Here is a 56,204-nt window from a genome sequence, read left to right on the forward strand (position 1 = left end):
CTGGAGAAGGAGCCGGGCTGGTGGTGGCGGCTCTACGACAGCCTCGCCGGGGTCGATCCCGACCGGCTGTCCGGGCTGCCCGTGCCGCTCGCCGACGGGCGGACGACCATCGGGCCCCGGCAGGTCCTGCTGCCCACCCCCGACGGCACGCGGATCGACCCGGACGTCCTCGGCCGGCTCGGGCTGAAGGTCGCCCACGAGGACGCCGCGCACCCGCTGCTGGAGAAGCTGGGCGCGCTGCCCGCCGGCCCGCGCGCGGTGCTGACGACCCCGCAGGTGCGGGCCGCCGTCGCCGCCTCGCTGGACGACGAGGGCGTGCTGGGCTGGGACGAGGACGCCCCGGACGCCGAGGAACTCGCCGACACCGTCCTGGCGTTGGTCCGCGACGCGGGCCTGGAGCCCGGTGACGAACCCTGGCTCGGCGCGCTCGCCCTGCCCGACGAGGACGGGGAGCCGGCACCGGCCGCCGAGCTGGTCCTCCCGGGCAGCCCCTTCGCCCGGGTGGTCCGCGAGGGCGAACTGGCCGCCGTCGACCACGACCTGGCCGAGAGGTGGGGTGAGCAGCCGCTGACCGCCTGCGGGGTGCTCGCGAACTTCGCGCTGGTGCGGGCCACCGACGTCGTCCTCGACCCCGACGAACTGGAGCCGCGCGAGGGCGACTTCGCCGAGCCCGACGACGCCGGGCTGCTCGACGCCGTCGACGTGTGGTGCGAGGACATCCTCGACCGCTTCCCCGACAGCCCCGTACCGCCGGTCGCCACCGAGCTGATCGCCGTGCGCGACCTGGACCTCGTGGACGACGACCGCTGGCCCGAGGCGCTCGCCCTGCTCGCCCAGCCGCCGCTGCGGGACGCGCTGACCCAGCCGGTCCGCGTCCTGCTGCCCGACGGCACGCACGAGGTCGTACGGCCGTACACCGCGTGGTGGCTGCGCGGGCACCCGGTGCTCGACGGCCGCCGCCCGGCCGGTCTGCTGGCGGCCGGCGGGGACCCGCTGCTGCACGGCCTGTACGACGAGGCCGACGCCGCCGGGTTCGAGGACGAACAGGTGCTGCGGGCCCTCGGGGTGCGCACCTCGGTCGCGGCCCTGCTGGACGAGCCGGGCGGCGCCGCCGAGCTGCTCGAGCGCCTGGCCGACCCGTCGCGTCCCGTCTCCCCGGCCCAACTGCACGGACTGTACGGTGCGTTGGCGGACCTGGACCCCGAGCAGGTGACGCTGCCGGACGAGCTGCGGGCCGTGACCGACGGGCGCGTGGAGGTCGTGGACGCGGCCCGGGCCGTCGTGGTCGACTCGCCCGACCTGCTGCCCTTCACCTCCGGGGTACCGCTGCTGCCGGTCCGCCCGGCCCGGGCCGCCGAACTGGCCGAGCTGTTCCAGGTACGGCGGCTGAGCGAGTCCGTCACCGGCGAGGTGCACTCCGAGGGCACCGAGCACGACGTACCGGAGCCGGTGCGGGTGCTGCTCGGCCCGCGCACCCCACGCACGTACGTCGAGCACGACGAACTGGTCGTGGACGGCGTGGAGATCGACTGGCGGCTCACCGACGACGGCGTGCTGCACGCCGCCACCCTGGAGGGCGTCGCGGCGGGCCTGGCCTGGGCGGCGGGCCAGTGGCCCCGCCGCTTCGAGGTGGCCGCCCTGCTGGAAGACCCCTCCCGCACGGAGGAACTGGCTCGCGACCGCTGGTTCGACTGACACCCACCGGCCGCCCCGCCCAGCCGGCGGGCGGGGCGGGGCGGGGCTCAGCCGGTCAGATCCCAGCGCGTCCCGTCAGGGAGATGCCATACGCAGGCGCTCCCGCCGGCCTCCCGCACGTAGCCGAACCGGTCCTGTGCCGGACGGCCGACACCGTTCCACCACGCCCAGGCTTCCTCGGCTGTCCTGCCACTCCGCCCGGATCCGCTCGTGCTCGACCGCGGGGCAGGTCGCCATCAGCCAGGGCGAACGTTGCCTGCCCGGGCACTAGTCCGGAAAGCGGCGGTCGACCCACTTCCAGAGGAACTCCAGGGCGGCCGCCGCCACCACCGCGATCCCCACGGCCGTCCACGGCATGGCCACCCCCACCAGCTTCAGCGCGAAGAAGCCCTGCAGCGCCGGCACGGCGAGGACCAGCAGGAACGCCACCCCCATCGCGGCCACCAGGGTCACCCGCCACCACGTGTACGGCCGCGCGACGATCGCCAGGATCCACATGGAGACCAGGAACAGCGTCAGCGTGGCCGCGCTGGTCTCGGCGTCCAGCTGCCCGTGCCCGCCGTAGTGGTCCCGGGCGATCAGGTACGTCACGAAGGTCGCCACCCCGGCCACCACGCCGCCCGGGATCGAGTACCGCATCACCCGCCGCACGAAATGCGGTTTCGCGCGCTCCTTGTTCGGGGCGAGGGCCAGGAAGAAGGCCGGGACGCCGATGGTGAGGGTGGACAGGAGGGTCAGGTGCCTCGGCAGGAAGGGGTACTCGACCTGCGAGCACACCACGAGGATCGCCAGCAGCACCGAGTAGACGGTCTTCACCAGGAACAGCGTCGCCACGCGCGTGATGTTGCCGATCACCCGGCGCCCCTCGGCGACCACCGACGGCAGGCTCGCGAAACTGTTGTCCAGCAGCACGATCTGCGCCACCGCGCGCGTGGCTTCCGAACCGGAGCCCATGGCGACGCCGATGTCGGCGTCCTTCAGCGCGAGCACGTCGTTCACGCCGTCGCCGGTCATCGCGACCGTGTGCCCGCGGGTCTGCAGCGCGCCCACCATGTCCCGCTTCTGCTGCGGGGTGACCCGCCCGAAGACGGTCCCGGCGTCCAGCGCCTGCGCCATCCCGGCCGCCTCGGCGGGCAGCCGCCGCGCGTCCACGGCTGTACCCGCGAGGCCCAGCTTGGCCGCGACCGCGCCGACCGAGACCGCGTTGTCGCCGGAGATCACCTTGGCGCGGACGTCCTGGTCCGCGAAGTAGCGCAGGGTGTCGGCCGCGTCCGGCCGCAGCCGCTGCTCCAGGACGACGAGCGCGGCCGGGCGGGCGCCACGGGCCGGCTCGGCGTCGTCCAGGTCGCGGGCGGCGCGGGCCAGCAGCAGCACCCGCAGCCCCTGCTCGTTGAGCCGCTCGGTGTCGGCGAGCGCGGGGTCGCCGTCGGCGAGCAGCACGTCCGGGGCGCCCAGCAGCCAGGTGCTGGTCTCGCCGTCGCCCTCGCTGAACGCGGCCCCGCTGTACTTGCGGGCCGAGGAGAACGGCAGCGACTCCACGCACCGCCAGTCCTCACTGTCGGGGTAGGCGTCGATGATCGCCTGGAGGGAGGCGTTGGGGCGCGGGTCGGACTCGCCGAGCGCGCCGAGGACGGTGCGGACGTAGGCCTCGTCGTACCCGTCGAGAATGCTGAGCCGGGTGACGTCCATGCCGCCCTCGGTGAGCGTGCCGGTCTTGTCCAGACAGACGGTGTCGACGCGGGCCAGGCCCTCGATGGCCGGGAGTTCCTGCACGAGGCACTGCTTGCGGCCGAGCCGGATGACACCGATCGCGAAGGCGACGGAGGTGAGCAGCACCAGCCCCTCCGGGACCATCGGGACGATCCCGCCGACGGTCCGCGCGACGGCGTCCTTCAGGCCGTTGCTCTTGACGACGAGCTGGGTGATGACGAGTCCGACGGCCGCCGGGACCATCATCCAGGTGACGTACTTGAGGATCGTGGAGATGCCGGTGCGCAGCTCGGAGTGGACGAGCGTGAAGCGGGAGGCCTCCTCGGCGAGCTGGGCGGCGTAGGCCTCGCGGCCGACCTTGGCGGCCTGGAAGGCGCCGCCGCCCGCGACCACGAAGCTGCCGGACATGACCGGGTCGCCGGGGCGTTTGACGACGGGGTCGGCCTCGCCCGTCAGCAGCGACTCGTCGATCTCCAGCCCGTCGGCCTCGGCGCACACACCGTCGACGACGATTCTGTCGCCGGGCCCGATCTCGACGAGGTCGTCGAGCACGATCTCGTTCGTGGCCACTTCGACGGCCGTGCCGTCCCTGCGGACCGTCGGTCGGGCCTCGCCGATCACCGCGAGCGAGTCGAGGGTCTGCTTGGCGCGCCACTCCTGGACGATGCCGATGCCGGTGTTGGCGAGGATCACGAAGCCGAAGAGGCTGTCCTGGATCGGCGCGACGAACAGCATGATCAGCCACAGGAGGCCGATGATCGCGTTGAACCGGGTGAAGACGTTGGCCCGGACGATCTCGCCCAGCGACCGGCTGCTGCGCACGGGGACGTCGTTGACCTGCCCGCGCGACCGCCGTTCCGCCACTTCCGCACCGGTCAGACCTGCCGACCTGGTCATCGGCAGGGCCACCGGATGCACGGGGTCCAGCTCGGCGCCCGCGTCTATATGGGTCATGTAATCGACGGTACGTGGCGGCCTGCCGCCCTGCGCGCTGTCCGGCCTGCCCGGGGCACCGGCCCGCTTGCCGCGCCCCGGTTCTGCTGCGCCGCCCGCCGACCCGGTCGCCGTGCCGCCTCCTGTGGAGCGCCGCGTACTGGCTGCTCGGCCGCACCGTCTGCCCCCTGTGCTGTGCCGCCTGACCTCTGTGCTGGTTCGGCTGCCCCTGTGCTGGTCCGGCTGCGCCGTCCGCTGGTCCGGCTGGTTTGCCGCACCCTTCGACCGCCGTGCCGCCCCCCGCGACGGCCCCGCGCGCTGGTCCGGCCCGCCCCGCGCACTACGCGTCAGCCCCGCGCGCTGATCCGCCCGCCTTGCGCGCCGATCGGCCCCCCTTCCCCACTCCGCGGCGGACTTCCGGCGAATTCCGCCCGGTCCGCCCGGCCCGCCCGCTCCCACGCCGTCCCGGCGCCCTCCGCACTAGCCTGCCGACGTCGCGTTCATCTCGTTCTGCTTCGCCGCGGCCGCCCGCTTGATCGCCGCGTCCCGCCTGCGCACGTACCAGATCCCGAGCAGCCCGAGCCCGCCGCCGGCCAGGCAGGTCCACAGCCACCACAGGTGGCCGTGGGAGTCGAACCAGCCGTAGAAGGGCAGCTGCACGAGGAAGAGGGCGAACCAGACGATCGTCCCGCCGGTGATGGTGGCGACCACGGGCCCCTCCAGGGGCTCCGGCGCCTCGTGCTTGGGGGTCCACTTGGCCATGACGACAGCTTACGAGGCGATCAGGTCTACGCGCGGAGATAGCGATCTAGCGCTCATACGTTCATACTGAAACCGTTTGTCTGTGTCCACTTCTGCTCGTATGAAACTCCAACGGGGCTCGGGGGAACCCCGCAGGAGATGAGGTCACGCATGTCCACCTCGGCACCCGCCAAGGCCCCCACCCCCGAGAAGCCGGGCGGCGCGCCGCACGGCGCGCTCGACCGCTACTTCAGGATCTCCGAGCGCGGCAGCTCCGTCGCCCGCGAGATCCGGGGCGGTCTCGCCACCTTCTTCGCGATGGCGTACATCATCGTGCTGAACCCGATCATCCTCGGCAGCGCGAAGGACATGTACGGGCACCACCTGAACAACGGCCAGCTGGTGACCGCGACCGCGCTGACGGCCGCCTTCACCACCCTCCTCATGGGCGTCATCGGCAACGTGCCGATCGCGATGGCCGCCGGACTCGGTGTGAACTCGGTCGTCGCGCTCCAGCTCGCGCCCCGCATGTCGTGGCCGGACGCCATGGGCATGGTCGTGCTGGCCGGCTTCGTGGTCATGCTGCTGGTCGCGACCGGCCTGCGCGAGCGCGTGATGAACGCCGTGCCGTTCGGGCTGCGCAAGGCGATCTCGATCGGTATCGGCCTGTTCATCATGCTGATCGGCCTGGTCGACTCGGGCTTCATCACGCGCATGCCGGACGCCGCCCAGACCACCGTCCCGCTCCAGCTCGGCGTCGGCGGCCATCTGCACGGCTGGCCGGTGCTGGTGTTCATCCTCGGTGTGCTGCTGACCTTCGTGCTGATCGTCCGCAAGGCGCCGGGCGCGATCCTCGTCTCGATCGTCGGCATGACCGTCCTCGCGGTGGTCCTCAACGCGGTCACCACCATCCCTTCCTGGGGCCTGACCGTCCCGAAGTGGCCGGGCAACCCGGTCTCCACCCCGGACTTCGGCCTGATCGGCCAGGTCAGCCTGTTCGGCGGCTTCTCCAAGGTCGGCGTGCTGACCGGCGTCCTGTTCGTCTTCACGGTCCTGCTGTCGTGCTTCTTCGACGCGATGGGCACGATCATGGGCGTCAGTGACGAGGCCAAGCTGACCGACGCCGAGGGCTACATGCCCGGCATCAACAAGGTCCTGTTCATCGACGGCCTCTCGGTCGCGGCGGGCGGTGCCAGCTCCTCCTCGGCCACGACCGCGTTCGTGGAGTCCACGGCCGGTGTCGGCGAGGGCGCCCGGACGGGCCTCGCGAACGTCGTCACGGGCGGCCTCTTCGCCGTCGCCCTGTTCCTCACCCCGATCGCCACGATGGTCCCGTCCCAGGCGGCCACCCCCGCGCTGGTCGCGGTCGGCTTCCTGATCCTGTCCAACTCGATCAAGGAGATCGACTGGGCGGACCACACGATCGCCATTCCGGCCTTCGTGACGATGCTGATGATGCCGTTCACCTACTCGATCACCAACGGCATCGGCATGGGCTTCATCACCTTCACGGTGCTGCGCCTGGCCGCGGGCCGGTTCCGGGAGATCCCGGCCGCGATGTACGTCGTCTCGGCGGTCTTCGCCTTCTACTACCTGATGCCGGCCCTGGGTCTCACGTGAGCCGGTGACCGCCGCGGTCTCGGCCGACCCTGGCGTCAGGTGACGCCGTAGAACCTCTCCGTCTCCTCGACGGCGGCCTGGAACCGCTCGTCGAAGTCATCCCGAATGAGCGTCCGGACGACATAGTCCTGGACGCTCATTCCTCTTTTCGCCGCACGGTGCCGGAGCCTTTCGAGCAGCTCCCCGTCTATCCGCAGGCTGAGCACACTGGTCCCCATGTGTACGAGGGTCGCCACATCCGGCCGCCCGACGCGTCACTTTCCGGAATCGACTCACTCATACGGGTGATCGAAGGGTTCCGTGGCCAGGGTCACGGGCACGGTGGCCGCATCCCGGTGGTCTTTAGGGAGAGTAATGAGTTACTCTAAAGAACATGCCGGACCTGGACCTCACCCATGGCGACGACGCAGCCGCCGTGAACTCCCTCCGCTCCGCCGTGATGCGGCTGAGCCGACGGCTCAAGCACCAGCGGGTGGACGAGTCGCTGAGCCCCACCGAGATGTCGGTGCTCGGCACCCTCTCCCGCTGCGGCTCGGCCACGCCGGGCGAGCTGGCCCGCAAGGAGCACGTCCAGCCGCCGTCGATGACCCGCATCGTCGCGCTGCTCGAAGCCAAGGGGCTGGTCCGGCTGGAGCCGCACCCCGAGGACCGGCGCCAGAAGGTCGTCACCCAGACCGAGCAGGCCGAGGCGATGCTCGAGGAGAGCCGCCGCAAGCGCAACGTGTTCCTGGCCGGCCTGGTCGAGGGCCTCGACGAGGACGAGTGGGCGACCCTGCGCGCCGCCGCCCCCGTGCTGGAGAAGCTCGCACATCTGTAAGCCACTGTATGGAGGAGGCGAACTCTTTTGAGTACGGGATCCGGAACACCTTCCGCCCCCGCACCGGCCGCCACTACCCCCGTTTCCCGTAAGACCTCGGCGTCCTCGATGTTCAGCTCGCTGAGGATCAGGAACTACCGCCTCTTCTTCGTCGGCCAGGTCGTCTCCAACACGGGCACCTGGATGCAGCGCATCGCCCAGGACTGGCTCGTCCTCAGCCTCACCGGCTCCTCCGCGGCCGTGGGCATCACGACGGCCCTGCAGTTCCTGCCGATGCTGCTCTTCGGTCTCTACGGCGGTGTCCTGGTCGACCGCCTCCCCAAGCGCCCCACGCTGCTGGTCACCCAGTCCGCCATGGCCCTGTCCGGCCTGGCGCTCGCGGCGCTCACCCTCTCCGGCCACGTCCAGGTCTGGCACGTCTACCTGGCCGCCTTCGCCGTCGGCCTCGCGACCGTCGTCGACAACCCGGCCCGCCAGTCCTTCGTCTCCGAGATGGTCGGCCCCGAGCAGCTGCAGAACGCGGTCAGCCTGAACTCGGCGAACTTCCAGTCCGCCCGGCTGATCGGCCCCGCCGTCGCCGGTGTCATGATCACCGGCGTGGGCACGGGCTGGGCGTTCCTCGCCAACGGCCTGTCCTTCGCGGCGCCCATCGTCGGCCTGCTGCTGATGCGCGCCCGCGAACTGCACGTCGTCACGCGCGCCCCGCGCGGCAAGGGCCAGCTGCGGGAGGGCCTGCAGTACGTGGCCGGCCGCCCGGAGCTGATCTGGCCGATCGTGCTGGTCGGCTTCATCGGCACCTTCGGCTTCAACTTCCCGGTCTGGCTCTCCGCCTACGCGGAGCACGTCTTCCACGCGGGCGCCGGCGGCTACAGCCTCTTCAACACCCTGATGGCCGTCGGCTCGCTGTGCGGCGCCCTGCTCGCCGCCCGGCGCGGCACGGCCCGCCTGCGCGTGCTGATCGCCGCCGCGTTCGCCTTCGGCGCGCTGGAGATCGTGGCCGCGCTGGCACCGTCGTACTGGCTGTTCGCGCTGCTCATGGTCCCGATCGGGATCTTCGGCCTCACCGTGAACGTCACGGCGAACACCTCGGTCCAGATGGCCACCGACCCGGCCATGCGTGGCCGGGTGATGGCCCTGTTCATGATGGTCTTCATGGGCGGCACCCCGCTCGGCGCCCCGGTCGTCGGCTGGATCACCGACACCTACGGCCCGCGCGTCGGCTTCGCCCTCGGCGGCGTCATCTCGGCCGCGGCCGCCGCGACCATCGGCCTGGTCCTGACCCGCATCGGGGGGCTGCGCCTGACCGTGGCCTGGCACGGCGGCCACCCGCGGGTCCGCTTCGTCCCGCGCGAGCGGGAGGAACTGGCGACGGCGGCGTAGGCCTGCCAGGCCGGGGACGGGTGCGGGGCGCCGCCGCTGGACGCGCGTCCGCCCGGTGCCCCCGCAGGCGACGTTCGCCCCTCGAGGAGGGGCGTCCGGTGCGCGCTGTCGGCGTGCCCGCCGGAAGCCGTCGCACCGGGCGAACGTCGCCTGCCGGGGCGCTAGAGCACCCTGCGGGCCAGCACCTGCCCCGGCCAGTCGCCGTTCGGGCCGGAGGTGTACGTCTGCGTGGGGACGAACCCGTTGGCCTCGTAGAAGGCGACGAGCCCCCGGTCGTCCCCCGCGTAGCAGTCCACGCGCAGCAGACCGACACCCGCCCGCCGGGTCTCCTCGGCCGCGTGCGCGAGCAGGGCCGCACCCGCGCCCCGCCCCTTGAAGCGGCGGTCGGAGGCGAGCCAGTGGATGTACCGCTCGGGCTCGCCGGGCGGCGGCAGATGCGCCAGATAGGCGCCGGGCGCGTCGGTGACGGTGAGCATGGCGGCCGGTACGCCGTCGATCTCGGCGATGTACGCCGTGCCCTGCGCCATGTCCCCGGTCACCGATTCCACCACCCTCGGGTTCCGCGACAGCGGTGCGCTTCCCCACTGGCCGGTGCGTCCCTGTGAGACCAGCCACTCCACGCAGCTGTCGAGCATGGCGAGCATGACGGGGATGTCGTCGGGTCCGCCCTCGCGTACGGTGATCGTCATGCGGCCATGATGCCGACCGGCTCTGCCATGGTGAAGGCATGAGACTCTTCGCCGCGGTGCTCCCGCCGGAGCACGTCGTCCACGAACTCGCCGCCAAGATCGCCGAGTTGAAGGGACTGCCGGGCGCGCAGCAGCTGCGCTGGACGAACCGGCCGGGCTGGCACTTCACCCTGGCCTTCTACGGCGAGGTCGCCGACGACGTCGTACCGGACCTCTCCGACCGCCTGGCCCGTGCGGCCCACCGCACGGCACCCTTCCCGCTCGCCCTCCGCGGCGGCGGCCAGTTCGGCCACGGCAAGGCCCTGTGGACCGGCGCCCACGGCGACGTACCGGCGCTGCGGCTGCTGGCCGACCGGGCGGAGTCGGCCGCCCGGAAGGCGGGCGTGCCGATGACGGAGCACCGGCAGTACAAGGCCCACCTGACGGTGGCCCGGAGCCGGGACGGCCTCGACACCCGGCCGTACGTGGACCTGCTGCGCGGTTTCACCAGCGCGACCTGGACGGTGAGCGAGCTGGTGCTGGTGCGCAGCAACCTCCCGAGGTCGGGAGTGCCGGGGGAACAACCGCGGTACGAGGCGGTCGGCCGCTGGGCACTCGGCGGCGCCGGTTAGGCTCGATGGCGTGGACCCGAAAACCCGGAACCGGATCATGGCCGGTGTGCTTGTGCTGATGTTCGTGGTGGTGGCTGTGTCGGCTGCCCTCAGGTAGCCGCCGGTCAGCCACCGCCACGGCGGCGGAGCCGCATGCCGAACGCAGCCCCGCCGCCCCTCACGGTGTCACCAGGCGAAGGCCTCCGGCGACGGGCCCGGACCCGGGAAGACCTCGTCCAGCCCCCGCACCAGCTCCTCGCCCAGCTCCAGCTCGACGGCCCGGAGCGCGGAGCCCAGCTGCTCCGCCGTACGCGGGCCGACGATGGGACCGGTCACCCCGGGACGGGTGAGCAGCCAGGCCAGGGCCACCTCGCCGGGCTCCAGACCGTGCTTGTCGACCAGGTCCTCGTACGCCTGGATCCGGGCGCGGGCGGCCGGGTCGGCCAGCGTCTCGGCGGCGCGCCCGGAGGTACGGCGACCGCCCTGGGCCTCCTTCTTGATGACGCCGCCCAGCAGACCGCCGTGCAGCGGCGACCAGGGGATGACCCCGAGGCCGTAGTCCTGCGCGGCCGGGATGACCTCCATCTCGGCGCGCCGCTCGAAGAGGTTGTACAGGCACTGCTCGCTGACCAGCCCGATGGTGCCACCGCGCCGGGCGGCGATCTCGTTGGCCTGGGCGATCTTGTAGCCCGGGAAGTTGGAGGAGCCGACGTAGAGGATCTTGCCCTGCTGGACCAGGGTGTCGATCGCCTGCCAGATCTCCTCGAAGGGGGTGTCCCGGTCGATGTGGTGGAACTGGTACAGGTCGATGTAGTCGGTCCGCAGCCGCTTCAGGCTGGCGTCCACGGCCCGCCGGATGTTCAGCGCGGAGAGCTTGTCGTGGTTGGGCCAGGCCGGCTGCCCGTCGGGGGCCATGTTGGCGTAGACCTTGGTGGCGAGGACGACCTTGTCGCGCCGCGCGCCGCCCTTGGCGAACCAGTTGCCGATGATGCTCTCGGTGCGGCCCTTGTTCTCGCCCCAGCCGTACACGTTGGCGGTGTCGAAGAAGTTGATGCCCGCGTCCAGTGCCGCGTCCATGATCGCGTGGCTGTCGCCCTCGTCGGTCTGCGGACCGAAGTTCATCGTCCCGAGGACGAGCCTGCTGACCTTGAGTCCCGTGCGTCCTAGCTGCGTGTACTTCATGGTTCCCTAGCCAACGGCTTGAAGTGCGCTCTAGGCAAGCGGGATTGGGAGCGGGATCGGGTCAGTCGCGGGGGAAGTCGTCGGTTTCGAGGACGAGGTCGACGACCGTGCCGGTGAGGTCGATGTCCGTGCCGAAGTCGAATGTATCCCGCTTTTCGTAGTCGCCGTCCTGGGGATCGGTGTAGACGCAGCACCGCCCCACGTAGGGGTCGGCGACGACGTAGACGGGGACATCGGCCTCCGCGTAGGCGAGCTTCTTCGGGCCGTAGTCGTTGTGGGCGGTTCCCTTGGAGATGACCTCGGCGACGAACTCGACGTCCTGGTAGCGCCAGTGGCCCGTCTCGTCCTTCTTCGCCGAGTCGTTGAGGAGAGCGACGTCCGGGCAGAAGCCGTTCTCATGGCCAGGGAAGTCGATGCGGACGTCGGAGAACACCTTGATGTCCATCCCGAACCTGTCCTCCAGCGCCCGTACAATCCGGCGGATGATCAGCCAGTGCGTGTCCCGCTGCGGCGTCATGAAAACGTTGCCCCCGACGATCTCGACCCTGAAACCTTCGGGGACGGGCATACGCTCAAGCCGCTCGAACCACTCGTCCAGATGCTCGGTGTTGGCGTCGGCCTCGGCCATCTCGATCCTGTCTTCGAGGACGGTCATCGTGGCGCTCCTCCCCGGCTGTCCCTCGCACGAGTGCAGCCGCGCGGTTCAACGATACGCACGGTCACCAGGAGAGCCGGAATTCGGTCAACTTGTTCCAGCCGTGTACATCCGTCCGACCCCCCACGCCTCCCACATCGCCCCGGCGAACGCCTCCGCGATCCGGTGCTCACCGCTCGCGTTGGGATGCGTGCCGTCGTAGGTGTCGACGTGGATGTCGTACGCCCGCGGGGTCGAGGCCAGCAGCAGCGGTGAGCGGGGTTCGTCCAGGTCGGCGACCGTCTTCGCGAGCAGGGCGTTGAACTCGGCCACCTGGTCGGCGAAGAGGGAGTCCGCCTCGGCCCGTATGTTCGGGATCACCGGCAGGAGGACCATGCGGATGCGCGGGTCGGCCTCCCGTGCCGCGGCGACGAACGCCCGTGCGTTGCCCGCCGTCTGCTCCGCGTTCGTGTAGAAGCCCAGGTCGATCAGGCCGAGGGAGACCAGCAGCACGTCCGGACGGTGGGCGCGGACCGCCTCCCCGATCAGCGGGGTCATGTGCAGCCAGCCCTCGCCCCAGCCCGCGAGGTGGTGGCGGGGGAACGCGGGCTCGGCGTACGCGTACGACACCGGCGCGTCGGCCGTCTTGTCGTACAGCGTCTCCCTCGGTCCGACGAACGTGAACGGGCCGCCGTACGTCTCGCACAGGTGGCGCCACAGCCGGTAGCGCCACGTGTGCTCGCCCGCGCTCCCGATCGTCATGGAGTCACCTACGGGCATGAATCTGAGCATCCGCTCATGATGGTCGATCCCGCTCACCCGTGGGGTGTGAGGCCGACCACGTCCACCCCGGCCCCAAGCACCGCCGCCCAACTCCCGGCGCCGGTGGCAGGCTTGGGACACGCGCCGATCGCCCGTCCTCCGCGCCGGTCCCACCGGCCTGACCGGTCGCGCCGCAGTGCTGCTCGCCGGTGCCTGCGCGCTGCCCGCCTCCGCGGACGGCGCCGGGGCCGGCGACCGGGGATTCACCCTCAAGGGCCCGCGGATCGCGGAGTCCAGCGGCCTGGCCGCCTCCCGGCAGCACCCCGGCGTCTACGGACGCACAACGACAGCGGCGACGGCCCGTACCTCTACGCCGCCGACGGCCGGACCGGACGGACGGTCGCCCTCGTCGGCCCGCCCCTGCGCCGGCTGCGGCGCAGGGGCTGAGTGGGCGGAGAGCTGCCGCAGGTCTTGACGCGAGCATGTTGTCTCGCTTCTCTGGGCGGTGCGCGGTGAATGGGAGCGCTCCCATGACTGCTCCCGTAACCTTCCGGTGCCGCGCCTCCCGAGAGGAAGCAGCGACATGTTCCACAGCCTGCGAAGAGCGCTGTGCGTGGTGGCCACGGCGCTTCTGATACCGATGGCCGGACTCCGCACGGCGGAGGCGGCCGGCGGAGACGCGGCCGCGAAGGTCCCCCGTACGGCGACCGCGACGGTGGCCGGAGCCGGGTACTGGCACACCAGCGGCCGGCAGATCCTGGACGCGGCCGGGCAGCCGGTGCGGATCGCCGGGATCAACTGGTTCGGCTTCGAGACCGGCAACCGGGTCGTCCACGGCCTGTGGTCCCGGGACTACCGGAGCATGATCGACCAGATGAGGTCGCTGGGCTACAACACCATCCGGCTGCCGTACAGCGACGACATCCTCAAACCGGGCGCCATGCCCGACAGCATCGACTTCTCCGGCGGCAAGAACGCGGACCTCCAGGGCCTGACGTCCCTCCAGGTGCTGGACAGGATCGTCGCGTACGCCGGTCAGGACGGCCTGAAGGTCATCCTGGACCGGCACCGCCCCGACTCCGGCGGCCAGTCGGCCCTCTGGTACACCTCCGCCGTCCCCGAGTCGACATGGATCGCCGACCTCAAGGCGCTGGCCGCCCGCTATCTGGGCCAGGACACGGTCATCGGCATCGACCTGCACAACGAGCCGCACGACCCGGCCTGCTGGGGCTGCGGGGACCCGTCGACCGACTGGCGCCTGGCCGCCGAGCGCGCCGGGAACGCGGTCCTCTCCGTCAACCCGTCCCTGCTGGTCTTCGTCGAGGGCGTGCAGTCGTACAACGGCGTGTCCGGCTGGTGGGGCGGCAACCTGATGGGGGCCGGCCAGTACCCCGTACGGCTCGACGTGGCGGACCGTCTCGTCTACTCCGCCCACGACTACGCGACGAGCGTCGCCCAGCAGAGCTGGTTCAGCGACCCGAGCTTCCCCGCCAACATGCCGGGGATCTGGGACAAGTACTGGGGCTACCTCTTCAAGCAGGACATCGCCCCGGTGTGGCTGGGCGAGTTCGGTACGACGCTCCAGCCGGCGGTGGACCAGAAGTGGCTGTCCGCGCTGGTGGGCTACCTCCGCCCGACCTCGACGTACGGCGCGGACAGCTTCCAGTGGACGTTCTGGTCGTGGAACCCCGACTCCGGTGACACGGGCGGGATCCTGAAGGACGACTGGTCGACCGTGGACACGGTGAAGGACGGGTATCTGGCGAGCATCAAGGCGCCGTTGTTCCCGCCATCCGGGAGTGCCGGTGGCGGCGGTGGCGGTGGCACGGCGGCCTCCTGCTCGGCGTCGTACACGGTCACCAGCGACTGGGGGAGCGGCTTCAACGCCGACGTCACGGTGACGAACACGGGGGCGTCGGCCCTGTCGTCCTGGAAGGTGACGTGGACGTGGACCGGCTCCCAGCGGGTCACGAACATGTGGAACGCCTCGTACACCCAGTCCGGCGGTGCGGTGGTGGCGACGAACGCCGCCCAGAACGGCAGCGTGGCGGCGGGGAGTTCGACCAGCTTCGGCTTCGGGGGAGCGCCGGGCGGGGGCGCGGTGCCGGAGGTGAGCTGTACGGCGACGTGAGGGTGACGCGCTAGTGCCGCGGCAGGCACCGTTTGCCCGTGAAGGAGGCGGCGGGTGAGGGGCCTGCCGCGGACGGGCCCGAAGCGCATGCGGTGGTCGCGGCCCCGTCCGCCTTGTCCGGGCTCCTGGCCCCGGCTCAGCCGGTCACTTCGTGCACCCCGGCGCCGGGAACGCCGTCGTGCTCGCCGGGTGGCCGCCGCCCTCCATGTTGGTGAGGAGCTCGGGTGCGGGGCCGTAGGGGTTCACTATGCGGGCCACGAAGCCGGCGCTCTTCGGCAGGGCGGGGTGCGCGCGGTTGACCACACCACCGAAGCGCGTGCCGTCATCGGCGTCCTTGAAGAACGCCTCGGGTCCCTTGGGGCCGTTGCTCAGTACGGCGACGGCTCCGGCGCCGATGAACTGCTCCCGGACGAGGGTGCAGCCCCGTGCGTCAGGGGTGCCGACCCTGGGCAGCGCGAAGGTGTGCGTGCCGCCCTTGGCGGAGGTCACCCGGAGCGCGGGAGCGGATCCGCCGACGCCCACCAGACGCAGGGAGAGGCCGCGCTCCTGGGTCGTGGCGTGGCCGCGGTCGAGCTTGGCCAGGACGCGGTACATGTAGGCGTCGCCCTGCCGCCAGTGCGCCGGTACGGAACGGATCCACGCCTCGGGGCCGCCGGCGCGGGGGTCGTTGCGCAGGACGGCGACCATGTCCTGGCCGATGGCGACGGCCTTGCCCGCGTAGCGGGCGGACGGTCCGGCGGCGGCACTGGTGACACCCGTGGCAGTGGCGGCCGAGGCGGTTGCCACCGGCAGGAGGGCGGTGGCGCCCACGGCGGCCAGAACCACCGAGGCGGTCAGCAGAGAGCGACGGCGACGTGCGAATGCGGCTGGCATGGAAGAACTCCTCGCTGTGACGACCGGGAACACCGGCAAAGAGGGAAGGGACCTGCACGCCGCTCCTCACCGGTCCGGGCGCCTCGATGTCACGACTCCGTGCCGCAGCGCTTCGGGTGACGGGTGAGTGAGATGGGAGGTGGCGACGGGACGACGATATTTGATCGGATTACTCATTCCCGTGCCAGAATTGTCACGGAAAATCAACAGGAACCGGAATCTCGATCTCCACGCGATCGGTGCCACGTGCGCTGGAGTGTCGGGAGCACGAGTCCACGCCCGCTCTCCTCGTCCGAGCCTGAGTCGTGCGGCCGGGGGATCCGGTCCCGGTCCGGGCCGCGGACCTCCAGCAGCAGGGCCGGTCCGTCGAGGGTGAGCGTCACCTTGATCCGGGCGTAGGAGGTCCGGCAGTGGGTCACGGCGTTGGTGACGAGTTCGTTCGCCGACAGGGTGGCGGCGTCGGCGAGTTTCGTCGGTGATGCCCCAGTCCGCGAGCACCTTGCGGATGCGCTGTCGAGCGGCTGGCACGTGTCGTCTGCGCTCGGGGATGCGGAAGGTCTCGGTTTCGGGCATGGCGGTGCCGTTCCTCCTGACGTGGCGTCAAGGATTCGCTCGGTAGCGGCACTTTCACGAAGCTAGGTGTGGATTCAGCACCGACACAACCTCAACCTCGAAATACATGCACGGGTGTCACTCGATCGCGTGATGCGCAGTCGAGGGGACGGTCGGTGTGGAATCGTTGCCGGAGGAGAGGGGCGGCCCCATGCCCGCGGGTGGACGGCCGACGGTGCGCAGCAGGCGGTTGGGTACGGCGCTCAGGCAGTACCGACAGGCCGCCAAACTTGACCAGCCGCAGGCCGCCGGTGTCATCGCATCAAGTCAGGCCAGGATCAGCCGCATCGAGAGCGGCCACGCCACACCACGTGTCATCGAGGTGCGGCTCCTGCTGGATGCGTACGGTGTCGAGGATCCGGAAGTGCGCCTCAAGCTGGAGGAGTTGGCCAAGCACTCCAAGAACCGGGGCTGGTGGCTCGAACACGCGGAACACCTGCGGCCGGAATACCTCGATCACATCGCGCTGGAGGACGACGCGACCTACATCCGCGAGTGGCAGCCGGTCATGGTGCCGGGGCTTCTCCAGACACCGGCATACGCCGAGGCCGTTATCGCCGGCGGCCCGTACTACATCGAGCCGGAACGGGTCGCCGAGTTGGTGAAGGTACGTGTGGGGCGGCAGGCGAAGATCGAAGAAGGCGGCACGTCGTACACGGCCATCCTCTGGGAAGCGGTCGTCGCACACCCGCTGGTGAGCATCGACATTCACAGGGAGCAACTGTCCGCAATCCTCGAAGCGGGGAAACGGAAGAACGTGACTGTGCAGGTACTGCCGTTCTCCGCGGGCTTCCTGGCCGGCTACTCCTGCGCCTTCTATTCCTTCAGCTTCGATGAGGAACCGACGGTCGAGGCCGTCGCCATGGACAATCTGCGAGGTGCGTCGGTTCTTGAGGGGGCCGAGGACCTTGCCGCTTACGCCAATGCATACGACCTACTGCGATCGTCGGCATTGGCACCGGACTCGAGTGCGAAGCTCATCCGGGGCATACTGCGGAGCTTGAAGGAAGACGCATCGTGACCGAGGTCGTAAGCCCGTTCTGGAAGTCGTCGTACTCGGGCCAGGAGAACGCCTGCGTCGAGGTGGCCGACACCGCTCCCGGCGGCCGAGCCGTCCGCGACAGCAAGCAGACCGACGGCCCCCTCCTCACCGTCTCCCGCGACAGCTGGCAGGACTTCATCCGGCAGTTCGCGTAGACAGCGCACGCGACGACGAGGGGCGCCCGGTGATCACCGGGCGCCCCTCGTCGTCGTGCCGACCGAGAGGTCAGAGCTTCTCGATGACGTAGTCGACGCACTTCGTCAGCGCCTCGACGTCCGCCGGGTCGATCGCGGGGAACATCGCGATCCGCAGCTGGTTGCGGCCGAGCTTGCGGTACGGCTCGGTGTCCACGATGCCGTTCGCGCGGAGCACCTTGGCGACGGCGGCGGCGTCGATCTCGTCGGCGAAGTCGATCGTGCCGATGACCTGCGAGCGCTTGGCCGGGTCGGAGACGAACGGGGTGGCGTACTTGGACTCCTCCGCCCAGGTGTACAGGCGGGTCGAGGAGTCCTTGGTACGGGCCGTGGACCAGGCGAGGCCGCCCTGGCCGTTGAGCCACTCCAGCTGCTCGTTGAGGAGGAACAGGGTGGCGAGGGCCGGGGTGTTGTACGTCTGGTTCTTGCGGGAGTTGTCGATCGCCGTGGGCAGCGAGAAGAACTCGGGCACGTGACGGCCGCTCGCGTGGACGCGCTCGGCGCGCTCGATGGCGGCCGGGGAGAAGACGCCGATCCACAGGCCGCCGTCGGAGGCGAAGGACTTCTGCGGGGCGAAGTAGTAGACGTCCGTCTCGGCGACGTCGACGGGGAGGCCGCCCGCGCCGCTCGTCGCGTCCACGAGGACGAGCGCACCCTCGTCAGCGCCGGCCACCCGCTTGATCGGCATGGCCACACCGGTGGAGGTCTCGTTGTGGGTGAAGGCGTAGACGTCGACGCCCGCCTCGGCCCGCGCCTCCGGGTGCGTGCCGGGGTCGGCGGAGACGACGGTGGGCTCGGCCAGCCAGGGGGCGAGCTTCGCCGCCTTGGCGAACTTGGAGGAGAACTCGCCGAAGCTGAGGTGCTGGGACTTGTTGTCGATCAGACCGTGGGTGGCGATGTCCCAGAAGGCGGTGGAGCCGCCGTTGCCGAGGATCACCTCGTAGCCCTCGGGCAGGGAGAACAGCTCGGAGATGCCCTCGCGGACCTTGCCGACCAGGTTCTTGACGGGCGCCTGGCGGTGGGAGGTACCCAGAAGGGACGTACCGGTCGCGGCGAGGGCGTCCAGCGCCTCGGTGCGCACCTTGGAGGGGCCCGCGCCGAAACGTCCGTCGGCGGGCTTGATGTCAGCGGGAATCTGGATGTCGGCCACGTGTCGGAGGGTATCCGGTGGGCGAAACCGGGCGGAACCGTGTCCGTCGGATGAGACGAGCGTGTCCGGGGGTGGGACTCGTGAATTGGTACGACGATACGGGCGGGGCTGTGGAAAACTTTCGGTGACCGTCCGTGACGGGATGCATCCTGGACGCATGACAGATCTTGCCGACGCATTGCGCAAGGCCGTCCGGGGCGAGGTCGGCTTCGACGTCACCTCCCGGGCGCTGGTCACCATGGACGCGTCCAACTACCGGCGGGTCCCGCTCGGCGTCGTGGCCCCGACAGACGCCGACGACGTCGCCGCCGTGCTGGAGGTGTGCCGGGCGCGCGGGGTGCCGGTGGTGGCGCGCGGCGGCGGCACATCGATCGCCGGGCAGGCGACGGGCACGGGCGTGGTGCTCGACTTCACCCGGCACATGAACGGCCTGCTGTCCCTCGACCCCGGGACGCGCACGGCCGTCGTGCAGCCCGGCCTCGTCCTCGACCGCCTCCAGGAGGCCGCCGCCCCGCACGGCCTGCGCTTCGGTCCCGACCCCTCCACGCACAGCAGGTGCACGCTCGGCGGAATGATCGGCAACAACTCGTGCGGCTCCCACTCGGTCGCCTGGGGCACGACCGCGGACAGCGTGCGCGAGTTGTCCGTCGTCACCGCGCGCGGGCTGCGGCTGCGGCTCGGCCGGGACTGGGCCGGTGCGCCGGAGGGGCTGCGCGAGCTGGCGGCGGGCGAGCGGGCCCGGCTGCGCACCGGCTTCCCGGACCTGCCCCGCCGCATCTCCGGGTACGCGCTGGACGCCCTGCTGCCCGAGAACGGCGCCGACGTCGCCCGCTCCTTCTGCGGCTCCGAGGGCACGCTCGGCATCCTGACGGAGGCGGTCGTACGGCTGGTCGAGGCGCCGCGCGCCCGTGCGCTCGCCGTGCTGGGGTACGGCGACGAGGGCGCCGCCGCGGAGGCCGCCGCCGGGCTCCTGCCGCTCGGCCCGCTGACCGTGGAGGGCATGGCCGCCGACCTCGTGCCCGCACCCGCCGGGCTGCCCCGGGGCGGCGCCTGGCTGTTCGTGGAGACCGGCGGTGACTCGGCGGACGAGGCGCGTGCGCGTGCGGAGCGGATCGTCCGCGCGGCCGACGTCCTCGACTCCCTGGTGGTGACCGACCCCGCCGCCCAGCGCGCGCTGTGGCGCGTCCGCGAGGACGCGAGCGGCACGGCCACGCGCATGCCCGACGGCTCCGAGGCCTGGCCCGGCTGGGAGGACTGCGCGGTGCCGCCCGCCCGGCTCGGGGCCTATCTGCGCGACTTCCGCGCGCTGCTGTCCGCGCACGGCCTGCGGGGCACGCCGTACGGCCACTTCGGCGACGGCTGCATCCACGTCCGCATCGACTTCGACCTGCTCACCGAGACCGGCGTCGGCCGCTTCCGCCGCTTCTCCGAGGAACTGGCCGACCTGGTGGTGGAGCACGGCGGATCACTGTCCGGGGAGCACGGCGACGGACAGGCCCGCGCGGAACTGCTGCCGCGCATGTACGGCGCCGAGACGGTCCGGCTCTTCGAGCGGGCCAAGGCGCTCTGGGACCCCGACGACCTGCTCAACCCTGGCATGCTGGTCCGCCCCGCGCCCCTGGACACCAACCTGCGCTTCGCCGTCCTCCCCGCGAAACCCGTCGACGTGGCTTTCGGCTACCCGGCCGACGGCGGCGACTTCCGCGCTGCCGTCCGCCGCTGCGTGGGCGTGGCGAAATGCCGTACGGCCACGGCGTCCGGCCCCGCCGTCATGTGCCCGTCCTACCGCGCGACCGGCGAGGAGGAGCACTCCACCCGCGGCCGGGCCCGGCTGCTGCACGAGATGCTGGCGGGCGAACTGGTCACCGACGGCTGGCGCTCCACCGAGGTCCGCGACGCCCTCGACCTGTGCCTGTCCTGCAAGGGCTGCCGCTCGGACTGCCCGGTCGGCGTCGACATGGCCACCTACAAGGCCGAGTTCCTGCACCACCACTACGCCGGCCGGCGCCGCCCCGCCGCCCACCACAGCATGGGGCGGCTGCCCGAGTGGCTGCGCTGGGCGGCCCGAACCCGCACGGCCCCGCTGCTCAACGCCCTCGCCGCGGTACGGCCGCTCGCCGCGCTCGGCAAACGCCTGGGCGGGATCGCGGCCGAGCGGGAGATCCCCCGGCTGGCGACGCGGACGTTCACGTCCTGGTGGCGCGCGAGGCGGGCGCCCGTCCTGCCCCCGGGCAAGCTGGTCGTGCTCTGGCCGGACACCTTCACCGAGCATCTGCACCCTGCCGTGGGCCGGGCCGCCGTCCGGGTGCTGGAGGACGCCGGGCTGCGGGTGGTCCTGCCGCCGACGTTGCTGCCGCGCGGGGCGGCGCTCGGCACCGGCCGCGGCAGGTCGGCCGCCGCCCTGCTCACCGCCCGCCGGGCCCGGGTCTGCTGCGGGCTGACGTACGTCTCCACCGGACAACTCGACCGCGCCCGAGCGGTGTTGCGCCGCACCCTGGACCTGATGGAGCCGGTGTTGCGGGCACGCCTCCCGGTCGTCGTCCTGGAACCGAGCTGCGCGGCGGCCCTGCGCACCGACCTGCCCGAGCTGCTGCCCGGCGACCCGCGCGCGGCCGAGCTGTCCGCGGCGGTCCTCACCTTCGCCGAGGCCCTGGAGCGACACGCCCCGCACTGGAAACCACCGGCCGTGGACCGCCCGGTCGCCGGCCAGACCCACTGCCATCAGCACGCCGTGCTCGGCGACACCTCCGACCGCCGGCTGCGCGAGGCCGCGGGCCTCACCGGCGAACTGACCGGCGGCTGCTGCGGACTCGCGGGCAACTTCGGCTTCGAACAAGGCCACTTCGAGGTGTCACGGGCCTGTGCGGAGGACCAGCTCCTGCCCTCGCTCAGGGCGGCCCCCGAGGGCGCGCTCGTCCTGGCCGACGGCTTCTCCTGCCGCACCCAGCTGGAACAGCTCGCCGGGGTGCGGGGACGGCATCTGGCGGAGGTTCTGGCGGAGGCGCTGGAGAAATCCCCGGCCGAGACGGGGAGGAAGGCGACGGGGAAGAAACCGACTGGGAAGAAAGGGGGAGCGTGACGCGGCGGAGGAAGAGCAGTACGACAGGCCAGCCGTGCTGTCCGGCTCTCCGGGAACGTGATCGTCACCGGCCCGAGCGGTGCCGGCAAGTCCACGGTCTCCAAGCTCCTGCTCCGGTTCTACGACCCGGACGCCGGCGAGATCCTGCTGGACGGCGTCCCGCTGCGCGACTTCCCACTGGCCCGCCTGGGCGAGTACATCACCCTGCTGCCGCAGGAGACCCTCGTCCTGCACGACACCGTCCGGGCCAACATCGCCTGCGGCCGCCCCGGTGCCAGCGACCGGGCGATCGTGGAGGCGGCCAGGGCGGCCGACGCCCACGACTTCATCCTCTGGCTCCCCGACGGCTACGACACCAAGGTCGACCCCCACTCGGCCCGGCTGTCCGGCGGCCAGCTCCAGCGGCTGGCCATCGCCCGGGCGATCCTGCGCGACGCCCCGGTGCTGGTCCTGGACGAGCCGACGACGGGTCTGGACGCGATGGCCTCCCGCCGCGTGGTCAAGCCGCTGCGCCGCCTGATGGCCGGGCGTACGACGATCATGATCACCCACGATCTCAACCTCGCCCCCGACGCGGACCGCATCCTGGTGGTGGACCGGGGCCGCATCGTCGAAACCGGCCGCCACGGCGAACTGCTGGCCAGGGGCGGCGCCTACGCCCGGCTGCACCGCTCGCAGAACAACGCGGTCATGGACACCGGGGAGCTGCGCATGCCGCTGTGGGAGGACCGGCAGTCGGCACCGGCGCCCCTCCACGGGTTCGCGCCCGCACCGCAGCCGTACGCCCCGGCGTGGCCGCAGCCCCTGTCCCCGCAGGAGGCGTACGCCCCGGCGCCCGGCCGGCCCAGCGGCCGTACGGATCACACGGGGCCTACGGACGGGGAAGCATGCCGGTCTCTCTTGCCGACGGCCGCCCCCTGTTCCGGGACGAGGAGGACCGGCGGGGAAGGTGACGGGCCCGAGCGGAATCCCAGCATCCGGGACAGTTCCTAAAAGGGTTCACGCTCCTGTCGAAGTCTATTACCCTGGACCTGGTAGTACATCTCGATGGACGTGCTCGCTCAAGCCCAGGACTGCCCGTGACCTCCGCTCCCACCGCCTCCGGCGCCTCCAGTGCCCCTGGCGCCGCCGCGCCGATGCCGACCCTGCCCGCCCCGCCCGGAGCGCCGAGCCGCTTCCGCTCCCTCGGTCCGCTCGGCCCGGTCGGCCTGGTGCTGGCGGGCGGGGTCTCGGTCCAGTTCGGCGGCGCGCTCGCGGTGACGCTGATGCCGAGGGCCGGCGCGCTCGGTGTCGTCACCCTCCGCCTCCTCGCGGCGGCCGTGGTCCTCCTCGTGGTCTGCCGTCCCCGGCTGCGCGGCCACTCCCGCGCCGACTGGGGCACGGTGATCGCGTTCGGCATCGCCATGGGCGCGATGAACGGCCTCTTCTACGAGGCCGTCGCGCGCATCCCGCTGGGTCTGGCGGTCACCCTGGAAGTCCTCGGTCCGCTGACCCTGTCCGTCCTGGCCTCCCGCCGCGCGATCAACGCGCTGTGGGCGGCCCTCGCCCTGCTCGGTGTGTTCCTGCTCGGCGGCGGAGGCTTCAGCGACCTCGACCCCATAGGTGTCGCCTTCGCCCTGTGTGCGGGCGCCATGTGGGCCGTCTACATCCTTTTCAGCGCCCGCACCGGCCGACGCTTCCCTCAGGCGGACGGACTGGCCCTGGCCATGGCAGTGGCCGCGCTCCTCTTCCTCCCCCTGGGTGTCGCCTCGGCGGGCACCCGGCTCCTGAACCCCACCACCGTGGCGCTGGGCTCGGCCGTCGCCCTGCTCTCCTCGGTCCTGCCCTACACCCTCGAACTCCTGGCCCTGCGCCGCCTGCCCGCCTCCACCTTCGCCATCCTGATGAGCCTGGAACCGGCCCTGGCGGCGACGGCCGGCTTCCTGATCCTCGGCCAGTCGTTGTCGTGGACGCAGGCTGCCGCCATCGCCCTGGTCATCTCGGCGAGCATCGGGGCCGTCCGCACCCAGGTGGGCCGGGGTGCGGCCCGGGCGGAGCCGGTACCGGAGGCCTGACGCGGGGCTCCGGCGCGCGTTCCGGCACGGGCTTTTCGTCACCGCGCAGGACCGCCGCACCGCTCCCCATCAATTCATGCAAGCACGCTTGCTTGTTTCTTGCTCCACTGCCATGCTCCCCACCATGGCCGACCCGACGCCCGTCATCGACGACCTGCGTGCCGAGAGCGAGGAACTCGACCTGCTCGTGGCCGAGTTGAGCCCGGAGCGATGGAAGCTGCCCACGCCCGCGCCCGGCTGGAGCGTCGCCCACCAGATCGCGCACCTGGCCTGGACCGACCGCTCGGCCCTGGTCGCCGCCACCGACGCGGACGCCTTCCAGGCGCTGGTCGGCAAGGCGCTCGCCGCCCCCGACGCGTTCGTGGACGAGGGCGCGCAGGAGGGCGCCCGCGTCGCGCCCGGCGCCCTGCTGCGGGCCTGGCGCGCCGGGCGCGAGGATCTGGGCCAGGCGCTGCGCACCGCGCCGCCGGGCGTCCGGTTCCCCTGGTACGGCCCCCCTATGTCCGCCGCCTCCATGGCCACCGCCCGCCTCATGGAGACCTGGGCGCACGGTCTGGACATCGCCGACGCCCTGGGTGTGGTCCGCACACCCACCGCACGGCTCAGGCATGTGGCCCGGCTCGGGGTCCGTACCCGGGACTTCGCCTACACCGTCCACGGACTCACCCCGCCCGCCGACGAGTTCCGCGTGGAGCTGGCGGCACCCTGCGGCGACTCGTGGACGTACGGACCCGAAGACGCCCCGCAGCGCGTCACCGGCCCCGCCCTCGACTTCTGTCTCCTCGTCACCCAGCGCGCCCACCGCGCCGACCTCGCCCTGGCCGCCGTCGGACCGGACGCCGACCGCTGGCTCGACATCGCCCAGGCCTTCGCGGGCCCGCCCGGCGCCGGCCGCCCGCCGGGAAAGGGGGCCGGGCGGTGAGCGTCCTGCGCGTCGGCAACTTCTCCGGCTTCTACGGCGACCGCTCCGACGCCCTGCGCGAGATGCTCACCGGCGGCGAACTCGACGTCCTCACCGGCGACTACCTCGCCGAACTCACCATGCTGATCCTCGCCCGCGACCGGCTGAAGGACCCCGGTGCCGGGTACGCCCGCACCTTCCCGCGCCAGCTGGAGGACTGCCTCGGGCTCGCCCACGAGCGGCAGGTCAGGATCGTCACCAACGCCGGAGGGCTGAACCCGGCCGGGCTCGCGGCGGCCGTGCGGGAGCTGGCCGAGCGGCTGGGGATCCCGGTCCGGGTCGCGCACGTCGAGGGGGACGACCTCACCGGCTCCCTCCCCCGGGCTCTCGGCTCCGCTGGAGCAGGGGGGAGTCCCATCGGCGCCCTCGCCGCCCACGCCTACCTCGGCGGCCTCGGCATCGCCGAGTGCCTGCGGGCCGGTGCGGACATCGTCGTCACCGGGCGGGTGACGGACGCGGCCCTGGTCACCGGGCCCGCCGCCGCGCACTTCGGCTGGGGCACGGGGGAGTACGACAAGCTCGCGGGCGCCGTCGTCGCGGGGCACGTGCTGGAGTGCGGCACGCAGGCGACCGGCGGGAACTACTCCTTCTTCCGGGAGGCGGACGTGCGCCGGCCCGGGTTCCCGCTCGCCGAGATCCACGCCGACGGCAGCAGTGTCATCACCAAGCACCCCGGCACCGGCGGCCTGGTCGACGTCGGCACGGTCACCGCGCAGCTGCTGTACGAGACCGCTGGCGGGCGGTATGCCGGGCCCGACGTGACCGCCCGGCTGGACACCGTACGGCTGAGCCAGGACGGGCCGGACCGCGTGCGGATCGAGGGGGTGCGGGGCGAAGCGCCGCCGCCGGCCCTGAAGGTCGGGATCAACCGGCTCGGCGGTTTCCGCAACGAGGTCGTCTTCGTCCTCACCGGGCTCGACATCGAGGCCAAGGCCGGACTCGTGCGGCAACAGCTCGGTGACGCGCTCGCCGCGTCGCCCCCCGCCGAGGTGCGCTGGGAACTCGTGCGGACCGATCGCGCCGACGCCGACACCGAGGAGACGGCCAGCGCCCTGCTGCGGCTCGTCGTACGGGACCCGGACGAGCGGGTCGTCGGGCGGGCGCTGGGCGCGGCCGCCGTGGAGCTGGCGCTGGCCAGCTACCCGGGGTTCCATGTGCTGTCCCCACCGGGCAAGGGCTCGCCTTATGGGGTGTTCGAGGATGTGTACGTCCCCCATGGTGCCGTCGACCATGTGGCCGTCCTCCACGACGGCCGTCGCATCCCTGTGCCCGTGCCCCAGGACACCCGGCCCCTCGACGCCGTACCGGAGCCGGAGCTTCCCGCGTCCCTCGCGCCGGGGCCGACCCGTCGCGCCCCTCTCGGTCTGGTCGCCGGGGCACGCAGCGGGGACAAGGGCGGGAACGCCAACGTCGGCGTCTGGGCCCGTACCGAGCAGGCCTGGCGGTGGCTCGCGCACGAGCTGACCGCCGAGAGGTTCCGGCAGCTGGTCCCCGAGAGCGGGGACCTGCCCGTCACCCGGCATCTGCTGCCGAACCTCCGCGCGGTCAACTTCGTCGTCGAGGGCATCCTCGGCGCGGGCGTCGCCGCGCAGGCCCGTTTCGACCCGCAGGCCAAGGCACTCGGCGAATGGCTGCGCTCCCGCCACCTGGACATCCCGGAGGCCCTGCTGTGACCGTCCTGACCTCGGCCCTGGACCCGGCCGGTCCCGACTACCGGGCGTACCGCGAGGCCATGCTCGCCAAGCTCGCCGAACTCGACGCCGAGCACGCCAAGGCGCTCGCGGGCGGCGGCGAGAAGTACGTCCGGCGGCACCGCGAGCGCGGCAAGCTGCTCGCCCGGGAGCGGATCGAGCTGCTGCTCGACCCCGACACGCCGTTCCTGGAGCTGTCCCCGCTCGCCGCCTGGGGCAGCGACTACGCGGTCGGTGCCTCGCTCGTCACCGGGATCGGGGTGGTCGAGGGCATGGAGTGCCTGATCACCGCCAACGACCCGACCGTGCGCGGCGGCGCGAGCAATCCGTGGAGCCTGCGGAAGGCCCTGCGCGCCGACGACATCGCGCTCGCCAACCGGCTGCCCTGCATCAGCCTGGTGGAGTCGGGCGGAGCCGACCTGCCGTCGCAGAAGGAGATCTTCATCCCCGGCGGCGCCATCTTCCGCGACCTCACCCGCCTGTCCGCCGCCGGCATCCCGACCATCGCGGTCGTCTTCGGCAACTCGACGGCCGGCGGCGCGTACATCCCCGGCATGTCCGACCACGTGATCATGGTCAAGGAGCGGGCGAAGGTCTTCCTGGGCGGTCCGCCGCTGGTGAAGATGGCCACCGGCGAGGAGAGCGACGACGAGTCCCTGGGCGGCGCCGAGATGCACGCGCGCGTGTCCGGTCTCGCCGACTACTTCGCGGTGGATGAACCGGACGCCCTGCGGCAGGCCCGCCGCGTGGTCGCCCGGCTCAACCACCGCAAGGCGTACCCGGACCCCGGGCCGGCGGTCCCGCCCGCGTACGACGAGGACGAGCTGCTGGGCATCGTCCCCGGCGACCTGAAGACCCCCTTCGACCCGCGCGAGGTCATCGCCCGGATCGTGGACGCCTCCGACTTCGACGAGTTCAAGCCGCTGTACGGGACGAGCCTGGTCACCGGCTGGGCATCCCTGCACGGCTACCCCGTCGGCGTCCTCGCCAACGCCCAGGGCGTCCTGTTCAGCGCCGAGTCGCAGAAGGCCGCCCAGTTCGTCCAGCTCGCCAACCAGCGCGACATCCCGCTGGTGTTCCTGCACAACACCACCGGCTACATGGTCGGCAAGGAGTACGAGCAGGGCGGGATCATCAAGCACGGCGCCATGATGATCAACGCGGTCAGCAACAGCCGGGTCCCGCATCTGTCCGTCCTCATGGGGGCGTCGTACGGCGCCGGGCACTACGGCATGTGCGGGCGCGCCTACGACCCGCGCTTCCTGTTCGCCTGGCCCAGCGCCAAGTCGGCCGTCATGGGCCCCCAGCAGCTCGCCGGTGTGCTGTCGATCGTCGCCCGCCAGTCGGCGGCGGCGAAGGGACAGCCGTACGACGAGGACGCGGACGCGGCCCTGCGCGCGATGGTGGAGCGGCAGATCGAGTCCGAGTCGCTGCCGATGTTCCTGTCCGGGCGGCTGTACGACGACGGCGTCATCGACCCGCGCGACACCCGTACCGTCCTCGGCCTGTGCCTGTCCGCCATCCACACCGCCCCGTACGAGGGCGCGCGTGGCGGCTTCGGCGTCTTCCGGATGTGAGGTCCATGATCCAGACATTGCTGGTCGCCAACCGGGGCGAGATCGCCTGCCGGATCTTCCGCACCTGTCGTGAGTTGGGGATCCGGACGGTCGCCGTGCACTCGGACGCCGACGAGAACGCGCTCCACGCGCGCGTGGCCGACGCGGCCGTACGGCTGCCGGGGGCGGCGCCCGCCGACACCTATCTGCGCGGCGACCTGGTCGTCGAGGCCGCGCTGGCCGCCGGCGCGGACGCCGTGCACCCCGGCTACGGCTTCCTCTCCGAGAACGCCGGCTTCGCGCGCGCGGTCCTCGACGCCGGGCTGACCTGGATCGGGCCGCCCCCCGAGGCGATCGAGGCGATGGCGTCCAAGACCCGGGCCAAAGAGCTGATGGGGATCGCGCCCCTCGACGCGGCCGAGGTCACCGAGGCGGAGCTGCCGGTCCTGGTGAAGGCGGCTGCGGGCGGCGGAGGGCGCGGGATGCGGATCGTGCGCCGGCTGGAGGAGCTGGGCGCGGCGCTGGAGGGCGCGCGCGCCGAGGCCGCGAGCGCCTTCGGCGACGGCGAGGTCTTCGTGGAGCCGTACCTGGAGCACGGCCGCCACGTGGAGGTGCAGGTCCTCGCCGACACCCACGGCACGGTCTGGCCGCTGGGCACCCGCGACTGCTCCCTCCAGCGCCGCCACCAGAAGGTCATCGAGGAGGCCCCGGCGCCCGGGCTCCCCGAAGCGCTCACGCAGGACCTGTACGCGCTGGCCGTGCAGGCCGCGCACGCCGTCGCGTACGCGGGTGCCGGCACCGTCGAGTTCCTCGTCGCCGACGGCCGCGCGCACTTCCTGGAGATGAACACCCGCCTCCAGGTCGAACACCCCGTCACGGAGGAGGTGTTCGGGCTCGACCTGGTCGCCGAGCAGATCCGTGTCGCCGAGGGCCACGCGCTCCCGAAAGAACCCCCACGCGCGCGTGGGCACGCCGTCGAGGCCCGCCTGTACGCCGAGGACCCCGCGCGGGGCTGGGCCCCGCAGACCGGCATCCTGCACCGGCTCGCCGTACCGGCCGGCGTCCGCCTGGACACCGGCTACACCGACGGCGACCCGATCGGCGTCCACTACGACCCGATGCTCGCCAAGGTCGTCGCCCACGCCCCCACGCGCGCGGAGGCCGTCCGCAGGCTCGCCGGCGCCCTGGAGGCCGCGGTGCTCCACGGCCCCGCCACCAACCGGGACCTGCTGGTCCGCTCCCTGCGCCACGAGGAGTTCGCGGCCGCCCGCATGGACACCGGCTTCTACGCCCGCCACCTCACCGCTCTCACGGCCCCGGCGCCCGACCCGTACGCGCCCCTGGCCGCCGCCCTGGCCGACGCCCACGGCCGCTCCCGCTTCGGCGGCTGGCGCAATCTGCCGTCGCGGCCGCAGGTCAAGCGGTACGAGATGGCGGGGCAGGAGCACGAGGTCAGATACACGCACACGCGCGGCGGGCTCACGGCCGACGGTGTCCGGGTCGTGCACGCGGGCGCGCGCGTGGTCGTCCTCGACGTGGACGGCGTCCGGCGCCGGTACGAGGTCTCCGCGTACGGCGACCAGGTCCATGTCAACGCCGTGCGCCTCACCGCCCTGCCCCGCTTCCCCGACCCCACGGCCCACCTCGCACCGGGCTCCCTGCTGGCCCCGATGCCGGGCACGGTCGTCCGCCTCGCCGACGGCCTGGCCGAAGGAGTGGCCGTCGAGGCGGGCGGGCCGCTGATCTGGCTGGAGGCGATGAAGATGCAGCACCGGATCCCGGCCCCGGTCACGGGCACGCTGACGGCCCTGCACGTCAAGCCGGGCCAGCAGGTGGAACCAGGAACGCTGCTCGCCGTCGTGCGGGAAACCCCTTCTTAGGAGCGCCATGTCCGCCGTCATCGAAACCGAAGAGCACCGAGCCCTCCGCTCGGCGGTAGCCGCCCTCGGCAAGCGCTACGGCCGCGACTACCTCGTCCGGACCGTCGCCGAGGGCAAGCCCCCCGCCGAACTCTGGTCCGAGGCGGGCAAGCTCGGCTACCTCGGCGTCAACCTGCCGCAGGAGTACGGCGGCGGGGGCGCCGGCATCACCGAACTCGCCATCGTCCTCGAAGAGCTGGGCGCGGCGGGCTCGCCCCTGCTGATGCTCGTGGTGTCCCCCGCCATCTGCGGCACCGTGATCTCCCGCTTCGGCACGGACGCCCAGAAGCAGCGGTGGCTCCCCGGGCTCGCCGACGGCACCCGGCTCATGGCCTTCGGCATCACCGAACCCGACGCCGGATCCAACTCCCACCGCATCACCACCACCGCCCGCCGCGACGGCACCGACTGGCTCCTCACCGGCCGCAAGGTCTTCATCTCCGGCGTCGACATGGCCGACGCGGTCCTCGTCGTCGGCCGCACCGAAGACGCCCGCACCGGACGCCTCAAGCCCTGCCTGTTCATCGTCCCGACCGACGCCGAGGGCTTCGGCAAGCGGCCGATCCACATGGAACTGAGCGCGGCGGAGAAGCAGTTCGAGCTGGTCCTGGACGACGTACGGCTGCCCGCCGACGCGCTCGTCGGCGACGAGGACGCGGGGCTGCTCCAGCTGTTCGCCGGGCTGAACCCCGAGCGCGTCATGACCGCCGCCTTCGCCATCGGGATGGGCCGGTACGCGCTCGGCAGGGCCGTCGAGTACGCGCGCGACCGCACCGTCTGGAAGGCCCCCATCGGCGCCCACCAGGCCATCGCGCACCCCCTCGCGCAGGCGCACATCGACCTGGAGCTGGCCCGGCTGATGACGCAGAAGGCCGCCCACCTGTACGACGCCGGTGACGACATGGGCGCGGGCGAGGCCGCCAACATGGCGAAGTACGCGGCCGGGGAGGCCTGTGTGAAGGCCGTCGACCAGGCGGTGCACACCCTCGGCGGCAACGGCCTCACGCGCGAGTTCGGCCTCGCCTCGCTGATAACGGCCGCGCGCGTGGCTCGCATCGCCCCGGTGAGCCGGGAGATGATTCTCAACTACGTCTCCCACCAGACGCTCGGCCTGCCCAAGTCGTACTGAGCACCCCGTGGTGCGAGGAGGAACCGTGTTCCGCAGCGAGTACGCAGACGTCCCGCCCGTAGAACTCCCCATCCACGAGGCCGTCCTGGGCCGGGCGGCCGAGTTCGGCGACCTGCCCGCGCTGGTCGACGGCACGGACGGCACCACGCTCACGTACGAGCAGGTGGACCGGTTCCACCGGCGCGTCGCCGCCGGGCTCGCCGAGGCCGGCGTCCGCAAGGGCGACGTCCTCGCCCTGCACAGCCCCAACACGATCGCCTTCCCGACCGCCTTCTACGCGGCCACGCGCGCGGGCGCCGCCGTCACCACGACGCACCCGCTCGCCACACCCGAGGAGTTCGCCACCCAGCTCCGCGACAGCGGTGCCCGCTGGATCGTCACGGTCTCGCCCCTGCTCGGCACCGCCCGCCGGGCCGCCGAACTCGCGGGCGGCGTACGGGAGATCTTCGTCTGCGACAGCGCGAGCGGACACCGCTCCCTGACCGACATGCTCAGCCGCACCGCCCCCGAGCCACAGCCGGGCATCGCCCCGGCCGAGGACATAGCCGCGCTGCCGTACTCCTCGGGCACGACGGGCGTCCCCAAGGGCGTCATGCTCACCCACCGGCAGATCGCCACCAACCTCGCCCAGCTGGAGCCCGCCGTCCCTGCCGGACCCGGCGACCGCATCCTCGCCGTCCTGCCCTTCTTCCACATCTACGGCCTCACCGCCCTGATGAACGCGCCGCTGCGCAAGGGCGCCACCGTCGTCGTCCTGCCCCGCTTCGAGCTGGAGACCTTCCTCGCGGCCATCCAGAACCACCGCATCACCGGCCTGTACGTCGCCCCGCCGATCGTCCTCGCCCTCGCCAAGCACCCGGCGGTCGCCGCCTACGACCTGTCCTCGCTGAAGTACGTCATCAGCGCCGCCGCCCCGCTGGACGCGCGCCTCGCGCGCGCGTGCGCGAAGCGGCTCGGCCTGCCCCCGATCGGCCAGGCCTACGGCATGACCGAACTGTCCCCCGGCACCCACGTCGTCCCCCTGGACCGCCTGCACACCGCCCCCGCGGGCACGGTCGGCCGCCTCGTCGCCGGCACCGAGATGCGGATCGTCTCCCTGGACGACCCCGGCAAGGACCTCGCCGCCGGCGAGCCCGGCGAGATCCTGATCCGCGGCCCCCAGGTCATGAAGGGCTACCTCGGCCGCCCCGACGCGACCGCCGCCATGATCGACACCGACGGCTGGCTGCACACCGGAGACGTCGGGTACGTCGACGAGGGCGGCTGGCTCTACGTCGTGGACCGCGTGAAGGAACTGATCAAGTACAAGGGCTTCCAGGTGGCCCCCGCCGAACTCGAGGCGCTGCTCCTCGGCCACCCCGGCATCGCCGACGCCGCCGTCATCGGCGGCGCCGACGAGAACGGCAGCGAGATCCCGCACGCCTTCGTCGTCCGCCGGGCGGAGGCCGCCGGGGCCCTGACGGAGAACGAGATCATGCTGTACGTCGCCGAGCGCGTCGCGCCCTACAAGCGCGTCCGCCGGATCACCTTCGTCGACACCGTCCCGCGCGCGGCCTCCGGCAAGATCCTGCGCCGCGAACTCAGGGACCGCAGGGAGCGCCCGTGACCACACCGATCGGCCGCACGCGCGCGCGGGGCGTCGAGACGCTCAGCCTCGACGCCACCGGCACCCGCAACGCCCTCTCGGCGGCCCTCGTCTGCGGCCTGGCGAGCGCCCTGGCCGACTGCGCCGCGGACGAGGACGTACGGGCCGTCGTCCTCACCCACACCGGCACCACCTTCAGCGCGGGCGCCGACCTGCGCGACCCGCCGCGCCCGGACGCGCTGGTGGGGCTGCTCCGACAGATCGTGGAGCTGCCCAAGCCGGTCGTCGCCCGGGTCACCGGCCACGTCCGCGCGGGCGGCCTCGGCCTGCTCGCCGCCTGCGACATCGCCGCCGCGTCCGACACGGCGACCTTCGCCTTCACCGAGGTCCGCATCGGGGTCGCGCCCGCGGTGATCTCGCTGCCGCTGATCCCGCGCACCGACCCCCGCGCCCTGGCCCGCCACTACCTCACCGGTGAACGCTTCGACGCGCCCGAGGCCGTACGCCTGGGCCTGCTCACGACGGCGGCGCCGGACGTGGACGACGCCCTCGCCCCGATCCTCGACGGTCTGCGCCGCTGCGAACCCCAGGCCCTGGCCGAGACGAAACGGCTGCTCACGGCTAGGGTGCTGGAGACGTTCGACCGGGACGCGGCCCAGCTGACCGCGCTCTCGGCCCGGCTGTTCGCCTCCGGCCCGGCCCGGGAGGGGATGACGGCCTTCCTGGAGAAACGGGACGCGGCATGGGTGGTGTGACCGGATGAGCATGACGGCGGAACGCGACCGGGCGCCCAAACAGGACCGCAGCCGGGCCACCCGGCAGCGGTTGCTTCAGGCCGCCGTGGCGTGCCTGGCCGAACACGGCTGGGCGGGCTCCACCGTCTCGGCCGTCGCCGAACGCGCCGGCGTCTCCCGGGGCGCCGCCCAGCACCACTTCCCGACCCGCGAGGACCTGTTCACCGCGGCCGTCGAGTACGTCGCCGAGGAGCGCTCCACCGCGCTGCGGGCGCTCTTCCCGGCCGGCCCCGGCGGCGCCGCCGCGCGCCGGGACGCCGTCGCGGCGATCGTCGGCCTCTACACCGGCCCCCTCTTCCGCGCCGCGCTGCACCTGTGGGTCGCCGCCTCGAACGAGGACCAGCTCCGCGCGCGCGTGACCGAACTGGAGGCGCGCGTCGGCCGCGAGAGCCACCGCATCGCCGTCGAACTCCTCGGCGCCGACGAGTCCCGCCCCGGCGTCCGCGAAACCGTCCAGGGCCTGCTCGACATGGCCCGCGGCCTCGGTCTCGCCAACCTCCTCACCGACGACACCGCCCGCCGCGAACGCGTCGTCGCCCAGTGGGCCGACCTGCTGGACCAGGCGCTCGGCTGAGGCGAGGCACGCCGTGAGCGAGGCGCACAGGCCGGTGAGGCGGGCCACATCCGTATCCGGCGGCGCGCAGTACCCTTGCCGCATGCCTCCGATGCTCGTCCGCCGCCGCCACGTGGACTACGTGCGCGTCACGAGCATGGGCTGTCCGCGCCACCGCGCCTGACCAGCCCCCTGCGTTCATCTCCTTCCTTCCCTTTTCCGGCACCGGGGGCCGCCTCACCCTCGGCGGCCACCCGTGCCCCGTACACCCTGCGGACGCACCATGACCTCGCACAGCCAGGCGGCGACCCCGTCGTTCGACCAGCTCCCGATCATCGACCTGTCGGCCGCCGACCGCGGCCCCCAGGCCCGTGCCCTGCTCCACGCCCAGCTGCACAGCGCCGCGCACGACGTCGGCTTCTTCCAGCTCGTCGGACACGGCGTCACCCGGGCCGAGACCGACGCGCTGCTCACCGCCATGCGCGCCTTCTTCGCCCTCCCGGAGGCCGACCGGCTCGCCCTCGACAACGTCAACTCCCCGCACTTCCGCGGCTATACGCGCACCGGCGACGAACGCACCGCCGGCGCCCGCGACTGGCGCGACCAGCTCGACATCGGCGCCGAGCGCCCCGCCCGCGTCCCGGGCCCCGGCGAGCCGCCGTACTGGTGGCTCCAGGGCCCCAACCAGTGGCCGGCCGCCCTGCCCGAGCTGCGCACCGCCGCGCTGGCCTGGATCGACAGGCTGAGCGCGGTCGCGGACCGCCTCCTGCGCGAACTGCTGACGTCGATCGGCGCACCGGCCGGCTTCTACGACCCGGTCTTCGGCGAGCACGCCCATCCGCACCTCAAGCTCGTCCGCTACCCCGGCAGCGCGGGCGACGGCACCGACCAGGGCGTCGGCGCCCACAAGGACTACGGCTTCCTGACCCTGCTCCTGCAGGACACGGTCGGCGGCCTGCAGGTCCAGCGCGAGGACGGCCTCTTCCACGACGTGCCGCCCGTCGAGGGCGCCTTCGTGGTCAACCTGGGCGAACTGCTGGAGGTGGCGACCGACGGCTATCTGCTGGCCACCAACCACCGCGTGGTCAGCCCGCCCGGAGCGACGGAACGCTTCTCGGTGCCCTTCTTCTACAACCCCCGCCTGGACGCCCGGATATCCCCGCTGCCCTTCCCGCACGCGCCGGCGGCCCCCGGCGTCACCACCGACCCCGCCAACCCGCTGTACGCCGAGTACGGCTACAACGAGTTGAAGGGCAAGCTGCGGGCGCACCCGCTGGTGGCCGAGCGGCACCACGCGGAGTTGCCGGCACCGGCGGCGTGAACGGGTTCGGGGGCGCGGGGCGCAGGCCGCCCACGCGCCCCGAGCACGCCTCTCAGCGGGCGATGTCCGCGTAACCCTCGATGTCCCGCGGACTGCGCGCCCCCGGCCCCACGTACCTCGCCGACGGCCGCACCAGCCGCCCCGTCCGCTTCTGCTCGAGGATGTGCGCCGACCAGCCTGCGGTGCGGGCGCACGTGAACATCGACGTGAACATGTGCGCCGGCACCTCGGCGAAGTCCAGCGTGATCGCCGCCCAGAACTCCACATTGGTGGCGAGCACCCGGTCCGGCCGCCGGTTGTGCAGTTCCTCCAGCGCGGCCTTCTCCAGCGCCTCCGCCACCTCGAACCGCGGCGCCCCCAACTCCCGTGCGGTGCGCCGCAGTACGCGCGCGCGGGGGTCCTCGGCCCGGTACACCCGGTGCCCGAAGCCCATGAGTCGCTCACCCCGGTCCAGGGCCCGGCGCACGTACCCCTCCGCGTCCCCGGTGCGCTCGATCTCCTCGATCATCCCGAGCACCCGGGACGGCGCGCCGCCGTGCAGCGGCCCGGACATGGCGCCCACCGCCCCCGACAGCGCGGCGGCGACGTCCGCTCCGGTCGAGGCGATCACCCGCGCGGTGAAGGTGGAGGCGTTCATGCCGTGCTCGGCGGCGGAGGTCCAGTAGGCGTCGACGGCCGCGACGTGCTTCGGGTCCGGCTCGCCCCGCCAGCGGATCATGAACCGCTCGACCACGGACCGCGCCTTGTCGATCTCCCGCTGCGGCACCATCGGCCGCGACTGCCCGCGCGCGGACTGGGCGACGTACGACAGCGCCATCACGGCGGCCCGCGCGAGATCGTCCCGCGCCTGCCGCTCGTCGATGTCGAGCAGCGGCTTCAGACCCCACACCGGCGCGAGCATGGCCAGTGCCGACTGCACGTCCACGCGGATGTCACCGGAGTGCACCGGGATCGGGAACGGCTCGGCGGGCGGCAGGCCGGGGTTGAAGGCGCCGTCGACCAGCAGCCCCCACACGTTCCCGAACGAGACGTGCCCGACCAGGTCCTCGATGTCGACGCCCCGGTAGCGCAGGGCGCCGCCCTCCTTGTCCGGCTCGGCGATCTCCGTCTCGAACGCGACGACTCCCTCGAGTCCGGGTACGAAATCGGACATCAGGCGGCTCCTCGTGATGTGTCGGGCGGTGGTCACCCCGGTGATGCCCGGATCGGCAGGTCACCCAACCGCGGGGAAGCAGCACGATATCCCTCGGTGCCAGGGAGCGGGAGTCCGAACGACACTCAGTGCCATGACTGTTCGAGATACCGCGACGGTGGATCGGGCGGGTACGGCAAGATGACCGCGTGACCGACCGCGACCCCCTCCTGGACTCCCTGGACCCCGCCCTCGATCCCGCCGCCATGCGCAAGCAGTACCGGATCGACGGCCTCGACGAGCATGACCTCGCCGCCCACCCCATGGACCAGTTCACCCGCTGGTTCGAGGACGCCGCCCGCGCGGCCCTGCACGGCACGCTCTACGAGCCCAACGCGATGGTCGTCTCCACGGCGGACGCCGCGGGCCGCCCCAGCTCCCGCACGGTCCTGATGAAGCGGTACGACACCGACGGCTTCGTCTTCTACACCAACTACGACTCCCGCAAGGCCCGCGACCTCGCCGAGAACCCGCACGTCTCGCTGCTGTTCCCCTGGCACCCGCTCGCCCGCCAGGTGATCGTCACCGGCACCGCCCGCCGCACCGGCCGCGACGAGACCGCCGCGTACTTCCGCACCCGCCCGCACGGCTCGCAGCTCGGCGCCTGGGCCAGCGCCCAGTCCGCGGTGATCGCCTCCCGCGCCGAGCTGGACGCCGCCTACGCGGACCTGCAGGCGCGCTACCCCGAGGACGAACAGGTACCGGTCCCGCCGCACTGGGGCGGCTTTCGCGTCGCCCCCGAGACGGTCGAGTTCTGGCAGGGCCGCGAGAACCGCCTCCACGACCGCCTGCGCTACGTCTTGCGGCCGGACGGCAGCTGGGCGGTGGAGCGGCTCAGCCCCTGACCGTCCACCGGGGCGAAACGCAGACGACCCGCGGGCTGGGTTCCTCCAGGGAGGAGCCGGCCGGACGTACCGGCAGCCCGCGGGTCGGGTGACTGCTTGGGATTGGCCGGCTGCGTGCTCGTATCGCACGCTGGTCCGGCACCGCACAGAGCGTGGTGACGGGCCGCTAGCCCGCAGCCACCTCACGCGTCCGGTATTCATACATCTGCCGAACCACCTCCCTTCTCGTGTGCTCCACACCTTAAGAAACCGACGGAAGCCGCTCAACCCCTTTTTTTCGTTACTGTCCCGCCCATGACAGGACTCAGCGGGGGACTGAGCATCCTCCCCGTCGCCGACGACGGGATGCTCGAACAGTGGCGGCACGTCCACAACGTGATCGTCCCGCCGGCCGCGATGTCCCTGGCCGAGGCGCGGGAGCGGCGGGAGCGGTACCGGATGCGCAACGCCTACCTCGGGGACGTGCTCGTCGGCTGCTCCACCGTGCGACCGCCGGCCGCGCGGACGGGGGCGGCGACCGTCATCGCGCGCGTGCTGCCCGGTTTCCGCCGACGGGGGTTCGGGACGGCCCTGTACGAGGACGGGCTCGCCCACGCGCGCGTGCTGGGGGCGGCCGGGATCGAGACGTGTGTGCTGGCGGCGAACGGGGACGGGCTGCGGTTCGCCGTGCGGCGGGGGTTCGTGGAGGTCGAGCGGTATGTGCTCGACGGGGAGCGCGACGAGTGGGTGGACCTGCGGTGGAGCGCGGGTTGAAACTCGGGGAGTTTGCGGGAACAGGATGTGGGGTGTGTCACGTTCCAGTTGAATGAGGGCCAGTGAGCGAACCGCGCGCCGTACGGGTGCCGACGCAGGCTGCAGGGGGTCCAGGTGAGTGCTTCCCGGCGGAGTGGGACCACCGATGAGCTGGGGCCGGACGAGCCGGACGAGCCCGGCGACTCCGGAGATCCCGGCGAGTCCGGAGGGTCCGATCTGCTCGCCGCGCTGCTCGACGGCATGGACGCGGCGCTGTGCGCCTTCGACGCCGACGGGGTCGTCACGCACTGGAACCGGGAGGCGGAGCGGATCCTCGGCTGGACGGCCGCCGAGGCGGTCGGGCGGCACGGGTTCGCCGGCTGGGCGGTGCGCAGCGCCGACGCCGAGGAGGTCCAGTCCCGGCTGATGTCGGCCATGCACGCGCAGGGCCGGCAGGTGCACGAGTTCGCGCTGGTCACGAAGGACGGCGGACGGGTGCTGGTGCGCACGCAGTCCGCTGCCGTACGCGGCCCCGACGGCAAGCCCGCCGGGCTGTACTGCGCCTTCAGCGAGGTGCACGCGCAGATCGACCTGGAGCGGTCGATCGCGCTGAGCGAAGCCCTGTTCGAGAACGCGGCGTGGGGCGTCGTCCTCATCGACGCCGACCTGCGCCCGGCCGTCGTCAACGCGCACGCGGCCCGCGCGCTCGGCATCGGGCGTACGTCCGCGCTCGGCAGGCCCCTCGGCGAACTGCTCGCGCAGGGCGCGGAGGAACTGGAGGCCGCGCTCACCCACGTCCTCGCCGAGGGCGCGCCGCCCGCGCCCGCCGAGATGTGGGTGAGCCCGCGCACCCCCGAGGGCGAGCGGCGCCGCTGCTGGCGCAGCGGTTTCGTCCGGCTGGCCTCGCCGCTCGCGGAGGAGCCCGTCCCGCTCGGCGTGGGCTGGCTGTTCCAGGACGTCACGGAGACCAAGCAGGGCGAGCAGGAGGCCTCCCTGCTGCGCTTCCGCTCCAACCAGCTGCACCGCGCGGCCCGCGCCGCCGCCGAGTGCGAGGACCCGGCCGAGGCGGCCACCGTCCACCTGGACTTCGCGCTCGCCGGCTTCGCCGACCACGCCCTGATCGACCGCCTGGCACACGCGCCGCACGCCGAGGCGGACAGCGGAGGGGACGACGGCCGGGAAGGCGCCGTACGACTGGTGCGGCTCGCCGCGACGCCCGCCGGGGCGCCGGGCCCGAGCGTGCTCACCGGCGCGGCGGGACTCCCCGTGTGCTACGCCGCAGGGCATCCGGCGGTGCAGTGCGTGGAGCGGGCCGGCTGCGTGCGCGCGGACGCCGGGTCGGTCCCGGCGGAGCTGGCGCGGCAGTGGGCCCTGGCCCGGCAGTGGCCCGACGACGCGGTGCACGCCCTGTGCGCGGTGCTGCGCAGCCGGGGCCGCACGCTCGGCGTCGTGACCTTCCTGCGCGGCTCCGGCCGCCCCCGCTTCGAGCGCGCCGACACGGTCTACGCCGAGGACGTGGCCGTCCGCATAGCGGCCGCGCTGGACCTGGCCGACACGGCCCGCGCCGGGCAGGACACACCGGGGGGCGCCACGGGGGGCGGGGCTCAGCGCCGGTAGAAGATCCGGTCGCCGTACTCCCGCATCACCCGGCCGTTCCACTCGTGGCCGCCGTCCACGTTGCCCGAGCGCAGCAGCGGGGGCTCGATGCCGCGCTCGGCGAGGGCCGCGGCCGTGGTCGCCATGACGGCCTGCATCAGGGCGGTGGTGACCACCGTGGAGGCGGGGGCGAAGGGGGCCGGGATGGTGTCCAGGGTGAGTTCCGCGTCGCCGACCGCGATCTTCGAGTCGAGGACGAGATCGCAGTGGTCCTTCAGGAAGGTGCCCGAGACGTGCCGCGACGTCGTCCCGGCCGCGTACGCGACCGACGTCACGCCGATGACCTTCACCCCGAGGGCGCGGGCGCCCAGGGCCATCTCCACGGGCAGCGCGTTGCGCCCGGACAGGGAGATGATCACCAGGGCGTCACCGGCCCGGACGGGGGAGGTGTCGAGGACGGCGCCCGCGAGGCCGTCGACGCGTTCGAGGGCGGAGCCGAGGGTGGCCGGGGTGACGTCCACGCCGACGACGCCGGGTACGGCGAGCAGGTTCATCAGGGCCAGACCGCCGGCCCGGTAGACGACGTCCTGGGCGGCCAGCGAGGAGTGCCCGGCGCCGAAGGCGAACAGGCGCCCACCGGCCGCGACGGTGTCGGCGAGCAGCGTGCCGGCGGCCCTGATCGACTCGGCCTCCTCCTCGCGGACCCGGCGCAGCAGGTCGATGGCGGCGTCGAAGAACAGGTCGGCAGGCGTGCCGTCGCTCATGCGGTGCCCCTTCGCAGCGTCTGTGTCGCGGATCACCGTGCGGTCTGGACCAGAGCCCTGTCAATACGGCCGGGGCGGAGCGCCCCGAAGGGGGTGGTCCCGCGTTTTCCCGGCGCCCCCCGCTTGTCAGCGGGATCCGGCAGAATTGATGCAGGGCCAGCGCACGCGCCGGGCTTCGGGCAGAGGTACCGGCAGAGGTAATCGAGGGGCACGTATGTCCGGTTTGATCGACACCACGGAGATGTATCTCCGCACCATCCTCGAACTCGAGGAGGAAGGCGTCGTGCCCATGCGCGCCCGCATCGCGGAGCGGCTCGACCAGAGTGGGCCGACGGTGAGCCAGACGGTGGCGCGCATGGAGCGCGACGGCCTCGTCTCGGTGGCCAGCGACCGCCACCTGGAGCTGACCGACGAGGGCAGAAGGCTGGCCACGCGCGTGATGCGCAAGCACCGGCTGGCCGAGTGTCTCCTCGTCGACGTGATCGGCCTGGAGTGGGAGCAGGTCCACGCGGAGGCCTGCCGCTGGGAGCACGTGATGAGCGAGGCGGTGGAGCGCCGCGTGCTGGAGCTGCTGCGGCACCCGACCGAGTCGCCGTACGGCAACCCGATCCCGGGCCTGGAGGAGCTGGGCGAGAAGGACGGCGCCAACCCGTTCCTGGACGAGGGCATGGTCTCGCTGGCCGACCTCGACGCGGGCGCGGACGGCAAGACGGTCGTCGTCCGCCGCATCGGCGAGCCCATCCAGACGGACGCGCAGCTCATGTACACGCTGCGGCGCGCGGGCGTGCAGCCCGGCTCCGTGGTGAGCGTGACGGAGTCGCCCGGCGGTGTGCTGGTGGGCAGCGGCGGGGAGGCGGCCGAGCTGGAGGCGGACGTCGCCTCCCATGTGTTCGTCGCCAAGCGCTGACAGACGAAGGCCCCGGCGTCCTGCGACGCCGGGGCCTGTCCTCCCCTGTGCTGACCCGGAGCCCCGAGCTCTCAGGGTCATCCCCTTCGGACCGTTTTTCCCCGAGCGGTCCGCCTCCCGCCAGAAAGATCCCCTGGGCGGCGACGATCATTCCTACGGGGATGTCACTCAAATGAGGGGTGTTGTCCGCCGAGACGGATTTTTCGAATAGGTATTCGATAATCTGCGGCGGTGCGACCAGCACCACGAGCACGACAGCGACAGCGGCGAGTACGAGCGAGTACGGCAGTACACCGGTACGAGGCAGGCGGAGCTGGGGGTGCCAGGCCCATGGCACGGCGTATCGACGTGACGGGAGCGGGCGGTGTGCGACTGGCCGCCTGGGAGTTCGCCGACCCGCCCAAGGCGGACCCGGAGGGGGCGGACGGCCGGACGGGCGCGCGAGCCGACGGCAGGGACGTGCCGCCCGGCGCCCCGGGCGTGCTGTTGCTCCACGGGCTGATGGGCCGCGCCTCCCACTGGGCCTCGACCGCCCGCTGGCTCGCCGCCCGGTACCGCGCGGTCGCGCTCGACCAGCGCGGCCACGGTCAGAGCGACAAGCCCGCGCAGGCCGCCTACACCCGCGAGGCCTACGTCGAGGACGCCGAGGCCGCCCTCGAACAGCTCGGCCTCGCCCCCGCCGTCCTCATCGGCCACGCCATGGGCGCGCTGACCGCCTGGCAGCTCGCCGCGAAACGCCCCGACCTGGTGCGGGGCCTGATCATCTGCGACATGCGGGCCTCCGCGCTCGGCGCGGCCTCGCAGCGCGAGTGGGCCGAGTGGTTCCGCTCGTGGCCCGTGCCCTTCGCCACGCTCGCCGACGTCCGCACCTGGTTCGGCGAGGACGACCCCTGGGCGGAGCGCCCGAACCCCGCGCGCGGCGCGTTCTACGCCGAGGTCATGCACGAGTCCGCCGACGGCTGGCGCCCCGTCTTCGAACCTGAGCAGATGCTCGGATCCCGCGAGACCTGGGTGTACGACGCGCACTGGGAGGAGCTGGCCCAGGTCCGCTGCCCCACACTGGTCGTCCGGGGCCTCGACGGCGAGCTGGGCCGGGCGGAGGCGCAGGAGATGGTCCGCGTGCTGCCGCGAGGGCGGTACGCGGAGGTGGCGGACGCGGGTCACCTCGCCCACTACGACCGGCCGGCGGCTTGGCGGGCGGCGGTGCTGCCGTTTCTCGATTCCCTGCCGGACGTTTGAACGCCGGTGCGTGGCGCGGGGACGCTGTTCCAGCGGCTACCGATCCCTCCCGCACGCATACGCCAGCGGCGAGATCAACTCCTCCACGTCCGGCAGCCAGCGATTCGCGGGCGTCGGCCGGCAGGCCCACTGCACGGCGCCGCGGGAGCCGAAACGGGTGGGGGGAGCGGCGACGTAGGACCCCTCGCCCAGCGCCACCAGGTCCAGGGACGACGGCGACCAGCCCAGCTTGCGCACCAGCTCCGGCACCTTCGCGCAGCCGCCCGGCAGCACGAAGAACTGCATCCGCCGGTCCGGCGTCAGCGCCACCGGTCCCAGCGTCAGCTTCATCCGCTCCATCCGGGCCAGCGCCAGGAACCCGGCCGTCTCCGGGACCGAGAGCGCGTCGAAGGTCCGTCCCGTCGGCAGCAGGACCGACGCGGTCGGCTGCTTCTGCCACATCCGGCGCGCGACGGTCGCGCTGCCGGTCGCCTGGGTCGCCCAGTCGGGGCGCGCGGGGTGCGCACCCGGCGCAGGGCAGGAGGCGTCGCCGCACGAGCAGTGCTGCATCCCGTCGGCGGCTTCCAGCCAGGTGCCCGGGACGACGTCCCAGTGCCGCTCCTCGGCGTAGCGTACGGCGGTCTCCAGCAGCGATTCCCCGCGCTGCTGCGGAATCTGGCCGGCAATCTGACTGTTCTGGGCGCCCGCGATCGTCTCTTCCACGCCCCACTCAACTCCCGCGCCCACCTGGAGTTACGGCCGTAGCGCGCGCGGGGGCGGAGCATCGATTCCGCAGTCGGGGCGCACGGATGCACGTCCGGGGGCGCGTAGGAGGAAGCAGGGCGTGAGGGGGGTAGCCAGGTGGGGGGTTGGCATCCGTCTTTACCCCGGCAAACCACACATGTCGCGCATTGACGGTATGTCAGCTGGGCAGTGATCTTCCCGAACGGACCGACTCGGCCGGATCTTTGCTCAGGGGATCGCAACGGAGCGCGTCAGGAGACCGCAACGCACCTCAGGGGGTACGTACATGGCCGCAAGGCCTCTCGTGGCGAGGCAGCCCAACGAACGGCTGCAGGCACTCATCCAGGAAGCGGGGTGCTCGAACGCCGGGCTGGCCCGGCGGGTCAACATGTGCGGCGCCGAGCACGGACTCGACCTGCGCTACGACAAGACGTCCGTGGCCCGCTGGCTGCGCGGCCAGCAGCCGCGGGGCCGGGCCCCCGCGATCATCGCGGAGGCGCTCGGGCGCAAGCTCGGCCGTACGGTCACGATCGACGAGATCGGCATGGCCAACGGCAAGAACCTCGCCTCGGGGGTCGGTCTCCAGTTCTCGCCGACGGTACTGGGGGCCATCGAGCAGGTCTGCGAGCTGTGGCGCAGCGACGTGGGGCGCCGGGACTTCCTGTCCGGCTCCTCCGTCGCCGCCTCCGCCCTCGTCGAGCCCAGCCGCGACTGGCTGATCTCGGCGCCGGACGCCCAGGTGGCCCGGCAGGCGGGCCCGCGCGTGGGCCAGGCCGACGTGGCCGCCGTGCGGTCCATGACCCAGGCGCTGACCGACCTGGACCACCAGTTCGGCAGCGGCCATGTCCGGCCGGTCGTCGTGCACTACCTCAACAGCGTCGTCTCCGGGCTGCTCGCGGGCTCCTACCGGGAGGCGGTCGGGCGGGAACTCTTCGCATCCGTCGCCCGGTTGACCGAGCTGGCCGGCTACATGGCGGTGGACACCGGCCAACCGGGCCTCGCCCAGCGGTACTACATCCAGTCGCTGCGGCTCGCCCAGGCCGCCGGGGACCGCGGCTACGGCGGCTACGTGCTCGCCGCGTCCATGAGCCACCTCGCCGCACAGCTCGGCAACCCGCGCGAGATCGCACAGTTGGCGCGGGCGGCGCAGGAGGGCGCGCGCGGGCATGCGACGCCGCGCGTGGAGGCGATGTTCCACGCCGCCGAGGCACGCGGACACGCCCTGCTCGGCGACGCGCGCGCGGCCCAGGCGGCCACCGGACGGGCGGTCGCGGCGATGGAGCAGGCCGACGACGCCTCCGGGGACGACCCGGCGTGGATCCGGCACTTCGACGAGGCCTACCTGGCCGACGAGTTGGCGCACTGCCACCGCGACCTCGGCCAGCCCGAGCAGGCGGCCCGGTACGCCGAGCAGTCGCTGGCCGGGCATCCCGAGTCCCGGGCCCGCCGGCGCGCCATCGGCTACGTGCTGCTCGCCACGGCCCAGGTGCAGCAGCGCGAGGTCGAACAGGCCTGCACCACCGGCCTGAAGGCCGTGGAACTGCTGGAGACGCTGCGCTCCAACCGGGGCGCCGAGTATCTGGAGGATCTCCAGCAGCGGCTGGAGCCCTTCCGGGAGGAGGCGGTGGTAAGGGAGTTCGGGGCGCGCCTCGACCTGCAGCAGGCCGCCTGAGCCGCACCGGCTGAACACCGCCCTCGCGATGTGGTGAACGCACGGGAAACGGGGCCTCGTGTGTGACGACTCCCCTCCGAGTCCCCTCGTACAGCGCATCGCGGGGCGGTTTTGTTACCACTCTCACAGGGACGGAGGTCGCCTACTGAGCTGCATGGCACCCGGCTCGGGGGACCCGGTAGCGTGACCCGACGATTCACAAGGTCCCCCAATAGTAGGAGTCCCTGGTGACGCAGAGTGGACAACGCGAGGAGCCCTCGGCGCGGAACGCGCGCGAAGGCATCGTGCTGCCCTCCGACGGAGGCGAGCCCGTGCTGCCGGGCATGACCGGCACGCCCGCTCCCGCCGCTCCGTCCGGCGGGCAGGCCTGGGACGGTTCCTGGGGGCCCGAGCACCAGCCGTCCCAGCCCGGCCAGGGCTGGCCCCCCGCGCCGGCCCAGCAGTGGGACACCCCGGCCGGCCGCCCGCCCGCGGCGAACCCCGGCCCCCTGCCGCCCGAGGGCGCCCCGGCCCCGTCGTACGGCGGCCAGAGCGGCGCCTACGGCGCACCCGGGCCGTACCAGCCTCCCCACCAGCAGCAACCGGCCTATCCGCAGGCAGCCGCGCCGACCGGTGCGGCGCCGCTGCCGCCCGCCGTGCCCGCCGCGCGCCCGGCCGCCGGCGCCGCGCTGCCCCCGGCGGCCGACGGCGCCACGCAGTACATACCGCCCGTGCAGGCCGCGGCGGCCGACGGGGCGACGCAGTACATCCCGCCGGTCCCGGCGGCCCCCGCCCCGGCCGACGAGGGCGCCACGCAGTACATACCGCCCGTGCAGGCCGCGTCGGCCGACGGGGCGACGCAGTACATACCGCCGGTGACCCCGGGCGCGCTGCCGCCCGAGTCGAACGGTGAGGAGACCCGCTACCTCGGCATCACGCCGCAGCAGCCGGCACCCGCGCCCGCGTCGTCCGACGCGGAGGCCACCCAGTACATCCCGCCGTACGCCGCCCAGGCCCAGGCGCCGGGGGCTGCGCAGGGCGCGGACCGGCAGCCGCCGGCCGAGTTCGACAACCTCTTCCGCAGCGGTCCGGGGGGTGCCGACGGCTCGGCCGGCTCCACCCAGCAGCTGCCCCTCGTCGAGCAGCCCGGCGCCTACCCCGGCCCGGCCCAGGCACAGGCGCCCCACGGCCGGCCGCAGGCGCACACCCCGGGGCAGACGCCCGCCCCGGCGCAGACGCATGCCCCGGCGCAGCCGTCGTACGGCGCGCAGCAACCGGCGTACCCCCCGGCGTACGACGATGACCGACCCCGGCGCAGGTCGCGGGTGCCGCTGATCGCGGGCATCGGTGTCGGCATCGTCGTCATCGGCGTGGGCGCGGGCGCGCTCCTCAGTGACGGCGGCGGCAGCAAGAGCACCGACGACAAGACGGTGGCCGCCGCTTCCCCGGTCGCGGGCCAGGGCTCCTCCGCACCCGGCGCCGACCCCGCCCGGCAGCAGGCCGTCGAGCTGGACAAGCTGCTCGCCGACAGCGGCAGCAGCCGCGCCTCGGTGATCAATGCGGTGGCCGACGTCAAGGGGTGCGCCAACCTCGACGGCGCCGCCTCCAACCTGCGGGACGCCGCCAAGCAGCGGGCCGACCTGGTCACCCGGCTCGGCAAGCTGTCCGTGGACAAGCTCCCGGACAACGCCGCGCTCACCGACGCCCTGACCAAGGCCTGGCAGGCCTCCGCCGCCGCCGACAACCACTACGCGGCCTGGGCCGACCAGGTCAAGGGCGACCACAAGGGCTGCCGCAAGGGCCACGCCAAGGTCACCGGGCAGGCCCAGGCCGGCAACCGGGCGAGCGGTACCGCCAGCGAGCAGAAGCAGAAGGCGGCGGGCCTGTGGAACGCGATCGCCCAGAAGTACGGCCTCACCCAGCGCCAGCCCACCCAGCTCTGACCGGGACGACCGCCGGCACCCGCACCGGCCGCGGTGCCGGCGGGGTCAGCGCACGTCGGCGTTCTCCAGCGTCTGCGTCATGTCGGCGGTGCCGTTGATGCCGCCGATGCCGCCGCGGGCCGCGACCAGCCGGCCGTTGTCCACGACGTCCAGGGTGACGCTCGCGTTGACCAGCCGCGGGTAGCCGACGGCGGCGAGCTTGCCCTCGTAGGGCCAGCTCAGGGTGGGGGTCAGGCCGCCGGTGGAGACGTGCAGGCCGCTGTTGAGGGTGCGGCGCACGGTGTCGGCGGTCACGTCGCCGGAGCCGATCTTCTCCAGTACGGCCTTCAGGACGGTGTAGGCGATCCAGGTGGTCTGCACTCCGGCGTCCGCGGGGTCGATGCGGTTGTCGCCGAAGGCCTCCTCGTCGATCACCTTCTTCATCAGGTCCCAGCGCGCGTCGGTCGCCGGCGGGTACCAGCTGGTGATGTACGACCCCTCGTACGGGCCGGACGCCCCGCCCGTGGCGTTGATCACCGTCTGGTCGACGCTGCCGAGGACGGTCGCGAGGCGTACGCCGGGGTAGTCGGCGCGGGTGCGGCGGAAGGAGTCCATGAAGGTGTCCGTGCGGTCCCCGAGCGCGGGCACCACGCAGCCCTTGTGCACCGTGTCCCGGGTCGCCTGGCGCAGGGCCCGGTCGGACTGGGAGCTGTACTCGGTGGCGTCCTCGGCGGCCAGCTCGTCGTCCGCGTTCGCGTGCCCGCCCGCCTTCAGACCCGAGTTCAGCAGCGGGGGCAGTTCGTCCCCGGCGATGCTGTCGGGGCGGACCAGGGCGACGTTTCCGCAGCTGCCCGCGAGGGCCCGGCCGAGCCCGGCGAGCAGGGCGGGCTGGCCGCCGTTGACCGGGTACGACATCTGGCCGGTGAACTCGTCGCTGGTGACGCCGTAGCCGCCGATGTAGGGGATGCCGGCGCTCTCCAGCGGGGAGAGGAAGGAGTCGCCGAACTGGCTGTAGGAGCCGACGACCGCGACGACGTTCTCGTCGGCGGCCTGCCGTGCGCACTGGGCGGCGGCCACGCTGTCGTTGTGGTCGTTGCAGGTCAGGATCTCCAGCTTGCGGCCGTCGATGCCGCCGTGGGAGTTGATCCACTTGCCGTAGGCCACGGCCATCGCGGGCATGCCGGGCTTGTTGGTGGCGTCGGTGTTCTCCGGCGCCCAGGTCATGACCTTGATCGGGTCATCCCCGGAGCCCCCCGTGGCACCTGGGATGACCCCGCATCCGGCGGTGAGCGACGCGCAAAGGGCCACGGCGCCCGCGGACAGGGCGGTGGCTCTGCCGGGGCGGAGGGGCGAGTGGGGGAACGTACGAAGGATGCGTCGCCTGCCGGTCATGGACACGCACGATTCCCTCACACGACTAACCGGCGAGTGACCCTGAGTCAATGCGAGGTGACTTTGAGGTGAATTACGGGGGCCGGTGGGACCCCTGTGGGGAGGAACGTACGATCGATGACCGTGCAAGGTACGGAGAACTCTTCCCGTCGCGGCCGTCGCTCCTCCACCATGGGCGGCATGCCTCTAAGCGACATGCCGTGGTGGCGCTGGCGCAGCAACGTGCGCTCGGCCCTGCACATGCTCTCCGACCCGGTGTTCCAGCGGGATGTCTGGCTGGCCGGCGTGGACGGGTACGGCGACGTCACCGACGCGGTGTACCGGCTGGTGGAGGACACCTGGCTGGACAACTGGTCCGCGGAGAAGTACGTCGGCACCATATTCCGGGACTCCCAGGAGGCGGCCCTCGTGGACACCGCCGTGCTGCGGGTGCTGCGGATCATGCACCAGGTCGGCCCGGACGCGCCGGTCGCCGCGTACCTCGAGCACCAGGGCTGGCCGGAGGCCGTGCGGGCGGCGCGGGACGCGCACGTGCGGATGTCGGTGAGCGACGACGAGGACCCGGACGCGCCGCCGAAGACGCTGGAAGTGCTGCGCATCCTGACGCGGAGCGCGTAACGGCGCCCCGGGGCGTCCCGCCCTGCGGGACGTCCGCCCACGGCGGGCGGCCGACATGAGACCCTGTGGTGCATGAATGAGCAGTCCGCGCCCGTCGCCGCCCCGTCGGCCCAGTACGTCCTCACTCTCTCCTGCCCGGACAAGCAGGGCATCGTGCACGCCGTGTCCAGCTACCTCTTCATGACCGGCTGCAACATCGAGGACAGCCAGCAGTTCGGCGACCACGACACCGGTCTGTTCTTCATGCGCGTCCACTTCTCGGCCGAGGAGCCGGTGACGGTGGAGAAGCTGCGGGCGAGCTTCGCGGCGATCGGCGACTCCTTCCACATGGACTGGCAGATCAACCGGGCCGACGCGAAGATGCGCATCCTGCTCATGGTCAGCAAGTTCGGGCACTGCCTGAACGACCTGCTCTTCCGGGCCCGGATCGGCGCGCTGCCCGTGGAGATCGTGGGTGTGGTGTCCAATCACACGGACTTCGAGGAGCTGGTGGGCTCCTACAACATCCCCTTCCACCACATCCCGGTGACGAGGGACACGAAGTCGCAGGCCGAGGGCAAGCTGCTGGACATCGTCCGCGAGGAGGGCGTCGAGCTGGTCGTCCTCGCCCGCTACATGCAGGTCCTCTCGGACGACCTGTGCAAGCAGCTCAGCGGCCGGATCATCAACATCCACCACTCCTTCCTGCCGAGTTTCAAGGGCGCGAAGCCGTACCACCAGGCGCACGCGCGCGGCGTGAAGCTGATCGGCGCCACGGCCCACTACGTGACGGCCGACCTCGACGAGGGCCCGATCATCGAGCAGGAGGTCGAGCGGGTGGGGCACGACGTCACCCCCGACCAGCTGGTCGCCATCGGACGCGACGTGGAGTGCCAGGCCCTGGCGCGCGCGGTCAAGTGGCACGCGGAGCGGCGGATCCTGCTCAACGGCCGCCGGACGGTCGTCTTCGCCTAGGGCCCGGGGGCCCGGCGGTTCGTCGCGCGGCTCACTCGGCGATGGTGAAGTACTGCGCGAACGCCGGGACGATCTCCGCCTCGCCGATCATGCCGTCGCCGTCCGAGTCGAGGGCGGCGGCGGTCGCCGTGGCCACGGCCTCCGGTACGTGCAGGGCCGCCAGCACCCGCGCCGTGTCCGTGACCGTGACGCGGCCGTCGCCGTCCTCGTCCGCCACGGCCAGTGCCGCGTGCAGGAAGGGCCGGGCGATCTCGGCGAAGCGGGCGGGGGTGTCGCGCAGGCGCTTGACCGCGCCGGTGACGAACTCCTCGCGGGTGATGCGCTGGTCGCCGTCCCGGTCCGCGATGCCGGCCATGCCCTGCCAGAACGCCTCCGCACCGGCGTAGAGCGCCTGTCCCTTCGCGGAGCGGGCGGGCACGGCGAACTCGGCGAGGAGCGCCTTGGCCGCGGCGTTGAAGTCCGCGCGGTCGATCCAGCCGTTGCCGTCCTGGTCGAAGCCGGCGAACCGGGCGGCGATCCTGCGCTCGTACTCGGTGCTGACCATGTCTGTTCGGGCCGCCTTACGTGTGCGTGGGTCGATCTCGCTCGGAGCGTACGACGCGGGTGGCCGGAAGGTGGCGGGAAAACGGCGGTTGTGCCAAGACCGGGGGAATGTCGCGACGCGGCGGTGAACGTGTCGCGAAGATCGCGGCAGGTGAGGCCGGGGCGGTGTCAGGCCGACAGCGGGTCCGGCTCGTCGGTCGTGGCGGAGTCCAGGTCGGGCCGGACGTCGAACAGCCGGCGCACCCCGAGCGCGCCGAGGACCCGGTTGACGTGGGAGCCTCCCCCACGCCCGGCTTCGCTCGCGCGGGAGGTGACCCCATCCGCGCCGTGGTCCGGCAGGATCAGCCGCAGGCGGCCCTGGCAGGAGCGGATGAGGCGCCGGGCGGCGATGAGGACGCCGACCCCGCTGGAGTCGCAGAAGAAGACGTCGGAGAGGTCGACGACGAGGCTGTGGTGCCCCTCGGCCACGGCGTCGTGCACCCGCTGGCGCAGCACCGGCGAGGTCATCAGGTCCAGTTCCCCGGACACCGTCAGAACGGCCCACTCGCCCTCTTCGACGCCGGTCACGTTGAATGCCACGGCCATGCCCCTCCGCTCGCCGGAACTCCCGGAACTGCCGGTACCGCCTGACAAACGGAAGCAGTTCCTACGCTTGCTTCCGCGCGGCTGCCCAGCGGCCGTTCCCTGAAACGTCGCGCAACAAACCGGACGTGATCGACAAGGGGCTTGTTTCGGTCACTATCGATCGCGTTCGATCAGAGATGTATGCGAGATGCACGCGCCACGAGTGAAGGTTATGTGAAGAGGGCACTATCACCTGCGACGCCCCCGGGGGCGCACATTGACACAAAGGGGCGTGCGCTGTCAGAGGTGCCGACTACATTCGAGAAGACGGCGCAGCGACGCTGTACGGGCCGGAGCACGGGCGAGGGGAGGGGACCGCATGGCCAACAGGGACGTACCGCCCCGCTGGGACCGCAAGATGCAGCAGCGGCTCGCCCGCGGTGAGGCGGCCGCCCTGGGCGAGCTGTACGACAGGTTCGCCTCCCTGGTGCACAGCCTCGCCCACCGCGTCCTCGCCGACGAGAAGGCCGCCGACACCGTCACCCGCGAGGTCTTCGCCCACGTCTGGGAGCACCCGGAGTCCTACGACCCCAAGCAGGGCCCGCTGCGTTCCTGGGTGGCCGGGGTGACCCACCGGCTCGCGGTGCAGCGGCTGCGCGACGGCGAGACCGCCGCGCTGCCCCGGGAGGCCGGCGGCACCGAGGAGTTGGAGCGCACCGTGCGCCGCGCCTCCGTCGCCGCCCGCGCAGACTTCATCGCCCACTCCATGCCCGCCCCGCTGCGCGCCGCGCTCGAACTGGCCTACTTCCAGCGCCGGGACTACCGCCAGACCGCCGCCGACCTCGGCGTCACGGAGGACGAGGCCCGCCGCCGGCTCCGCCTCGGCCTGCAACTGCTCTCCACCGCCCACGACGCCGGGGCGACTCCCGGATACGGGGGTGCGGTGTGAGGGACGCGGGCCGGTTCGAGGCGCACGACGAGCACGAGGGCCCCGAGGGGCGGCCGTACGAGGAGCGTGGTGAGAGCGGACGTCAGGAGGGCGGCGGCTTCGGCCGCACCGGTGGGCAGGCGGGTCGCCCCGGCGGGCGTGACGGGGGAGGCCCGGGCCGGCCGCCACCCGGCTCCGGCGCGCCCGGGCCGGGCCGGCCGCGCATACCGACGCCCCGCGCGTCCGTGGAGGACGACGGGCGGCCGCTGCCCGAACTCGCCGACCTGGGAGACCTTCCGCCCGTGCCGCTCGACCTGCCGCACGACGTCCTGAAGTCGCTTCTCGGCGCCTGGGCGCTGGCCGCCTGTTCGGCGGCGGAGACGGCGGCCGTCGAGGAGCACCTGGGCTCCTGCGGAGGCTGCGCCGACGAGGCCCGCCGGCTGCGCGAGGCGGTCGGCCTGCTGCACCAGCCCGAGAGCCTGGACCTGGATCCGGGGCTGCGCACCCGTGTCCTGGAGAACTGCCTGGAGCGCCGCCCGCCCCGCATCCCGCTTCCGGAGTGGGCGGCGCCGTACGACGCCGAGGCCGCGCGTCTGGACGCCCTGCTGCAGGACTTCGGGGACGCCGAGTGGCACGCGCCCGTGCGCCTGCGCTGGTTCGAGGGCGACGCCCCGACGAGCCGTCGTACGACCGTGGCGGGCGTGATCGCGCACCTGCTGTCGGTGGACGCCCTGGTCGCGCTCGCGCTCGGCCTGGAGGACCCCCACGCCGAGGTCACCGGCGCGCAGGGCGTCGACGCACAGGGCCCGGCGGGCCGCACCGAGGCCTACTGGCGGGCCTCCCACTTCCCGCCGACCCGCTCCGTGCGCGGCCCCTGGCGGGAGCAGAGCCACAGCCTGGTGCGCACCGTGTCCTTCACCGGCGGCCACGCGGGCGGACTCCCGGTGTCCTACGGCGACTTCACCCTGCCGCTGCACGACGCGATGCTGGACCGCGCCTTCGAGTGCTGGGTGCACGCGGAGGACATCGCCGACGCCGTCGACTACCCCTACGACCCGCCCGCGCCCCGCCACCTGAACAGGATGATCGGCCTCGCGGTCCGCATGCTCCCGGCCGCGCTCGCCGAGCGCCGCCGCACGGGCCGCTCCGCGCCGGGCGACACCCCGCACCTGGTCGCGGCAGGCACCCCCGGCCGCAGCCTCCGCCTGGAGATCGAGGGCGCGGCGGGCGGCGACTGGTTCATCCCGCTGGACTCCCCGGCAGCGGTGGGATCCGCCGAGTTCGAGGTGGCCCACGTCGCCCTGGACGGCGTGGAGTTCTGCCGTCTCGCCGCGGGCCACATCCCCCCGGAGGAGGCGGCCGTGGGCCGGAAGGGCGACCGCCAGGCCATCAGGGACGTGCTGTTCGCGACGGCGGCGTTGAGCCGGATGTGACGTGCGGCGGCCGCGGACGCGTCACGAGAACCGCTCCCTCAGCCTGTACTTCAGCACCTTGCGCAGCGTCTCGCCCCGCGGCAGTTCCTCCACCACCTCCAGCCGCTCCGGCAGTTTGTGGACGGAGAGTCCCGCGGAGCGCAGGTGGGCGACGAGGTCCGCCAGCGTCAACGCGGCGGCGCCCGGCGGCTGTTCCACGACCGCGCAGACCACTTCGCCCCGGTCGGCGTCCGGCAGGCCGATCACCGCCGCGTCCGCCACGGCCGGATGCGCGGCCAGCAGGTCCTCGATCTCCTTGGCGGAGATGTTCTCGCCCTTGCGGATGATGACGTCCTTGCGGCGGCCGGTGAGGACCAGGTGGCCCGAGGCTGTGACATGGCCGAGGTCACCGGTGCGCAGGAAGCCGTCCGTGTCGAAGGCGGCGGCGGTCTGGGCGGGGTCCAGGTAGCCCTGGCAGACGGCCTCCCCGCGCAGCCGTATCTCGCCGTCGACGATCCGGATCTCCATGCCCTCGGGAGGGCGGCCCTCGGTCGTGGCCAGGTGGTCCGGGGTGTCCTCCGGGTCGCCCATGGTGATCATCGGGACCTCGGTCATGCCGTACCCGTGCGTGAGCTGCACGCCCAGCTCGCGGACGACCGCGTGATAGACCTCCGGCGGTTTCGGGGCGCCACCGCCCGCGAGCAGGCGCAGGGAGGGGATCAGCCTCGTCCCCGGCGGCTGTCTGCGCTGCTCGGCGAGGAAGAGCGAGTAGAACGCCGTCGAGCCGCCCGCCACCGTCACCCCGTGCCGCCGGTACTCCGCGAGCGCGTCCGGCAGCGCGAAGTGCTCGAACATCACCGCCGGGAAACCGTACAGCAGCAGCATCACCAGGTAGTCGAGGCCGCCGATGTGGGCGTAGGGGAAGGCGATCGAGCCGATGTCGTCCGGTGCCAGGCGCAGGGTGTGGGCGAGGCAGGCGCCGCCGGCGATCAGGGAGCGGTCGGTGTGCAGCACGCCCTTGGGGTCGGAGGTGGTGCCCGAGGTCCAGTAGATCCAGCGGACCGAGGTGCCCTCGGCGGGCGGGGCGGGCAGGACGGACGGGTCGCCGTCGGGCAGGGCGTCGTCGTGGTACGCCTCGAAGACCCCCTTCGCGCCGAGCCCGCGCGCCATCTGCGTGTGGTCGTGCCCCCGCCACAGGCCCGGCACCGCGAAGAACTCCGCCCTCGACGCGCGCAGCGCGAAGCCGACCTCCCGGTCCCGGTAGAAGGGGATGACCGGGGACTGTACGGCGCCCAGGCGGGCCAGCGCGAGGGACAGCAGCGCGGTCTCGACGCGGGTGGGCAGCTGCCAGGCGACCACCGTGCCGGGGCGGATCCCCATGCCGTACAGGCCCGCCGCGATCCGTTCGGCGCGCGTGCGCAGGTCGCCGAAGGTGAGCCGGCGCTCGCCCTGGAGGAGGACCGGCCGGGCGGGCGTGAGGCGAGCCCGGCGGACGACCAGGTCCCACAGCGTGGGCGCGCAACTCAGGGTGTGCGGGGTCTCGTCCATGGCGTGGTGCCCCCTGGCCGTGAGTGACTTGGCTGACGGCTCGTCAGATGTCATGCTAACTGACGGGTCATCAGATAAGTACTGCCCGGCGGCTCAGAACGCGGAGGGGAAACCATGACCGAACTGCCCCGCATCATCAGCGTCGACGACCACGTGATCGAGCCCGCCCACCTCTTCGAGACCTGGCTGCCCGCCAAGTACCGGGACCGGGGGCCGAAGCCGCTGACCGCCGGGATCGGCGAACTGGCCTACGTCGGCGGGAAGTACCAGATCACCATGGACCCGGCGGGGCAGCCGACGGACTGGTGGATCTACGAGGACCTGAAGTTCCCGTACAAGCGCAACATCGCCGCCGTCGGCTTCGACCGGGACGAGATGACCCTGGAGGGGATCACGCGCGAGCAGATGCGGCGCGGGTGCTGGGATCCCGCGGCGCGGCTGGCCGACATGGATCTCAACCACGTCGAGGCCAGCCTCTGCTTCCCGACCTTCCCGCGCTTTTGCGGGCAGACCTTCGCCGAGGCGCACGACAAGGAGGTCGCCCTCGCGTGCGTGCGCGCCTACAACGACTGGATGGTGGAGGAGTGGTGCGGGGACAGCGGGGGGCGGCTGATCCCGCTGTGCCTGATCCCGCTGTGGGACGTGGAACTGGCCGTCGCCGAGATCCGGCGCAACGCCGGGCGCGGGGTGCGGGCCGTGACCTTCTCCGAGATCCCGACCCACCTCGGGCTGCCGTCCATCCACTCCGGCTACTGGGACCCGTTCTTCGCCGTCTGCGAGGAGACCGGCACGGTCGTCAACCTGCACATCGGCAGCAGCTCGCAGATGCCCGCCGCCTCCCCGGACGCCCCGCCCGCCGTGCAGGCCTCGCTCAGCTTCAACAACGCGATGGCCTCGATGATGGACTACCTCTTCAGCGGGGTCCTGGTCCGCTTCCCGCGCCTCCTCCTCGCGTACTCCGAGGGGCAGATGGGCTGGATCCCGTACGCCCTGGAGCGCGCCGACGACGTGTGGGAGGAGCACCGGGCCTGGGGCGGGGTCAGGGACCTGGTCCCAGAGCCGCCGTCGACGTACTACTACCGGCAGATCTTCTGCTGTTTCTTCCGCGACCGGCACGGCGTCGCCTCGATCGACGTCGTCGGCCGCGACAACGCCACCTTCGAGACCGACTACCCGCACGTCGACTCGACCTTCCCGCACACCAAGGAGGTCGCCCTCGACCATGTGAAGGGGCTGGACGACGAGACCGTCCACAAGCTGATGCGGGGCAACGCCAT

Annotated in this window: 48 protein-coding genes and 2 pseudogenes (2 of these 50 only partly in view); 33 read left to right on the forward strand and 17 right to left on the reverse strand. The window is 72.6% G+C overall.

Going from position 1 to position 56,204, the window contains the following annotated elements; genetic code table 11:
- Nucleotides 1–1,695 carry the 3' portion of a sacsin N-terminal ATP-binding-like domain-containing protein gene (locus ACZ60X_RS27910; RefSeq protein ID WP_469603948.1) on the forward strand. 1,437 nt of this gene lie to the left of the window's left edge, so 1,695 of the gene's 3,132 nt are visible here — the last part of the coding sequence; the start codon falls outside the window, past its left edge; the stop codon is at nucleotides 1,693–1,695.
- 267 nt (nucleotides 1,696–1,962) lie between these two features.
- On the opposite strand, the gene ACZ60X_RS27915 is transcribed toward ACZ60X_RS27910, so the two are convergent.
- Both ACZ60X_RS27915 and ACZ60X_RS27920 read right to left on the reverse strand, forming a co-directional pair.
- Complete coding sequence (locus tag ACZ60X_RS27915) at nucleotides 1,963–4,359, reverse strand: HAD-IC family P-type ATPase (protein WP_469603950.1); 2,397 nt, start codon at nucleotides 4,357–4,359, stop codon at nucleotides 1,963–1,965.
- A 459-nt stretch (nucleotides 4,360–4,818) separates the two neighbouring features.
- Nucleotides 4,819–5,100 carry a DUF2530 domain-containing protein gene (locus ACZ60X_RS27920; protein WP_469603953.1) on the reverse strand — a complete coding sequence of 94 codons (282 nt, stop codon included), beginning with the start codon at nucleotides 5,098–5,100 and terminating at the stop codon, nucleotides 4,819–4,821.
- A 150-nt stretch (nucleotides 5,101–5,250) separates the two neighbouring features.
- On the opposite strand from ACZ60X_RS27920, the gene ACZ60X_RS27925 reads away from it, so the two are divergent.
- Nucleotides 5,251–6,699, forward strand: coding sequence for an NCS2 family permease (locus tag ACZ60X_RS27925; RefSeq protein WP_469603956.1), 1,449 nt, complete (start codon nucleotides 5,251–5,253; stop codon nucleotides 6,697–6,699).
- Nucleotides 6,700–6,734: 35 nt separating this feature from the next.
- On the opposite strand, the gene ACZ60X_RS27930 is transcribed toward ACZ60X_RS27925, so the two are convergent.
- On the reverse strand, nucleotides 6,735–6,917 hold the full coding sequence (locus tag ACZ60X_RS27930) for a ribbon-helix-helix protein, CopG family (RefSeq protein WP_469603959.1): 183 nt from the start codon (nucleotides 6,915–6,917) through the stop codon (nucleotides 6,735–6,737).
- A gap of 155 nt (nucleotides 6,918–7,072) precedes the next feature.
- On the opposite strand from ACZ60X_RS27930, the gene ACZ60X_RS27935 reads away from it, so the two are divergent.
- Both ACZ60X_RS27935 and ACZ60X_RS27940 read left to right on the forward strand, forming a co-directional pair.
- Nucleotides 7,073–7,516 carry a MarR family winged helix-turn-helix transcriptional regulator gene (locus ACZ60X_RS27935; protein ID WP_469603961.1) on the forward strand — a complete coding sequence of 148 codons (444 nt, stop codon included), beginning with the start codon at nucleotides 7,073–7,075 and terminating at the stop codon, nucleotides 7,514–7,516.
- 27 nt (nucleotides 7,517–7,543) lie between these two features.
- Nucleotides 7,544–8,896, forward strand: a complete 1,353-nt coding sequence (locus tag ACZ60X_RS27940) for an MFS transporter (RefSeq protein WP_469603963.1) — start codon at nucleotides 7,544–7,546, stop codon at nucleotides 8,894–8,896.
- Between the two features lie 161 nt (nucleotides 8,897–9,057).
- On the opposite strand, the gene ACZ60X_RS27945 is transcribed toward ACZ60X_RS27940, so the two are convergent.
- Nucleotides 9,058–9,585 carry a GNAT family N-acetyltransferase gene (locus ACZ60X_RS27945; protein ID WP_469603966.1) on the reverse strand — a complete coding sequence of 176 codons (528 nt, stop codon included), beginning with the start codon at nucleotides 9,583–9,585 and terminating at the stop codon, nucleotides 9,058–9,060.
- A 38-nt stretch (nucleotides 9,586–9,623) separates the two neighbouring features.
- Here ACZ60X_RS27945 and thpR point away from each other — a divergent pair, with 38 nt between their 5' ends.
- Nucleotides 9,624–10,196 carry an RNA 2',3'-cyclic phosphodiesterase gene (gene thpR / locus ACZ60X_RS27950; RefSeq protein WP_469603969.1) on the forward strand — a complete coding sequence of 191 codons (573 nt, stop codon included), beginning with the start codon at nucleotides 9,624–9,626 and terminating at the stop codon, nucleotides 10,194–10,196.
- 165 nt (nucleotides 10,197–10,361) lie between these two features.
- Here the strand turns inward: thpR and ACZ60X_RS27955 are convergent, their stop codons facing one another.
- From ACZ60X_RS27955 to ACZ60X_RS27965, 3 genes are all read right to left on the reverse strand, one after another.
- Complete coding sequence (locus tag ACZ60X_RS27955; protein ID WP_469603971.1) at nucleotides 10,362–11,357, reverse strand: aldo/keto reductase; 996 nt, start codon at nucleotides 11,355–11,357, stop codon at nucleotides 10,362–10,364.
- A 61-nt stretch (nucleotides 11,358–11,418) separates the two neighbouring features.
- Nucleotides 11,419–12,012, reverse strand: coding sequence for a Uma2 family endonuclease (locus ACZ60X_RS27960; RefSeq protein WP_469603973.1), 594 nt, complete (start codon nucleotides 12,010–12,012; stop codon nucleotides 11,419–11,421).
- A gap of 87 nt (nucleotides 12,013–12,099) precedes the next feature.
- Nucleotides 12,100–12,783 (reverse strand): SGNH/GDSL hydrolase family protein, encoded by a 684-nt coding sequence (locus ACZ60X_RS27965; protein WP_469603976.1) that lies wholly within the window; start codon nucleotides 12,781–12,783, stop codon nucleotides 12,100–12,102.
- Nucleotides 12,784–12,931: 148 nt separating this feature from the next.
- On the opposite strand from ACZ60X_RS27965, the pseudogene ACZ60X_RS27970 reads away from it, so the two are divergent.
- Nucleotides 12,932–13,164, forward strand: a pseudogene (locus ACZ60X_RS27970) (WD40 repeat domain-containing protein); the annotation flags it as partial.
- A 172-nt stretch (nucleotides 13,165–13,336) separates the two neighbouring features.
- Nucleotides 13,337–14,884 (forward strand): cellulase family glycosylhydrolase, encoded by a 1,548-nt coding sequence (locus ACZ60X_RS27975; RefSeq protein ID WP_469603979.1) that lies wholly within the window; start codon nucleotides 13,337–13,339, stop codon nucleotides 14,882–14,884.
- Nucleotides 14,885–15,028: 144 nt separating this feature from the next.
- Here the strand turns inward: ACZ60X_RS27975 and ACZ60X_RS27980 are convergent, their stop codons facing one another.
- Nucleotides 15,029–15,757 (reverse strand): hypothetical protein, encoded by a 729-nt coding sequence (locus tag ACZ60X_RS27980; protein WP_469603981.1) that lies wholly within the window; start codon nucleotides 15,755–15,757, stop codon nucleotides 15,029–15,031.
- 203 nt (nucleotides 15,758–15,960) lie between these two features.
- The gene (locus ACZ60X_RS27985; protein ID WP_469604345.1) at nucleotides 15,961–16,365 is read right to left on the reverse strand and encodes an ATP-binding protein; all 405 of its coding nucleotides are present in this window, start codon (nucleotides 16,363–16,365) and stop codon (nucleotides 15,961–15,963) included.
- A gap of 155 nt (nucleotides 16,366–16,520) precedes the next feature.
- Here ACZ60X_RS27985 and ACZ60X_RS27990 point away from each other — a divergent pair, with 155 nt between their 5' ends.
- Both ACZ60X_RS27990 and ACZ60X_RS27995 read left to right on the forward strand, forming a co-directional pair.
- Nucleotides 16,521–17,390 (forward strand): helix-turn-helix domain-containing protein, encoded by an 870-nt coding sequence (locus ACZ60X_RS27990; RefSeq protein WP_469603983.1) that lies wholly within the window; start codon nucleotides 16,521–16,523, stop codon nucleotides 17,388–17,390.
- On the forward strand, nucleotides 17,387–17,566 hold the full coding sequence (locus ACZ60X_RS27995) for a DUF397 domain-containing protein (protein ID WP_469603986.1): 180 nt from the start codon (nucleotides 17,387–17,389) through the stop codon (nucleotides 17,564–17,566). The genes ACZ60X_RS27990 and ACZ60X_RS27995 overlap by 4 nt, the downstream gene beginning before the upstream one ends.
- Before the next feature lie 70 nt (nucleotides 17,567–17,636).
- Here the strand turns inward: ACZ60X_RS27995 and serC are convergent, their stop codons facing one another.
- Entirely contained in the window at nucleotides 17,637–18,755 is a 1,119-nt protein-coding gene (gene serC, locus ACZ60X_RS28000) for a phosphoserine transaminase (protein ID WP_469603988.1), read from the reverse strand.
- A 157-nt stretch (nucleotides 18,756–18,912) separates the two neighbouring features.
- On the opposite strand from serC, the gene ACZ60X_RS28005 reads away from it, so the two are divergent.
- The 12 genes and pseudogenes from ACZ60X_RS28005 to ACZ60X_RS28060 all read left to right on the forward strand — a co-directional run bounded on the left by ACZ60X_RS28005 (nucleotide 18,913) and on the right by ACZ60X_RS28060 (nucleotide 35,397).
- Nucleotides 18,913–21,834: an FAD-binding and (Fe-S)-binding domain-containing protein gene (locus ACZ60X_RS28005; RefSeq protein WP_469603990.1), complete on the forward strand. Its 2,922-nt coding sequence runs from the start codon at nucleotides 18,913–18,915 to the stop codon at nucleotides 21,832–21,834.
- A 57-nt stretch (nucleotides 21,835–21,891) separates the two neighbouring features.
- Nucleotides 21,892–22,827 (forward strand): annotated as a pseudogene (locus ACZ60X_RS28010) (ABC transporter ATP-binding protein); the annotation flags it as partial.
- A gap of 143 nt (nucleotides 22,828–22,970) precedes the next feature.
- Nucleotides 22,971–23,888 (forward strand): EamA family transporter, encoded by a 918-nt coding sequence (locus ACZ60X_RS28015; protein ID WP_469604347.1) that lies wholly within the window; start codon nucleotides 22,971–22,973, stop codon nucleotides 23,886–23,888.
- 124 nt (nucleotides 23,889–24,012) lie between these two features.
- Nucleotides 24,013–24,810: a TIGR03084 family metal-binding protein gene (locus ACZ60X_RS28020; protein WP_469603993.1), complete on the forward strand. Its 798-nt coding sequence runs from the start codon at nucleotides 24,013–24,015 to the stop codon at nucleotides 24,808–24,810.
- Nucleotides 24,807–26,522, forward strand: a complete 1,716-nt coding sequence (locus ACZ60X_RS28025; protein ID WP_469603996.1) for an acyclic terpene utilization AtuA family protein — start codon at nucleotides 24,807–24,809, stop codon at nucleotides 26,520–26,522. Before ACZ60X_RS28020 ends, ACZ60X_RS28025 begins: the two co-directional genes overlap by 4 nt.
- Nucleotides 26,519–28,117 carry an acyl-CoA carboxylase subunit beta gene (locus ACZ60X_RS28030; protein ID WP_469603999.1) on the forward strand — a complete coding sequence of 533 codons (1,599 nt, stop codon included), beginning with the start codon at nucleotides 26,519–26,521 and terminating at the stop codon, nucleotides 28,115–28,117. The genes ACZ60X_RS28025 and ACZ60X_RS28030 overlap by 4 nt, the downstream gene beginning before the upstream one ends.
- Before the next feature lie 5 nt (nucleotides 28,118–28,122).
- Entirely contained in the window at nucleotides 28,123–29,976 is a 1,854-nt protein-coding gene (locus ACZ60X_RS28035; RefSeq protein ID WP_469604002.1) for an acetyl/propionyl/methylcrotonyl-CoA carboxylase subunit alpha, read from the forward strand.
- A 7-nt stretch (nucleotides 29,977–29,983) separates the two neighbouring features.
- Nucleotides 29,984–31,144, forward strand: a complete 1,161-nt coding sequence (locus tag ACZ60X_RS28040) for an acyl-CoA dehydrogenase family protein (RefSeq protein ID WP_469604005.1) — start codon at nucleotides 29,984–29,986, stop codon at nucleotides 31,142–31,144.
- 25 nt (nucleotides 31,145–31,169) lie between these two features.
- On the forward strand, nucleotides 31,170–32,750 hold the full coding sequence (locus ACZ60X_RS28045) for a 4-coumarate--CoA ligase family protein (protein ID WP_469604007.1): 1,581 nt from the start codon (nucleotides 31,170–31,172) through the stop codon (nucleotides 32,748–32,750).
- A complete protein-coding gene (locus ACZ60X_RS28050; protein WP_469604009.1) occupies nucleotides 32,747–33,484 on the forward strand; it encodes an enoyl-CoA hydratase family protein in 738 nt (245 codons plus the stop codon). The genes ACZ60X_RS28045 and ACZ60X_RS28050 overlap by 4 nt, the downstream gene beginning before the upstream one ends.
- A gap of 4 nt (nucleotides 33,485–33,488) precedes the next feature.
- A complete protein-coding gene (locus ACZ60X_RS28055) occupies nucleotides 33,489–34,097 on the forward strand; it encodes a TetR/AcrR family transcriptional regulator (protein ID WP_469604011.1) in 609 nt (202 codons plus the stop codon).
- Nucleotides 34,098–34,359: 262 nt separating this feature from the next.
- Nucleotides 34,360–35,397, forward strand: a complete 1,038-nt coding sequence (locus ACZ60X_RS28060; RefSeq protein WP_469604014.1) for an isopenicillin N synthase family dioxygenase — start codon at nucleotides 34,360–34,362, stop codon at nucleotides 35,395–35,397.
- Nucleotides 35,398–35,449: 52 nt separating this feature from the next.
- Here the strand turns inward: ACZ60X_RS28060 and ACZ60X_RS28065 are convergent, their stop codons facing one another.
- Nucleotides 35,450–36,550: a citrate synthase 2 gene (locus ACZ60X_RS28065; RefSeq protein ID WP_469604018.1), complete on the reverse strand. Its 1,101-nt coding sequence runs from the start codon at nucleotides 36,548–36,550 to the stop codon at nucleotides 35,450–35,452.
- A gap of 188 nt (nucleotides 36,551–36,738) precedes the next feature.
- Between ACZ60X_RS28065 and pdxH the strand changes: the two genes are divergently transcribed.
- The 3 genes from pdxH (at nucleotide 36,739) to ACZ60X_RS28080 (ending at nucleotide 39,783) form a co-directional block, all read left to right on the forward strand.
- The gene (pdxH, locus tag ACZ60X_RS28070; RefSeq protein ID WP_469604021.1) at nucleotides 36,739–37,434 is read left to right on the forward strand and encodes a pyridoxamine 5'-phosphate oxidase; all 696 of its coding nucleotides are present in this window, start codon (nucleotides 36,739–36,741) and stop codon (nucleotides 37,432–37,434) included.
- A gap of 294 nt (nucleotides 37,435–37,728) precedes the next feature.
- A complete protein-coding gene (locus ACZ60X_RS28075) occupies nucleotides 37,729–38,187 on the forward strand; it encodes a GNAT family N-acetyltransferase (RefSeq protein WP_469604024.1) in 459 nt (152 codons plus the stop codon).
- Nucleotides 38,188–38,301: 114 nt separating this feature from the next.
- Nucleotides 38,302–39,783, forward strand: coding sequence for a PAS domain-containing protein (locus ACZ60X_RS28080; RefSeq protein WP_469604027.1), 1,482 nt, complete (start codon nucleotides 38,302–38,304; stop codon nucleotides 39,781–39,783).
- Here the strand turns inward: ACZ60X_RS28080 and ACZ60X_RS28085 are convergent.
- Complete coding sequence (locus ACZ60X_RS28085; RefSeq protein ID WP_469604030.1) at nucleotides 39,771–40,526, reverse strand: SIS domain-containing protein; 756 nt, start codon at nucleotides 40,524–40,526, stop codon at nucleotides 39,771–39,773. The genes ACZ60X_RS28080 and ACZ60X_RS28085 overlap by 13 nt on opposite strands.
- Before the next feature lie 214 nt (nucleotides 40,527–40,740).
- Between ACZ60X_RS28085 and ACZ60X_RS28090 the strand changes: the two genes are divergently transcribed.
- Both ACZ60X_RS28090 and ACZ60X_RS28095 read left to right on the forward strand, forming a co-directional pair.
- Nucleotides 40,741–41,433 (forward strand): metal-dependent transcriptional regulator, encoded by a 693-nt coding sequence (locus ACZ60X_RS28090; protein WP_469604032.1) that lies wholly within the window; start codon nucleotides 40,741–40,743, stop codon nucleotides 41,431–41,433.
- 330 nt (nucleotides 41,434–41,763) lie between these two features.
- Nucleotides 41,764–42,672: an alpha/beta fold hydrolase gene (locus ACZ60X_RS28095; protein WP_469604037.1), complete on the forward strand. Its 909-nt coding sequence runs from the start codon at nucleotides 41,764–41,766 to the stop codon at nucleotides 42,670–42,672.
- A gap of 36 nt (nucleotides 42,673–42,708) precedes the next feature.
- Here the strand turns inward: ACZ60X_RS28095 and ACZ60X_RS28100 are convergent, their stop codons facing one another.
- On the reverse strand, nucleotides 42,709–43,374 hold the full coding sequence (locus ACZ60X_RS28100) for a bifunctional DNA primase/polymerase (RefSeq protein ID WP_469604039.1): 666 nt from the start codon (nucleotides 43,372–43,374) through the stop codon (nucleotides 42,709–42,711).
- Between the two features lie 307 nt (nucleotides 43,375–43,681).
- Between ACZ60X_RS28100 and ACZ60X_RS28105 the strand changes: the two genes are divergently transcribed.
- Both ACZ60X_RS28105 and ACZ60X_RS28110 read left to right on the forward strand, forming a co-directional pair.
- Complete coding sequence (locus tag ACZ60X_RS28105; protein WP_469604042.1) at nucleotides 43,682–45,067, forward strand: transcriptional regulator; 1,386 nt, start codon at nucleotides 43,682–43,684, stop codon at nucleotides 45,065–45,067.
- 227 nt (nucleotides 45,068–45,294) lie between these two features.
- Nucleotides 45,295–46,989 (forward strand): hypothetical protein, encoded by a 1,695-nt coding sequence (locus tag ACZ60X_RS28110; protein WP_469604045.1) that lies wholly within the window; start codon nucleotides 45,295–45,297, stop codon nucleotides 46,987–46,989.
- A 45-nt stretch (nucleotides 46,990–47,034) separates the two neighbouring features.
- On the opposite strand, the gene ACZ60X_RS28115 is transcribed toward ACZ60X_RS28110, so the two are convergent.
- A complete protein-coding gene (locus ACZ60X_RS28115; RefSeq protein WP_469604048.1) occupies nucleotides 47,035–48,360 on the reverse strand; it encodes an ABC transporter substrate-binding protein in 1,326 nt (441 codons plus the stop codon).
- A gap of 117 nt (nucleotides 48,361–48,477) precedes the next feature.
- Here ACZ60X_RS28115 and ACZ60X_RS28120 point away from each other — a divergent pair, with 117 nt between their 5' ends.
- Nucleotides 48,478–48,978: an SCO4402 family protein gene (locus ACZ60X_RS28120; RefSeq protein ID WP_469604051.1), complete on the forward strand. Its 501-nt coding sequence runs from the start codon at nucleotides 48,478–48,480 to the stop codon at nucleotides 48,976–48,978.
- A 72-nt stretch (nucleotides 48,979–49,050) separates the two neighbouring features.
- Nucleotides 49,051–49,932, forward strand: coding sequence for a formyltetrahydrofolate deformylase (gene purU / locus ACZ60X_RS28125; protein ID WP_469604054.1), 882 nt, complete (start codon nucleotides 49,051–49,053; stop codon nucleotides 49,930–49,932).
- A 31-nt stretch (nucleotides 49,933–49,963) separates the two neighbouring features.
- Here purU and ACZ60X_RS28130 read toward each other — a convergent pair whose 3' ends face one another.
- Both ACZ60X_RS28130 and ACZ60X_RS28135 read right to left on the reverse strand, forming a co-directional pair.
- Entirely contained in the window at nucleotides 49,964–50,476 is a 513-nt protein-coding gene (locus tag ACZ60X_RS28130) for an EF-hand domain-containing protein (protein ID WP_469604056.1), read from the reverse strand.
- A gap of 167 nt (nucleotides 50,477–50,643) precedes the next feature.
- On the reverse strand, nucleotides 50,644–51,060 hold the full coding sequence (locus ACZ60X_RS28135; protein ID WP_469604059.1) for an STAS domain-containing protein: 417 nt from the start codon (nucleotides 51,058–51,060) through the stop codon (nucleotides 50,644–50,646).
- 358 nt (nucleotides 51,061–51,418) lie between these two features.
- On the opposite strand from ACZ60X_RS28135, the gene ACZ60X_RS28140 reads away from it, so the two are divergent.
- Together ACZ60X_RS28140 and ACZ60X_RS28145 are read left to right on the forward strand one after the other, a co-directional pair.
- Entirely contained in the window at nucleotides 51,419–51,988 is a 570-nt protein-coding gene (locus ACZ60X_RS28140; RefSeq protein WP_469604061.1) for a sigma-70 family RNA polymerase sigma factor, read from the forward strand.
- The gene (locus tag ACZ60X_RS28145; RefSeq protein WP_469604064.1) at nucleotides 51,985–53,400 is read left to right on the forward strand and encodes a zf-HC2 domain-containing protein; all 1,416 of its coding nucleotides are present in this window, start codon (nucleotides 51,985–51,987) and stop codon (nucleotides 53,398–53,400) included. Before ACZ60X_RS28140 ends, ACZ60X_RS28145 begins: the two co-directional genes overlap by 4 nt.
- 21 nt (nucleotides 53,401–53,421) lie before the next feature.
- Here the strand turns inward: ACZ60X_RS28145 and ACZ60X_RS28150 are convergent, their stop codons facing one another.
- Nucleotides 53,422–54,927 carry a class I adenylate-forming enzyme family protein gene (locus ACZ60X_RS28150; protein WP_469604067.1) on the reverse strand — a complete coding sequence of 502 codons (1,506 nt, stop codon included), beginning with the start codon at nucleotides 54,925–54,927 and terminating at the stop codon, nucleotides 53,422–53,424.
- A gap of 114 nt (nucleotides 54,928–55,041) precedes the next feature.
- Here ACZ60X_RS28150 and ACZ60X_RS28155 point away from each other — a divergent pair, with 114 nt between their 5' ends.
- Nucleotides 55,042–56,204: the 5' portion of an amidohydrolase family protein gene (locus ACZ60X_RS28155; RefSeq protein ID WP_469604070.1), read on the forward strand. The gene runs 31 nt beyond the window's last position; only the first 1,163 of its 1,194 coding nucleotides appear in the window; it begins with the start codon at nucleotides 55,042–55,044; its stop codon lies off the right edge, out of view.

The organism is Streptomyces sp. NPDC104106, from assembly GCF_055584345.1.

Excerpts from the sequence above, each read along its gene's own strand:
- ACZ60X_RS27965 (WP_469603976.1), bottom strand. The coding sequence starts at position 12,783 with ATGCTCAGATTCATGCCCGTAGGTGACTCCATGACGATCGGGAGCGCG.
- ACZ60X_RS27935 (WP_469603961.1), top strand. The coding sequence starts at position 7,073 with ATGCCGGACCTGGACCTCACCCATGGCGACGACGCAGCCGCCGTGAAC.
- ACZ60X_RS28005 (WP_469603990.1), top strand. The coding sequence starts at position 18,913 with ATGACAGATCTTGCCGACGCATTGCGCAAGGCCGTCCGGGGCGAGGTC.
- ACZ60X_RS27955 (WP_469603971.1), bottom strand. The coding sequence starts at position 11,357 with ATGAAGTACACGCAGCTAGGACGCACGGGACTCAAGGTCAGCAGGCTC.
- ACZ60X_RS28120 (WP_469604051.1), top strand. The coding sequence starts at position 48,478 with ATGACCGTGCAAGGTACGGAGAACTCTTCCCGTCGCGGCCGTCGCTCC.
- ACZ60X_RS27930 (WP_469603959.1), bottom strand. The coding sequence starts at position 6,917 with ATGGGGACCAGTGTGCTCAGCCTGCGGATAGACGGGGAGCTGCTCGAA.
- ACZ60X_RS27980 (WP_469603981.1), bottom strand. The coding sequence starts at position 15,757 with ATGCCAGCCGCATTCGCACGTCGCCGTCGCTCTCTGCTGACCGCCTCG.
- ACZ60X_RS27920 (WP_469603953.1), bottom strand. The coding sequence starts at position 5,100 with ATGGCCAAGTGGACCCCCAAGCACGAGGCGCCGGAGCCCCTGGAGGGG.
- ACZ60X_RS28020 (WP_469603993.1), top strand. The coding sequence starts at position 24,013 with ATGGCCGACCCGACGCCCGTCATCGACGACCTGCGTGCCGAGAGCGAG.
- ACZ60X_RS28105 (WP_469604042.1), top strand. The coding sequence starts at position 43,682 with ATGGCCGCAAGGCCTCTCGTGGCGAGGCAGCCCAACGAACGGCTGCAG.
- ACZ60X_RS28150 (WP_469604067.1), bottom strand. The coding sequence starts at position 54,927 with ATGGACGAGACCCCGCACACCCTGAGTTGCGCGCCCACGCTGTGGGAC.
- ACZ60X_RS28040 (WP_469604005.1), top strand. The coding sequence starts at position 29,984 with ATGTCCGCCGTCATCGAAACCGAAGAGCACCGAGCCCTCCGCTCGGCG.
- ACZ60X_RS28060 (WP_469604014.1), top strand. The coding sequence starts at position 34,360 with ATGACCTCGCACAGCCAGGCGGCGACCCCGTCGTTCGACCAGCTCCCG.
- ACZ60X_RS28085 (WP_469604030.1), bottom strand. The coding sequence starts at position 40,526 with ATGAGCGACGGCACGCCTGCCGACCTGTTCTTCGACGCCGCCATCGAC.
- ACZ60X_RS28115 (WP_469604048.1), bottom strand. The coding sequence starts at position 48,360 with ATGACCGGCAGGCGACGCATCCTTCGTACGTTCCCCCACTCGCCCCTC.
- ACZ60X_RS28135 (WP_469604059.1), bottom strand. The coding sequence starts at position 51,060 with ATGGCCGTGGCATTCAACGTGACCGGCGTCGAAGAGGGCGAGTGGGCC.
- ACZ60X_RS27945 (WP_469603966.1), bottom strand. The coding sequence starts at position 9,585 with ATGACGATCACCGTACGCGAGGGCGGACCCGACGACATCCCCGTCATG.
- ACZ60X_RS28055 (WP_469604011.1), top strand. The coding sequence starts at position 33,489 with ATGAGCATGACGGCGGAACGCGACCGGGCGCCCAAACAGGACCGCAGC.
- ACZ60X_RS28140 (WP_469604061.1), top strand. The coding sequence starts at position 51,419 with ATGGCCAACAGGGACGTACCGCCCCGCTGGGACCGCAAGATGCAGCAG.
- ACZ60X_RS28095 (WP_469604037.1), top strand. The coding sequence starts at position 41,764 with ATGGCACGGCGTATCGACGTGACGGGAGCGGGCGGTGTGCGACTGGCC.
- thpR (WP_469603969.1), top strand. The coding sequence starts at position 9,624 with ATGAGACTCTTCGCCGCGGTGCTCCCGCCGGAGCACGTCGTCCACGAA.
- ACZ60X_RS28075 (WP_469604024.1), top strand. The coding sequence starts at position 37,729 with ATGACAGGACTCAGCGGGGGACTGAGCATCCTCCCCGTCGCCGACGAC.
- ACZ60X_RS28015 (WP_469604347.1), top strand. The coding sequence starts at position 22,971 with ATGCCGACCCTGCCCGCCCCGCCCGGAGCGCCGAGCCGCTTCCGCTCC.
- ACZ60X_RS28065 (WP_469604018.1), bottom strand. The coding sequence starts at position 36,550 with ATGTCCGATTTCGTACCCGGACTCGAGGGAGTCGTCGCGTTCGAGACG.
- ACZ60X_RS27960 (WP_469603973.1), bottom strand. The coding sequence starts at position 12,012 with ATGACCGTCCTCGAAGACAGGATCGAGATGGCCGAGGCCGACGCCAAC.
- ACZ60X_RS27915 (WP_469603950.1), bottom strand. The coding sequence starts at position 4,359 with ATGACCCATATAGACGCGGGCGCCGAGCTGGACCCCGTGCATCCGGTG.
- ACZ60X_RS28130 (WP_469604056.1), bottom strand. The coding sequence starts at position 50,476 with ATGGTCAGCACCGAGTACGAGCGCAGGATCGCCGCCCGGTTCGCCGGC.
- purU (WP_469604054.1), top strand. The coding sequence starts at position 49,051 with ATGAATGAGCAGTCCGCGCCCGTCGCCGCCCCGTCGGCCCAGTACGTC.
- ACZ60X_RS27990 (WP_469603983.1), top strand. The coding sequence starts at position 16,521 with ATGCCCGCGGGTGGACGGCCGACGGTGCGCAGCAGGCGGTTGGGTACG.
- ACZ60X_RS27975 (WP_469603979.1), top strand. The coding sequence starts at position 13,337 with ATGTTCCACAGCCTGCGAAGAGCGCTGTGCGTGGTGGCCACGGCGCTT.
- ACZ60X_RS28090 (WP_469604032.1), top strand. The coding sequence starts at position 40,741 with ATGTCCGGTTTGATCGACACCACGGAGATGTATCTCCGCACCATCCTC.
- ACZ60X_RS28035 (WP_469604002.1), top strand. The coding sequence starts at position 28,123 with ATGATCCAGACATTGCTGGTCGCCAACCGGGGCGAGATCGCCTGCCGG.
- ACZ60X_RS27925 (WP_469603956.1), top strand. The coding sequence starts at position 5,251 with ATGTCCACCTCGGCACCCGCCAAGGCCCCCACCCCCGAGAAGCCGGGC.